The organism is Corynebacterium pseudopelargi (assembly GCF_003814005.1).
GTDB classification, from domain to species: domain Bacteria; phylum Actinomycetota; class Actinomycetes; order Mycobacteriales; family Mycobacteriaceae; genus Corynebacterium; species Corynebacterium pseudopelargi.
Genome location: NZ_CP033898.1, coordinates 2,225,859 through 2,283,104, shown reverse-complemented (window position 1 = coordinate 2,283,104; position 57,246 = coordinate 2,225,859). Strand labels below are relative to the sequence as shown.

Sequence of the window (57,246 nt, the reverse complement as noted above, 5' to 3'; positions counted from 1 at the left end):
CAGTGCAACCAGGGCCAAACAGCCAGGCCTGCACCTTCTTGCTACTGGCCTCAATGCTTTGTGTACACACCATCTCGGGATAGCGCTGGAGCACGAGGTGTTTGACTAGATCATCCGGTGCCACCACATGCTTCATGCTTGGCGTGGTGTGGATAGCACCTGCTACCGCGAGTACCCCGGCACCCGGATATTCCTGGGAACCAGCGACGATGCCGGCCACGCCGCTGTATTTATGTTCTGTAGGTGTTGGCTCCCATTGTGGCCAGGCAAGATCAGCCTGAATTGCTCTTAGCCCTTGAGGTGCCTGGTAGCGATCGCGTTCGATGGCGCGCAGTAGCCAAAGGGCGCATGAAGCATCGTCACGGGCGGCCTGTTGCAGCGCTTGGCCAATCGGCTCTACCTTGGCCACCCACACCTGCCCACTTTGGTGGCTAAGCCCATGCACCATCCGTGCGGCGCCAAAGGTAACGCACACATCTGCCTGCACAAACACCTCACCCTCGGGCAGGCCAGTATCGGGGTGAATACCCGAGGGCACATCCACGCTGAGGGTGGGAGTGCCTGCAAAATGGCGCACCAGCTCGGCTGCGTTTGGGCGTAGCTGCCCGCGCGCTCCGATGCCAAGCATGGCGTCGATAAGCAAATCGGCGTGCCCTGGTTCCTGGATCACCTCGCCACCTGCCTGCACAAAGGCCTGCAGTGCCGGCTCGTGTGCGCTTGAGCCCGTCAAGATGGCCTGCACCTGGTAGCCCTGCATGGCCAGCTCGGCTCCCGCGTAGAGGCCATCGCCGCCATTGCCGCCGGAACCCGCCAACACCACTACCCTGCCCGATGCCAGCATGCTGCGCGCGGCAAGGGCCACATGGTGTGCTGCCTGTTGCATAAGAGCATCCGGGGCCGCGGCCTGAATCAGGGGTGCTTCAATTGCTGTGATCACTGCGGAAGGAAGTGCAGGCATGCTCATGGCAATCAAGCCTAGTGTTGGCGTTGGCATTCAGGGCACCAAAAAAGATTGCGTCCTTCCATGCTTTGCTCGGCAATGGGGTGGCCGCACACATAGCAGGGCTGGCCGCTGCGGCGATACACATAGACCTCGCCGCCGTGATCATCTTTGCGCGGCGGGCGCCCCATCGCTTCGGGCGTGTGGATCTCGCGCACGGTATCGATGCGGCCGCGCTGGACTCCTTGGGCCATTAAAAAGCGAAGATCCTCCCACACTTCGGCCCAGCAATCTAGGCGCTCACCTGGGGTGAAGGGATCAATGCCGAGGCGAAAGAGCGTTTCTGCGCGATAAATATTGCCCACACCGGCAAAGAGTTTTTGATCCATGAGCAGGGAGGCAACCGAGCGTTTGGAGCGGCGCACTTTTTCCAAGATCGGCGCGAAGTCGGCATCTTCGCGCAGCGGATCGGCGCCGAGTTTTCCTGTTGCGCGGCACTGTTCTTCCTCGCTAATCAACCTGCACCACTGCGGGCCGCGCAGATTCGCCGCGATGGCGTCATTGGCTATGCGCAACCGTATTTGGCCCCACACTTCTTCGGCCGGCTCGATGCGAAAACTACCAATGAGCCCAAGATGAATATGCACAATGTGTTCGAGGCGTTCCGGTGCGAAGTGGACAAAAAGGTGTTTGCCCCAGGCCTCTGCATGATCATAGGCAAGAGAATCTAAGGCTTTGGCCTCGGCAGCAAAGCGCCCCTGAGGGGAGCTCACTTCGGGGATGGTGCCGCCAAAGTGCTGGTCGAGTTCTTTGGCAAGGCGGTGGATCACGTGTCCTTCGGGCATATCCTCGATGCTAAATGCCACGGCTACTTCAAGGAAATATACACTGTTGTGTGTCCCTCATCCTCTATACACTGTGAGGTCTTTAACAAATGGATACTTGGGAGCCAACGCTCTCGGCGGGGCCACTGCTGGCCATCGCCGCCGGCGCCATCGCCGTGATCCTCTTTTGTGTGATCGTGCTCAAACTGCACGCCTTTCTCACACTCACCCTCGTCTCAGCCATCACCGCGCTCGCCGCAGGCATCCCTGTCACCGGCGTGGTCCCCACCATGACCGATGGTTTTGGCAAAACACTCGCCAGCGTAGCCCTGCTCGTTGGCCTCGGCGCAATGTTAGGCAGGCTGGTAGAAACCTCCGGTGGTGCCCAGGCGCTTGCCGACGCCATGGTGCGCAAATTCGGCGAAGATAAAGCGCCCTTAGCGCTCGGCATTGCCAGCTTGATCGTGGGCTTTCCCATCTTCTTCGATGCCGGCCTGATGGTGATGCTACCGGTGATCTTCGCCGTGGCCCGCAGGCTCAATGGCCCAGTGCTTGCCTACGGCATCCCCGCGGCGGGCGCGTTCTCTGTGATGCACGTCTTCCTTCCCCCACACCCAGGCCCTATTGCAGCCAGCGAATTTTTCAATGCAGACATCGGCCTCGTGCTGCTGCTCGGCCTGATCGTGGCGCTGCCCACCTGGTACGTTTCCGGCTACCTCTGGGGCAAGTTCCTAGGCAAGAAGTTCCCACTACCAGTGCCTGACCTCCTCACCGGCGGCAAACAGGTAGCAATGCCTGACAATCCCGCCAAGCCAGGCACCGTGGTTGCGCTGCTCGTGCTGCCCATCGTATTAATCTTCGGCAACACCGGCATGAATATGGCAGTGGCCGCGGGCTGGATCGAAGAAGACACCGCCTTTGGCACCGTCATGGGCTTTTTAGGCTCCACCCCAATCGCCTTGCTCATCACCGCCCTCGTGGCCATCGTGGTGCTCGGATTGCGCCAGGGGCGCAGCCGCAAAGAAGTTGAAAGCATCCTCGAAGGCTCCCTAGGCCCCATCTGCTCCGTGGTGTTGATCACCGGCGCCGGCGGCATGTTCGGTGGCGTGCTTCGCACCTCCGGCATTGGCGATGCCCTGGCCAATTCCATGGAAAACCTGGGCGTGCCAGTCATCCTTGGCTGCTGGCTGGTGGCCGTGCTGCTACGCCTGGCTCAGGGTTCTGCCACCGTGGCACTGACCACCACCGCAGCGCTGATGGCACCGGCTGTTGCCGCGGGCGACTTCTCTTCCTTCCAGATCGCACTCATGGTGCTCGCCGCAGCCGCAGGCTCCGTCTTTGGCTCCCACGTCAACGACTCCGGCTTCTGGCTGGTGGGCAGGCTCATGGGCATGGACGTTGCCACCACCTTGAAAACCTGGACTATGAACCAGGTACTCATCGGCACCGTGGGCTTCTTAATGACGCTCCTGCTCTACGGCATTAGCCTCGCGCTCTAGGCCTCGCGCTTTAGGCCTTAGCCTCAAGCCATTCGACGATCGCCTCGACGATCTCCTCCGGCGTCGGTTCAATAGAAAAGACCGCGCCGGGTTCGTCGTCTTCGAGTGGTTCCAATGTGGCGAGCTGAGAATCAAGCAAAGACACAGGCATGAAGTGGCCCTGCCGTGCCGCCATACGGCTAGCAAGCAACTCCCTTGAGCCGTGCACATGCACAAAGACCGCCGTGGGCGCGTACTCACGGATATAGTCGCGATAGGAGCGCTTCAAGGCGCTGCAGGCCATAATGCCATTGTGCTCGGCCAGCCAATCCCCCACGCGCTGGAGCCAAGGCCAGCGGTCTTCGTCGTTAAGCGGAATGCCTGCGGCCATCTTCTCAACATTGGCTTGGGGGTGTAAATCATCTCCATCGCGGTACGTCATGTTCAAACGCTGCGCCAACAGGGTTCCGACGGTGGTTTTGCCGCTGCCAGAAACGCCCATGAGGATGATGTGCACGCCAAGCTCCCTTGAAGTAGAAAATGCTCTCTTTTGAGCGTAGTAGCATTTAAGGGGTGCACCAAAGCAAAATCCTGTTGTATTACAAGTTCACTCCCATCGCCGACCCAAAGGCGATGATGCTCTGGCAGCGCGAACTCTGCCGCCTGCTTGGGCTCAAAGGTCGCATCCTCATCTCCGAACACGGCATCAATGGCACCGTCGGCGGGCCAATGGATGCCTGCAAACGCTATGTTCGGGCGTTTCGTGAATACCCCGGCTTTAAAGGCACCGAATTCAAGTGGTCTGAGGGCGGGGCGGAGGACTTTCCTAAACTCAGCGTGAAAGTTCGCGACGAGATCGTGGCCTTTGGCGCCCCTGGGGAACTCAAGGTGGACGAAAAGGGCGTGATCGGTGGCGGTGTGCACCTCAAACCCGAAGAGGTAAACAAGCTTGTAGAAGAACGCGGCGATGAAGTGGTGTTCTTTGATGGGCGCAATGCCATGGAAGCCGAGATTGGCAAGTTTAGAAACGCCGTGGTCCCGGACGTCAATACCACCCACGACTTCATTCGCGAGCTCGAATCAGGCAAATACGATTGGATGAAGGACAAGCCCGTCATCTCCTATTGCACGGGCGGAATCCGATGCGAGATTCTTTCCTCGCTGATGAAAAACCGTGGCTTTGAAGAGGTCTACCAAATCGACGGTGGCATCGTGCGCTACGGCGAAAAATACGGCAACGATGGCCTCTGGGAAGGCTCACTCTACGTCTTTGACAAGCGCATGCACATGGAATTCGGTGCCGGCACCGAGGACCCAGGCTTTGTTCAACTTGGGCACTGCGTGCAATGCGGTGCGGCAACCAATAAGTTCGAGCACTGCATCAACGAAGACGAATGCCGCGCGCTCGTGCTGATGTGCCCCGATTGCCATGCCAACATCGAAACCCGCAACTGCGGGCAGGAGCGCTGCAAGGAAGTAGCCAAGCAGGCCGCCGCGGGCTAGCGGCAGGCTAGTGGCCGACGATGAGCATCTGGAATGTCACCAACATCCAGAACATGGCCCATAAAGCAGTGGCCCAAAACGCGCCCATCCACGGGCGCCAGCGGATATAGCCAAGGTATTTGCGCCATAGGATCACCCCGCAGGCAACGATGCCGCCAACTGGCACGATCGACGATGCGATGGGCCACCAGATTTCTGCCTCGCGGCTACAAATCCAGGTGGCGTGCCCGCTTTCGCATAAAGGCCCACCCATGGCGCGCGCCACGATGGCCAGCAGCAAGGCAACTAGCATGGTCAGCCCTGGGATAAACAGCACAAAGGCGATGGCTTGCTTGGTAGAGCGGCGGTTTCGCTGCGCCTCGATGAAGGGGTCGGGGGCGTCGGCAAGCTCATCGAAGTTACGCGGCGCCGGGCGATGCCGATTGGCGTAGTCGGCATCGGAGCTTAGGTCATTTTCCGGGTGCTCTTTTGGTGCAGCCACAGCGCTCGGCCTCCTAGCGTGGGCGGATAGATACGTCGTTGACCTGCGCATCGCGCGGGGTTTGCAGCACCGAAAGCACCGTTTGGGCGATGGTTTCCGGCGCAATGAACTGCGAACCATCGTACTCTTTGCCCTCGTAGGCAACGATCGCTCGCTGCATATCCGTATTCACCCTGCCAGGATAAATGGAGGTCACGCGGATATCCGGTTCCTCGGCGCGCAAGGTATCGCACCAGGCGCGGGCGGCAAATTTACTGGCAGAATACCCACCCCACTCGGGCTTCGTGTGCAAACCCGCACCAGAATTGATGTAAATGACGTGCCCATCGCGCTTGCGCAATTCCGGCAGCAGCATCCTGGTGAGCTCGATAGGGCCATAGAGGTTGACTTCCATGTGATCGCGCCAATCCTGCGGATCAAGCTGCGCGCAAGTGCCCAAAATGGCAACGCCGGCGCAGTGGACGATGGCCTCAACGTTCGCTGCCGGTGGCTCTAGGCTCGCGCCGGGGTCAAAACTTGCCTGCCACCAGCTCAAATTCTCATGCGAAAAGCTGGGTTCGGTATCGCGGTACTGGGCAATCACCTCATATCCGGCATCTAGCAGTGCTTTGGTGGTGGCCAAGCCAATGCCTTTGCTGGCTCCGGTGACTACAACAGTCATATTCTCAGGCTCCTCGGGTAGTTCGGGCCGGGCTTAACGCTGCGCAGATTTTGGAATCATCAACACCGGCACGGATACATAGGGCAGCATCTCTGTTGCTTGAGAGCCAATGAATACCCGCTCAAACGCGCCCATGGGTGAAGACCCTAAGCATAATAGATCGCCCTTTTTCCATTTCAGCGCATCAAGGGCACCAGCCCAACCATTGCCGGAGCCGATCTGGGTAGTGATCTCGATATTGGGAATCTCTTTTGCCACCCGGTCGCGGCAGCGATCCAATACCGCCAGGGTGCGCTCGCGCCACTCCAAGGTGATATCGGAGGGAAGTTCCAGGCTCTCGGAAATCGGCGGATCGCCGAATCCGGAGGGCGAAAGCGCAAGGATCCTCAGCGGAGTGGTCCAAATCTCTGCCAGTCTGGCTGCGCGCATCAGGGCTGCATCATCGATCTCGTCGCCAATGATGCCGAAGTTCAGCCGCGTAACTCCGCGCTTAGAAAGCTTCGGATCGCGCGGAATCAGCCCCACCGGTACCGGGGAGGTGTGTAGGAGGGCATCGGCAGTAGAGCCTGCTAGCAATCGGCCTTTCGACGCCGCCGCGCTGGAACCAAGCAGCACGATATCGGCACCGAAGTCCTCGGCTGCCTGGGCGATGAGATTGGCCTCATTGGTGCCATCGGCAAAAATAGACACCTCTTTGGCCCAGTGGGCTTGATCCACGCCCGCAGCTTCGAGCTGCTTTTTTACTGCCTTCTCGCAGGCAGCGGCCTCTTTTTTAAACCACTTTTTGTACTTGGAGCCCAGTTTGCTTACCGAAGGCGAAGGCCACGGCCGTAGAAAGGTGGTGACGCATTGAACCTCTACATTGGCCGTGCGGGCAAGCCAAGCGGCGGAGGCGATTGCCTCCGCGCCGGTTGCCGAGGGGCTCCAGGCCACAAGAACTCGTGCCGGCTGGTGGTCGAAGGCGAAGCGCTCAGAGCTGCAAGGCTCGCCGTCTTCGCTGTGTTTGCTCCGCTGGACCATCGGGGCCTTAGTGCTCGCGGTTGTGCTGCGTTTCTAGGGTGTGCTGATAGGTATTAGCCAATTCGCGGATCACCTCTGCTGCTACCTCGGCATCGGCAAACTTCTCCGGTGGCAGGGTGTCGAGCATGTCGGCGATATAGGAGTCACGCTCGCGACCCACGCGCTTGAGTTCGCGACGGCCTTTCTCGGTGAGCGTCACGCGCACGCCGCGGCGGTCCTTCTTATCGGGAACACGGCGCACCATGCCGCGCTGTTCAAGCTGGTGCAGCGCGTTGGAGGCGGTGGGCATGCGGATGCCCTCGGCGTTGGCGATGTGGCTAATGCGCGAGTCGCCGTCTTCGGCAAGGCGCGTGAGGATCGTTAGCTGTGGCCCCGTGAGGTCAGATTGCTCAGCGATACGGAAATACAGCACGTACAACTTCGTCAGCGCGGGACGAACAGACTGTGCTAGCTCAAGGGGGGTCTTTTGCGTCATGCCGATTATCTTAGCCACAGGAACAGAAAACATTGACATTTTTTCTAAATTTGTTACATGCAAAATGGGCGTTACCCCCATTGGGGGCAAAGCGCCTACACTGGCCTCGATGCTGCAGTACAGCGATGAAATTAACTATCTTTGTCTAAGAAATAAGACATTAGCCCAGTTCCGGGCCGGGCTGCTTCGCAGAGAGGACGTCTGCGACGCCGAATTCTTATTGCAGGCCTCCGCACATCATCACGGCAGGCCTGCCACATACGCCTGCCCCATTTGCGGCAGCGAAGATCTCCGGATTGTCACATGGGTGTACGGGGAGGCGCTCGGACGCGCCTCCGGTTCAGCCAGAACACCCGAAGAAGTAGCGGGGCTGCTGCAAGTAGGGCAGCAATGCAGTATTCACGAGGTGGAAGTGTGCCCGAATTGCCGGTGGAACCAACTGCTGAAAGCCCGAACCATAACCAAGCTGTGAACTCGCCACTACTACCTGCCTAGCAACAGGCGGTACGCTATGGAAAAACAGTTGTGCCACGTCCCAGCAACCTGGGCTCGGGCTTTCACAAGGCCGTGGCGCAGCACACTAGAACACCAGAAAGCTTTGTAAGTTGGCAGCGAACGAACATAGCAAGAAAAGCCAGGGGCGCCCCAAGGGTGCCTCACAGGAAAAGCAGGGCAAGTCTTGGGTAAAGCCCACCTTGCTCACCGCCATCGCCGTGGCGATCATCGGCCCCATTGTGGCCTTCATGCTCGCCTACGTTGTAGTAGATGTGCCTGAACCAGAACAACTGGTAACCAAGCAGGTATCGCAGATCTACGCCTCCGATGGTGAAACGGAACTGGCGCGCATCGTTCCTCCCGAAGGCAACCGCGTGGAAGTCAGCCTGAGCGATGTGCCAGACGAGACTCAAAAAGCAGTGCTGGCAGCAGAAGACCGCGAGTTTTATAACAACTCCGGCTTTTCCATCACCGGCTTTGGGCGCGCACTCATTGGCCAACTCCGTGGCGATTCTTCCGCCGGCGGTGGTTCTACCATCACCCAGCAGTATGTGAAGAACTCCCTGGTGGGCAATGACCACTCCTTGGTGCGTAAGGCCAAAGAGCTGGTCTATTCGGTCAAGATGGCCAATGAGTGGAGTAAAGATGAGGTGCTGCAGGCCTACCTCAACACCATTTACTTCGGCCGAAACGCCTATGGCATTGATGCTGCCGCCAAGGCGTATTTTGGTATTCCCGCCAGCGAGCTGAACACCGAGCAATCTGCCGTGCTCGCAGCCTCTATCCAGCGCCCCAGCCAGCTTGATCCCTGGACCAACCGCGAAGAGGCAGAAGCGCGCTGGAACTATGTGCTTGACGGCATGGTGGAGCAGGGCTGGTTAGATCCCGCCGCGCGCAGCACCATGGTGTACCCAGAGACGGTGGATCCGGCAAGCAATCAGCCCTATAACGAGGCCGATGGCCCCAACGGTCTGATTCGCAACCAGGTGCTTGCAGAGCTCGGCAGCCTCGGCATTACCGAAGATGAGGTGCAAACCCTTGGCCTGCGCATCACCACCACCATCGACACCACTGCCCAGGAGGCAACGGTGAATGCGGTGGAGAATAACCTTGCGGGCGAGCAGGAAAACACCCGCGTGGCGTCGGTAAGCGTGGAGCCTGCAACCGGTGCCGTGCGTGCCTACTATGGCGGCGCCGATGCCATCGGTTATGACTACGCCAATGCCCCGCTGCAGGCCGGTTCGACCTTCAAGATCTTCGGCTTGGCCGCCGCAGTTCAGCAGGGCATTCCTACCAATGCCTACTATTCTTCGGCGCCGGTAACCCTGCCTGGCGGGCACACCATTACCAACGTTGGTGGCGAATCCTGCGGCACCTGCTCGCTCAAGCAGGCGCTGAAGAATTCCTATAACACCAGCTTCATCCGCATGCAGCAGGACCTGGAAAACACCACCCAAGACACCGCCGATATGGCCCATGCGCTCGGCGTGCCTCGTTCGCTGCCGGGCATTGAAAAGACGCTGACCGAAAATGGCGAGAAGCCTTTCGACGGCATCATCCTCGGCCAGTACCTGGTTCGTCCCCTGGATATGGCCCACGCCCTTGCCACCTTGTCCAATTACGGCGTCTACCACGATGCCTACTTCGTGCAAAAGGTAGAGACCGCCTCCGGCGAAACCCTCTACGAGCACGATGGCGGCGAAGGCCAGCGCGCCGTATCCGAGGCCGTGGCCACCCAGGTGCTTGATGCCATGGGTCCGATCGCAGCCTTTTCCAATGGCCACGCACTGTCTGGTCGCCCCTCGGCAGCCAAGACCGGCACCACCCAATTGGGCGATACCGGCAATAACAAAGATGCATGGATGATCGGCTCTACCCCACAACTTGCCACCGCAGTATGGGCAGGCACCGACGATAATGAACCCCTGCTCAACGCCTGGGGTGGCCCAATGTACGGTGCCAACCTGCCCGCCGATATTTGGCAATCGGCCATGAATGGCGCATTGGTCAATGATGACGTGGAGTACTTCAAGGATCCCGAGCCCATCGGCTGGGCAGCCGGCGGCTACACCACCGGCCCGGACTACAGCAGCAGCGCGCCTGCTACGCAGAACCAGGAAGTCACTCCTGAAACCACCACCAGCACCACCACCCCCACCACCTCGAACCAGGCACCTTCGCTTTCGGATCTGGTTCCAGGTCTTGGCGATCCAGAACCGGCCAACCCTGAACCAGGGGCTCCGGCTGAGCCTGCGCCCGAGCAACCGGCAGAAGGCGCACCGCCGCTGCTGCCCATCTTCTAGCATTTGAGTCACTTGTCACACGCCCTTTGCACTGCAGGGGGCGTTTTGGCATTAAGATGCCTTAGGTGACAAAGCAACGAGTTTGGACATGGAAGATGGTGCTGGTAGCCATCATCTTCGGTGGGGTCGCCGGTGTGCTCTCCGGGCTTACCTATGGCCTGATGCAATGGCTCCAACACCTGATCTGGCCCGAGCAACCAAGCTGGATCTACACCTTCTCGGTGGTGCTCATCGCTGGTGTGCTCATCGCCTGCATCAACATCAAAGCCGGCGAATTCGAGTTACAGCAGGAAATCGAGGCCTCAGATGATCTGCAGAGCTTTCACCGCGGCAAAGCCATGTTCATTGCCGCCGGCGCCATCGTTGCTGTGGCAGCGGGCGGAGCCATCGGACCAGAAGCCGGCCTCGTAGGCGTGGTGGGCCAGCTTTCAGCCTTGGTGAATATGCGCATCACCCAAACGCGCGAGCAGGCAGTGGCGCTGGCAAAAATCGGCAATGCCGCAGCCCTAGGTTCGCTCTACGGTTCCCCGCCTGCCGGTGCCACCTATGAAGACGACACCTTTGATAACCACAAAGTCGTGCCGGTCCTGGCCGCCATTGCCGGCATGGGTGGCTTCTTACTCGTTATCAATGCCACCCCAAGCCACCACGCCAAACTGGACTTCATGGCCACCGGGGATTTCTCCACCCACCTCATGGTGCCAACGCTTTTCGCGGCAATCATCGGCGCAGCGTTTGGCCTGGGCTTTAGCGCCTTGCACCACGGCTACCAGGTGCTCAATAAGCGCATCGGGCACCCCGTTGCTAGAACCATCGGCTGGAGCATCCTGCTGGCCTTGCTGCTTGCTAGCCTTCCGCAACTTCGCTTCAGTGGCCAAGATGCCCTCGCCGATCTTGTGGCTCACCCTGGCCAAACCACAGGCCTTGCGCTTTTGGGCCTTGCTGTGGGCAAGCTCATCGCCACGATTATCACCTTGGCCGCCGGCTGGAAGGGCGGCGAATTTTTCCCACTCATGCTCATCGGCGCCTGCGCCGGTATGTGGGTTGCCGGTAGCGAATCGGGAGTGCTTGCCACCGACCTACTGGCTGCTACGGCCATCGCGGGTATTGGTGCAGCCTTGACGGTGACGCTGCGCAAGCCTTTGACCATCCTGCTGATCCTTTTGCTTTTGGCCCACCACGTGATGGTGGCGCCCTTGCTGATCGGTGTGGGCGTGGGCTATCTAGTGCAGCTTTTCCTGCCCAACAATAAAGACGCTGACGTGTCGGCGCTCACGGGGCGTTGATGCGCCGGTGCCTGAGCAGATGTGTAAGACTGCTGTGTAGATAACTCCGTGATTTTGTAGAAGGAGCTGGGCTTCGCGCATGTCTGATCCAGTGATGTGGTTTACCATCGGCAGCGTCTTTTTTGGTTTCGCTCTGTTTTGTGCTGCGTTTCTTTGCTACAGCACGGGCAAATCTCAGAAGCTGACGTGGACGCTGTTTAGCGTTGCGGTGGTCTTTATTACCGTGATTCCGGTGGGGTTGGCGGTGGGTGTTTCCGCCGGATAAATCGACTTGGGCTTCTCAATGCGGTATCTTGGTGGGGTTGCTGACGCAACGACCCTCCTGCCATGCCCAATGGGGGTATGGCCGATGAAACTACGAAGAAGACCATAGGAGGTGATGAGGTTCATGCGTCACTACGAAGTCATGATTATTCTGGATCCTTCCCAGGATGAACGCACTGTTGCCCCGTCCCTGGATAAGTTCCTGGAAATCGTCCGTAAGGACAAGGGCACCGTGGAAAAGGTGGATATCTGGGGCAAGCGTAAGCTGGCATACCCCATCGCTAAGAAGGAAGAGGGCATCTACGTGGTGCTCAACCTCAACTGCGAGTCCGCTACCGTGCTTGAGCTCGACCGTCGTCTGAACCTGAACGATGGCGTGCTGCGCACCAAGGTGCTGCGCGACGACAAGTAAGCCGTATAGGGCACTGAAACGTTAAGGAAAAAACAATGGCTATTGGCGACGTCAATATCACCGTGGTTGGCAACATGGTTGCCGATCCTGAACTGCGCTACGGCCCGAGCGGGGCTGCGGTGGCGAATTTCCGCATCGCGTCCACGCCTCGCCGCTACGACTCGCAGAGTAATCAGTGGGTCGATGGCGATGCATTGTTCCTTCAGTGCTCCGTGTGGCGCCAGGCAGCAGAGAACGTGGCACAAACCCTGACTAAGGGCATGCGCGTGATCGTCACTGGCCGACTGAAGCAGCGCTCCTATCAAACGCGTGAAGGTGAAAACCGCACCGTGATGGAGCTGGAAGTTGAAGAGGTCGGCCCCTCCTTGAAGTACGCCACCGCCCAGGTGGATCGTAACTCCCGCGATGGTGGAAACTTCCGCGGCGGCCAGGGTGGAAACCAGGGCAATCAAGGTGGTTTTGGTGGCGGCAACGCTGGCGGCTTTGGTGGCAACCAGGGTGGCTTCGGCGGCAATCAGGCTCCGAGCAATGATCCTTGGAATAGCGCACCTCAGCAGGGTGGCTTTGGCGGAGATGACTCCGAGCCGCCGTTCTAAGCTGCGACTGGCATTGGTTTAAATCACAAAAACTTTTCCACCGGGGCTGCGAGTAGCAGCAGCGGTGATCATTCACGAAAGGCAGGGATCATGAAGCTGATCCTCACCGCCGATGTTGACAAGCTCGGTGTCGCTGGCGACATCGTCGAGGTCAAGAACGGCTATGGACGTAACTTCCTGCTTCCCCGCGGCCTGGCTATTGTGGCTACCCGCGGCGCTGAGAAGCAGGTTGAGGGCATCAAGCGCGCCCAGGAAGCTCGCGCCGTGCGCGACCTGGACCACGCTAAGGAGCTCAAGGAAGAGCTGGCAAAGCTCGAAGGCGTAGAGGTTGCCGTGCGCACCTCCGAGAAGGGCAAGATCTTCGGCTCCGTAAAGTCTGAAGACGTTGCTCAGGCAGTGAAGAAGGCCGGCGGTCCTACCCTGGACAAGCGCGCCATCATCGTGCCCAAGAACCTGGTAAAGTCCACCGGCGATTACTCCGTGGACGTCAAGCTGCACAGCGATGTAGAAGCCAAGGTGAACTTCAAGGTCGTTTCCGCTTAAGTTTCAAGCTTGACCACGGCCCGCGCCCGAACAAGGCGTGCGGCCACATAGACAACAGCAAGAGCAAAGCCTCCCCTTTAGGGGGAGGCTTTCTTCATATCCACCCCCTGTGGATAACTTTGGGGTACGTTTTCCCAGCTCGCTAGAAAAGTGGGGAAAACTGCTTTGTCAAACCCGCTGCTAGACAGGGTTATACACAGACCTTCAAGTGCTTGTTGAGGGTTGTAAAGAGTTTATAAACAGCCCCCTACCAGCGGAAATGCCCAAAAGCCCTGGGCGGGTTCGAGTTTCTTACACAAACTATCCACATGGGCTGTGGAAAACTACCGGGGAAAACGCCAAAGTATCCACAGATGCTTGTGGATAACGTGGCGTCGACAAGCTAGCAGGGCATTCGAGCGATCGGGGGTCGTGCACCATAATGGAGCACATGAATGCCCATCCAGCCCACCAAGCCGAGCGACACCTCGCCACCCCACTGGAAGACTATGCCCTGCTCTCCGACCTCCAAACAGGCCCATTAGTATCCCGAGAAGGCAGCGTGGACTGGCTATGCCTCCCGCGATTTGATTCCCCCGCAGTGTTCACCTCAATCCTGGGCACCCCAGACGATGGCCGCTGGAAACTCAGCATGCGCGGAGGCCAAGTAACCGAGCGACGCTACCTCGACAACACCTTCATCCTCGAAACCATCTGGGAAACACCCACCGGCAAAGCCCGCGTGCTGGACTACCTGCCGCCCTCCTCAGTGCAAGCAGACCTGATCCGCAGCGTGGAATGCCTCGAAGGCGAAGTCACCGTCACCCACGATCTGCGCGTGCGCTTCTCCTACGCGCGCGCCCTGCCGTGGTTTAGAAGCGCAGAGGTAGAAGAAACCGGCGAAGAAGTCCTGCTGTGCACCGCAGGGCCAGACGGCATCGTGATCTCCGGGCCAAAGCTCTTCGATACCACCGCGCCAGAAGAAGACCACACCGGCGGTGCCGTAGTGCCGCGCCTGGTGGGCGATTTCCCCCTGCGTGCAGGCGAAACACTGGACTGGTCGCTTACCTGGTTCCCCTCCTGGCAACAAGTGCCCACCCCAGCACAGCCACGCCAAGCCTTCGAGCTCACCTACGATTTCTGGACCAATTGGCTATCCAACCTCGAGGTAGATTCGCCCTGGAAAGAGCAAGTCACCCGCTCCCTGCTGGTGCTTCGCGCGCTTACCCACTCCGATACCGGCGGCATCGTCGCTGCCCCCACCGCCTCCTTGCCGGAAGATTTCGGCGGCGTGCGCAACTGGGATTATCGCTACACCTGGCTGCGCGATGCAGCCTTGACGGTGGAGGTGATGGTGAGCCACGGCTTTGTCCAAGGTGCCACCGATTGGCGCAACTGGCTGCTGCGCGCCGTGGCCGGCGATGTAGAAAACCTGCAGATCATGTACGGTCTTGGCGGCGAGCGCGAGTTGGCAGAACAAGAACTGCCGCACTTGAAGGGCTATGAAAATTCCACGCCCGTGCGCATTGGCAACGGCGCCGCCGATCAGTACCAAGCAGATGTGGTGGGCGAGGTCATGCTCGCGCTTGCTCGCCTGCGTGATGCCGGATACCCCGAAGACGAATTCTCTTGGGGCCTGCAAAAACGCCTGATCGAGTACACCATTAACAATATTCACCGCAAAGACCACGGCATCTGGGAAATGCGAGGCGAGCTGCACTACTTCACCCACGGGCGAGTGATGATGTGGGCTGCCTTTAATGAGGCCATTCGCGCCGTCGAAGAACACGGCCTCGACGGGGATGCGGAGCTGTGGCGCTACCACCGCGACGCCCTCTACGACGAGATTATGGCCAGGGGCTTCAACAAGGAAGAGGGCAGCTTCACCCAAACCTATGACAACACCGAAGTAGATGCCTCCCTGCTGCAATTGCCGCACACCGGATTCATCCGCGCCGAAGATCCAAAGATGCTGGGCACGGTAGCAAAGATCGAAAAGGAGCTTGTCGACGCCCACGGCTTCGTCTACCGCTACCGCACCGAAGGGGGCATGGACGGCATCGAGGGCGATGAGTACCCATTTTTGATCTGCACCTTCTGGTACATCGAACAGCTCGCGGCCTCCGGTCAACTCGAACAAGCCCGCGAACGCATGTGGCAGCTCGTAGGTATTGCCAACGATCTTGGCCTGCTGGCAGAAGAATACGATCCCGCATCGCAGCGCCTAGCCGGCAACTTCCCCCAAGCCTTCTCACACCTGGCACTGATCCGCGCCGCAGACGCCATCGCCCGCGCCGAAGGAGCACACCTTGACTAACCCCAGCTTTGACGACGACTTCTTCCCACCCGAGCCACCAGAAGAACCAGGACCTGCACCGCGGGCCAATACCCGCGAAGCACGCCGCGAGCCCCAAGACATTGAGGCAGAACAATCCGTGCTCGGCGCGATCATGCTCAGCCCACACCTGGTGGCCGACATTATCGAGCTGCTCAGCCCCGAAGATTTCTACCGCCCAGCGCACCAGATGATCTACGAGGCGATCATCGATCTCTACTCGGATAATAAAGAGATCGACGCGGTGATCGTCACCGGCCAGCTCGACCGACGCAACCAACTCGAACGCGTAGGCGGGGCACCCTATGTGCACACGCTCATCTCCTCGGTGCCCACCTCCTCTAACGCCCGCTACTACGCCGAATTGGTGGCGGAAAAAGCGCTGCTGCGCCAATTGGTGCACGCCGGTACTCGCGTTGCCCAAATGGGCTATGAGGGCACCGAGGGCCAAGAGGTTGAGCAAGTGATCGACTTGGCTCAGCAAGAAGTCTTCCGCATTTCCAAGAAGAATAAGACCACCGACTACAAGGCCTTGGCGGATATCTCCGAATCCACCATGAAGATGATCGAGGAGATCGACTCTCAAGGCGGCCTGGCCATGGGCGTGCCCACCGGCTTTAGCGACCTAGACAAACTCACCAACGGCCTCCACGGCGGCCAAATGATCATCGTGGCCGCCCGCCCCGGTGTGGGTAAATCCACCCTCGCACTGGACTTCGTGCGCTCCTGCACCATCAAACAAAACAAAGCAGCCGTGGTGTTCTCCCTGGAAATGAGCTCCGAGGAAATCGCCATGCGCTTATTCTCGGCAGAAGCGGAAGTCAAACTAGCCGATATGCGCGGCGGCCACCTCAACCAAGAGCAGTGGAATCGCCTTGTGGATCGCGTAGGGCGCATCGACCAAGCCCCACTGTTTATCGACGACTCCGCCAACCTCACCATGATGGAGATCCGCGCGAAAGCCAGAAAGCTCAAACAAGACCACGATATTCAACTGATCATCGTGGACTACTTGCAGCTCATGAGCTCAGGCAAGCGCGTGGAATCACGCCAGCAAGAAGTCTCCGAATTCTCCCGCCAACTCAAACTGCTGGCCAAAGAACTCGATGTGCCGCTGGTTGCAATCTCGCAGCTCAACCGTGGCCCAGAATCACGTACCGATAAACGCCCCCAGGTGGCCGACCTGCGTGAATCGGGCTCGCTGGAGCAGGACGCCGACATGGTCATGCTCCTCTACCGCCCCGACTCCCAAAACACCGAAGACGAGCGCGCCGGCGAGGCCGACATCATCTTGGCTAAACACCGTGGCGGCCCCATCGGCACCGTGTCTGTGGCGCACCAACTGCACTTCTCGCGCTTTGTGAATATGCCGCGCGGTTAGCTGGGGGAGGGCTGGCTGGTTGGTTGGGCTCGGCCGGGCTGGGCCGGGCTGGCTGGTTGGTCTGGCTAGGGGCGTTCGAAGCGCTCCCGGCGGCCAAGCTGGTGCAGGCGCAGCCACTCGCCAAACCCCTTCGGATCGCGGCGCTGCACAAGGAAGAACCAGGCAAAGCGCGCATACTCCTGCGGCAACAGCCGCCGCATGCCCGGCTGATTCATCAGATAGCCGCGATTGCGGTAGGTAAAAAAGCGCTTGCCGGGCTGATCCGGGTACTGGGTGTGCATGCGCCCACCCAGGATCGGCTTGAACTCATCGGAGCCATCGGGGTGCAAATAGGCAGTGCTTAAGCAGGTGCCAAATTTCAGGCCGGAGCGCTGCAGGCGGCGGTGGTATTCCACCTCATCGCCGCGAATAAAGAGCCGATAATCCGGCACGCCCACACGCTCTAGGGCATGGGCGGAAAACACAGCGCCATTAAATAGTGAGGCGATGCCTTCAAGCAGATCATCTTCGGGGTGGGCTGGATCAATCAGTTCAGAGCGCAGCCGGCGCCACTGCACACCGCGGCGCAAGGGGAAGGCAAGGCGATCTGGCTGCTCAAGGTTGCACACCACAGGGGAGACAGCCTCAAGCTCATGGCGTGCGGCGCACTCAAGCAGGGTGGCTAACACCTCGCGGCCTTCGGGGCGGCCATCATCATCGGCGCACCACACCGCATCGGCACCAAGGGCGAGGGCGTGCAAGAAGCCATAGGCAAAACCGCCGCCGCCGCCGAGGTTGTGCTTGGAGGCCAAATACACCCCGCGATCGCCCGCGTGCTGCTTGAGCAAGTCCTGCACTTTGGGGTCGTCGTCGTTGTCTACCACGATCACCCAATCCACCGGGTGGGATTGCTGTGCCACCACCTCTAAGGAATGAGCCAGAAGCTCCGGACGGTTGTGGGTGACGATCACGGCGGCGATGGCATCACTTGGCTTCAGTGGCATGGTTTAGGCTCCCCGCTCTGCTTGTTCCTGGGCGATGCGCTGCTGCAAACGGCGCACATGCTCACCGGCTTTGGGGCCTTCATAGGCCTCGACGATCTGATCCACGGCACCGGCTTGGCGGATTTCCCCGTGGTCTACCCAGAGGGCAGTATCGCAAAGCTGCACCAGGAAATCATTGGAGTGAGAGGCAAAAACCAAGATGCCTGAGCGTTTCACCAGCTCCTGCAAACGAGTACGTGCCTTGGCCATGAAGGCAGCATCGACGGCGCCGATGCCTTCGTCGAGAAGCAAGATCTCAGGCTCGATGGAGGTAACCACGCCCAAAGCCAGGCGGATGCGCATACCGGTGGAGTAGGTGCGAAGCGGCATGGAGAGGTATTCGCCGAGCTCGGTAAATTCGGCGATCTCGTCCATCTTCTGCTTCATCTGCTTGCGGGTCTGGCCAAGGAACAGGCCACGGATGACGATATTTTCGTAACCGGAGATCTCCGGGTCCATGCCCACACCCAGGTCAAAGACGGGGGCCACGCGGCCACGAATATGCGCGGAGCCGCGGGTGGGCTCATAAATGCCAGAAAGCAGACGCAAGAGGGTGGACTTGCCCGCGCCATTGTGGCCAACGAGGCCGATGCGGTCGCCTTCGCGGAGGTGAAGATTGACGTTCTTTAAGGCCTCAACCACCACGGTGTTGTCTTGGTTGCGCCCGATGGCACCGCCAGCGGCACCGAGGAAGGCCTTTTTCATGGAACGAGATTTGGCGTCGAAAATTGGGAAATCGACGCAGGCGTCATAAGTATCAATTGAAACCATGGTGTGCTCCTAACCTTGCCTGATCGTTTAAACCCAATAACTCACGCGGAAACGCCAACGCTTCATGGCTAGCAGCGCCAAGAACAGGCCCACCACGGTGCAAACGCCCACCACGATCCAGTTCTCCGCCTCAATCGGCTTACCAATGAGCGGATCGCGCACAATCTCCATGTAGTGATACAGCGGATTCAGCTTGGCAATGGCCGCACGTTCAGACACCGCGCCGCCCTGGGCATAGAGCGTCTCGGTGGTCCACACGATGGGGGTGACGTAGAACAGAAGCTGGGTGAGGGCCTCAAGCAGCGGGGAGAAATCGCGGTAGCGCGTAGCCACGATGCCAAAGAACATCGACACCCACACGCCATTGATAATCAACAGCGCCAAACCAGGCACCGCCAGCGCCAGATCCCAACCCAAAGGGCGGGGGAAAATGAGCATCAAGATGGCCCAAATGACCATGTTGTGCGCGAGGAAGAGTGTTTGCTTCCACACCAGGCGATACACGTGCACCGAAAGTGCTGAGGGGAGCTGTTTGATTAAGCCCTCGTTGGCGATGAAGACCTCCGAGCCCTCTTTGATGCAGCCGGCGATAAAGCCCCACATGATTAAGCCCACAGTGACGTGGGGGAGGAACTCGGCCACGGGAATCTTGAACAATACCGAGTACAAAAGACCCAGCGCCAAGGCCATCACGCCGGTGGCGATGGTGATCCAAAGCGGGCCGAGCACACTGCGTCGATAGCGTTGCTTGATGTCCTGCCAGCCTAATTGCAGCCAAAGCTCGTGCTGCGAGAAGCCGAAAGTAAGATCCTTCCAGGCACTGGCGAGCGTTTGAGACTGCGAGGGCTCCGGGTCGCCGTCACCAGCACTGGTGATCCGGGCGATGGTGGCCTCTATATTGCGATGCTCTGCGTTGTCCTGCACAACGTCCTACGATAGCCCGGATAGTGCAAGGATTGGATACGACAGGCATACTGTAACGGCAAAAGGTCGAAGGTTTGAAGCAGAAGTGAGGGAGCAACAGGCATGGCAGTTGATGTAGCTCGGATTCGAGGTCTCTACACCTCGCTGGGCGACGGCTGGACCTACCTGGACGCACACATTCAGCCTCAGATCCCCGAGCGCGTGGCCGCCGCAGCAGCGCGGGCGTTTCGTTCCGCGCCGACCTTGCCGCGCATGGATGCCCCAGCCGAGCAGGTGGGTTCGCACGCCAAGCTGGCCGTTGCCCCCGCAGCCTCTGGCCGCGACATGTTCTTAGCGGCGCGCCGGGCTGTTGCCGATCTCACGGATACTTCTTCCGATGCGGTGATTTTGGGCCCTAGCCTGCCGGTGTTGCTTTCGCGCTTTTCTCGCGCCGCGCGCCCGCTGTTGCGCCGCGATGCCTCGGTGGTGCTCTCCCGCGCCGATTCCCGCATGATGAACATCGATGCGCCCGTGCGCTGGGCCGAACCCGATGTGGGCACCGGCGAGGTGCCGAGCTGGCAATTTGGTGGGCTTGTCGACGGCTCCACGCGCCTCATCGTGATGCAGACCGCATCGCCGCAGGTGGGAAGCGTGCATTCCACCTACCACGTTGCCCAGTACGTTCGCGCCGCCTCGCGTGCTTGGATGCTTATCGACGCCACGCCCACCATCACCTACCGCAGCGCCCGCCACAGCGACCTCGGCGCCGATATCGTCGCCATCGACGGCCGCGCCCTCGGAGTTCCGGGCATCGCAGCACTGGCGTTTCGCGACTACACGATGTTCCCCCGCATCGACCGCAGCGCCTTCATCGACGACGCCTCCCCAGCCTTAGCCATGACCCTGGCCTCGGCCATCGACCACTTAGCTGACCTCGACGAATCCGCCCGCGGCACCCGCAGGAACCGCCTTGCCAGGTCCATCGAGGGCTTAGCCGAGCATGGCGAACAACTCAGCGCCGCCCTCATCGAAGCACTGCAATCCATGCACAAAGTGCACGTCTTTGGCGTGACCGGCGAAGTAGCCGCCGGCGCAGATGTGGATCGGCTGCCCACCGCCACCTTCGCCATCGAGGGAGTACCGGCAGCCACCATCCAGCAGCGGCTGCTTACCAACGGCCTGGTTGCCGCCATCAGCGAAGCAGACCCACTGCTCGAAGCAATGGGTCTAGGAGACACAGAAGGTGCGATCACCTGCGGGCTCGCCCCATTTAATACCGTGGCCGATATTGACCAGCTCGCCCGCGTTGTCGCCAGCCTCGGCTAAACGCTGAGCACCAGCTTGCCGGTGACTTCTCCATCCTGAAGCATCTGGTGCGCGCGCTGAGCTTGCTCAAGCGGCAGCGTTTGATGGATGTGGTGGCGAATCACACCCTTGGCCAACAAAGGCCAAATGTGCTCAGTCGTGCTGCGCACAATATTGGCCTTATCATCCAAATCACGAGCACGCAGCGCAGTGGCCGAGATGGTGCCGCGCTTAGAAAGCAGGCGGCCAATATTCAACTCGCCCTTCACGCCACCTTGCATGCCAATGATGACCATGTGGCCATCCTTAGCCAAGGCCTTCACATTCTGATCCAAGTACTTCGCACCGATGATGTCGAGGATGCGATCGCACTTGTTCTTCAACACCTCAGCAAAATCCTCCTCCTTGTAATTGATGAGGATATCCGCGCCCAGATCCTTGCACGCCTCCAACTTCTCCTTGGAACCAGCAGTCACAGCCACTGTGAGGCCAAGGTGCTTAGCCAACTGAATAGCGAAGGTGCCAATGCCGCCAGCGCCACCATGAATCAGCAGCGTTTGACCAGGCTCTAAGCCCGCGAGCATCCCAAGATTTGACCACACAGTGCAGGCGACCTCCACCACAGAGGCGGCCTCTTCAAAGGAATAGCCCTCGGGGATTGGCATGAGCTGACCTTCAGGAACAGCCACATACTCGGCATAAGCCCCACCAGCGAGCAAGCAAGCAACCTTCTCACCCTGCTCGCGATCAGTATCGCCAGCATCCTCAATGACGCCCGCGCACTCCAGGCCCAGCACCTCAGAAGTGCCAGGCGGCGGCGGATAATGGCCGGCTGCTTGAAGAAGATCAGCGCGGTTCACACCCACAGCCTTCACCTTCACCAGCACCTCGCCCGGCTTGAGCTCCGGGCGCTCGACATCAGCGAGCACCAATTGTTGATCGTCTTGTACCTGAATTGCCTTCATACCCTCCCACGTTAAAAGAAAACTCAGTTTTGGGGTAGACTTTGAGCCTGTTCCAGCCCAGCAAACGCCTTTGGCGCCCCTGAGCAGGACGAGCTGGAGGTATGGCAGAGCGGCCGAATGCACTGGTCTTGAAAACCAGCGTTGGGAAACCAACCCAGGGTTCAAATCCCTGTGCCTCCGCAATTTGAGCGCCCCCGCTGACCTGGTGTTTTGCCTGGTTGGTGGGGGTTTTTCGTGGGTGTAGCACTCGTTTTAGGCCGTGTTTTACTCGGGAGGGGCGACATGAGCAACGCCAGGCCTCGCTGATTGAGCAGCCTTTTGAAGTTTTTTAACGCTAACGGTTGCCAACAAAATGTGGCTAAGTGTAATGTTCAACCAGTCGGTTTCGAAGATGTAACACTTTGAAAGCGATGAACGATCGTAGATTCCCTCAATGGAAGGCATTACATGTCCACCTTCACCCTCATCATCTCCGCCATCACCGCCATCGCTGGCCTCATCGTTCCGATCGCGCAGTCGAGCTCTGCCGACAAGGAGCCCACCCCAATTTCCTCCGAGAAGCAGCCCGCCACCGAAGAAGCCACCCCTGAGGTAACTGAGGAAGCAACCGAAGAGGTTGCCGAGGCACCTGCTGAAGAAGCCTCCGATGAGGTTGCCGCGGAAGCTTCCGAAGAGGCTTCCCCAGAGGTTAGCGAAGATGCTGCCGAAGCTCCGGGCGAAGAAGCCGCCGCTGAACCCACTGAATAAGAACAGCATCTCAACGCTCAGCCCCGCCTTAGGACTGCCCTCCACGGCGGGGCTTTCGCGCGTCTTGAGTCTCGAACTTCTAGGCACCCCAACCTGTTCAAGTTGAGGAGCCTGGCGAGTGCTCACTACTCTTCGCGCCCTGAATGACCCCGCGTGTGCATTTTCCAGTGTCATTCCACGCCGAAAACCTGAATTTGATCCCATTTGTCATGGGAAAGTGCACGGGTAGGGGACTGGGTGCCTGGCTTAGGCCAGTCGGGTGTGCATTTTCCCGTGTCATTCCGCGTCGAAAACCTGAATTTCACCTCGTTTGTCATGGGAAAGTGCACGCTTGGATCTTTGCCGCCTGCCTAGGGCCATCTCGATGTGCATTTTCCAGTGTCAATCAGCCTCGAAAACCCGAATTCCACTCCGTTTGCCATGGGAAAATGCACGGTTGGGTGCAGAAGAGGCTGTAGATCCCGCGACGTGTGCACTTTCCAGTGTCAGTTGGGTTCTGATTCCAGGTTTGGGCTGCGTTTGTCATGGGAAAGTGCACGGTTGGGTCGAATAACCCGGCTTAGGTCGTTAGGGTGTGCAGTTTCCAGTGTCAATCAGCCTCGAAAACCCGAATTCCACTCCGTTTGCCATGGGAAAATGCACGGTTGGGTGCAGAAGAGGCTGTAGATCCCGCGACGTGTGCACTTTCCAGTGTCAGTTGGGTTCTGATTCCAGGTTTGGGCTGCGTTTGTCATGGGAAAGTGCACGGTTGGGTCGAATAACCCGGCTTAGGTCGTTAGGGTGTGCAGTTTCCAGTGTCAATCAGCCTCGAAACCCCGAATTCAACTCCGTTTGTCATGGGAAAGTGCACGCTTCGGGCTTAGTCACCTGCCTAGGAGCACCTCGATGTGCATTTTCCAGTGTCAATCGGCCTCGAAAACCTGAATTCAACGCCGTTTGTCATGGGAAAGTGCACGGTTGAGGTTCGATTACCTGGCCTAGGTCAGTCGGGTGTGCAGTTTCCAGTGTCAATCAGCCTCGAAAACCCGAATTCAACGCCGTTTGTCATGGGATAGTGCACGCTTGGGGTCCGATTACCTGGCTTAGGCCGTTGGTGTGTGCACTTTCCCGTGTCATTCGGCCACGAAAATCTGAATTCCACCCCGTTTGTCATGGGAAAGTGAACGCTTCGGGCTGAGCCACCTGCCTAGGAGCACCTCGATGTGCACTTTCCAGTGTCAATCAGTCTCGAAAACCCGAATTCCACCTCGTTTGTAATGGGAAAGTGCACGCTTCACAGCCACAGCCGCAGCCACAGCCACAGCCCTAACCCCAACAACCCCAGCCCGTTTTAGCCCTCCCAGGCGTCGATGCCGCCGCGCAGGCTGCGCAGTCCCGTGACTCCGCGCTCGCTGAGCAGGAAGTATGCCTGCTCGGAGCGTATGCCGGCCTGGCAGTAGAGCACTGCGTTGTTGGGGACGAGGGCGCCGGCCTTAATGGCGGATAGGGGTACGTTTTGGGCGCCGGGGATGTGGGTGAGGGCGTATTCGTGGGGTTCGCGCACGTCGATGAGTGGCGTGGCGGGGCCAGTGAAGGAGGTGTCAGTAAAGGAGGCGACGGTGATGGTGGGGGCGTGTGCTTGGGTGGCTGGTGGCTCGCTCAGCACGCGGTTGAGGGTGGTGTTTGAGCTGCGCAAAGGTATGTGGTCCCAGGTTTGTTCTAGGGATGAGTAGTAGGCGAGGGTGCCTAATAGTGGGGTGCCGAGTCCGGTGATGAGTTTGATGGCTTCCATGGCCATGGCGGATCCCATGACGCCGACGAGGGGGCCGAGGACGCCGGCTTGGGCGCAGCTTGGCACTTGGCCTGGTTGGGGAGGTTGGGGGAAGAGGTCTTCGTAAAGTGGGCCGTGACCTGCCCAGAACACGGACATTTGGGCGTCGAAGCCCAAGATTGCGGCCCAGATGTGGGGGATGCCTTTGCGGGCGCAGGCGGTAGAGACGATGTGACGGGTGTCGAAGTTATCGGAGCCGTCGAGCACTACCTGGCCTTGGATTAAGTCCATGGCTTCTGGCCAGCGCAGTCGCTGGTGCACGGCTTCGATGTGCACGTTGGGGTTTAAGGCTAAGAGTGCGTCGCGGGCTGATTCCACTTTGGGTCTGCCCACGTCGGCGGTGTTGTGGAGAACTTGGCGGTGCAGGTTGGATTCGTCGACGTGGTCGTCGTCGATGATGGTGATGCGCCCGATACCGGCGGCCGCGAGGTATTGCAGGGCGGGGGATCCTAATCCGCCGGCGCCGATGCAGGTGACGTGGGCGTCGAAAAGCTTTTCTTGCAGCTTAGGGCCGATGAGTGTTTCTTGGCGTGCGTATCTCACTCGATGCCTACCCATTGTGTGCGGCCGTCGCGCAGGTGTTGTTCCTTCCAGATGGGCACTTCGGCTTTTACGGCGTCGGCGAGGGCGCTGGCGGCGTGGAAGGCGTCGTGGCGGTGTGCGGCGGCGGCCACGACGAGAAAGGCGGTGTCTCCGATGGCGAGCGGCCCGGTTCTGTGGGCGGCGTAGATGCGGGCGTTGGGGTGTTCGGCGGCGATGCGTTCGCACACTTCGCGCATGACGTTTTCGGCGTCGGGGTGCGCGGTGTAGGTGAGGTCGGCTACTGCTTCGCCGCCGTCGTGGTCGCGCACCACTCCGTCGAATGTGACCACGGCGCCCATGGCTGGGGTGGCGGTTTCGCGCCGCGCGTGTTCTGCGTCGATGGGGGAGTCGTTGATGCTGGCTGCGATCACTTTCCCGGTTTGGGCTTGGACGTATTCGGGGTCGTTGTGGCCTTGGTGGGTGTTGCCGCGCGCGGTGTCGATGATCGCGCCGAGCAGTGGTTCGAGCACTGTCGTGGCGTCGCGCACGGCGTTGGGGTTGCCGGGCAGGGTGCAGATGAAGCTGCGTCCGGCCATGCCTGCTACTCCGCGCGAAAGCACTGCGTATGGGGTGTTTTTGAGCCCTTCTTGCCAGATTGCGTGCATGATCGCGGGCATGGGTTTATCAATGTGCGCCTGCGCCGCCTCCACCGTTTGATCTTCGGGGCCTATGCCCGTGCCGCCGGTGGTGATGAGGATGTCTGCTCCAAGGAGCTTTTCGACGCCCCACGCCACATCCTTATCTGCCACCACGGTGGCCTCAGGGGTGTCGAAGCCGAGGCTGCGGAGCCACCGGACGAGTTCGGGGCCGGTGGTGTCTTCGTATGTTCCGGCGGCGGCTCTTGTAGAGGCCACCAGCACCCGCGCGCTGCGCTTCATTGCTTACTCCTGACCATTAAGCACGGCTATTTTCTATCTAATTTAGCGTTATGCTGTGCTGCATGGAGATCCACTATTTTGCTGCTGCGCGAGCCGCCCGGGGCACAGAGGTCGAGCACCTCGAATTTGAGGGCACCTTGGGCCAATTACTTGAGCATCTTGCCCAATTAGGCACGCAGCACACCGATAGTGGCCTTAGCCTTGGACAGGTGCTTGAGCGCTGCACCTTCCTTGTCGACGGCGCCCGCGCCGAAGCAGACGCCCCACTCAGCGGCGTGCAGCGGGTAGATATTCTGCCTCCTTTTGCCGGGGGCTAAATCTGCACCTGCTCCCAGGCCTCAAGCAGGCGCTGGGTTTCTTCATCGCTGGTCACGGTGATGCGCACGCCTTCTGGGAAGGCTCGCACAATCACGCCGTGGGCAAGAAGCTGCTCGGCAATGGCTTCGCCTTGATCAGTGTCGATCCACACGAAGTTCGCTTGGGAGCGCGGCAGGCCAAGGCGCTCGGAAACAATATCGCGATTGCGCGCTACCTCTTCGGTGCGTTCCAGCAGCTCCTCATTGGCCTCCAGGGAGGCAATGGCGCCGGACTGGGCGGCGACATTCACGCCAAAGGGCAAGGCGACGCGGTTGAGTGCGTCGATGATTTCTTCATCGCCAAAGGCATAGCCCACGCGCACGCCTGCAAGGCCATAGGCCTTAGAAAAGGTGCGAAGTCCGATGAGGTTGGGGTGATCGTGGAGAAGCTCGGGTGCATGAGGGGTGTCTTCTACGCGCAGGTACTCGGTGTAGGCCTCGTCGAGGGCAATGATGACGTCCTTGGGCACGCGTTCTAAGAAGCGATCAAAATCGGCCTTGCTTACCGTGGTGCCGGTGGGGTTATTGGGGTTGCACACAAAAATCAGCTTGGTGCGATCGGTGATGGCATCGGCCATGGCCTCTAAATCATTGTGCCCGCTTGCAGTAAGCGGCACCGGAACCGCGGTAGCGCCGGTGACCTGCACAAAGATGGGATAGGCCTCGAAGGAACGCCAGGGGTAGATCACTTCATCACCCGGTCCTGCGCTAATTTGCACCAATTGCTGGCACAGGGCAGAAGACCCAACACCCACGGCCACCTGCTCCCAGTCGAGCCCGAGGTGCTCGGCTAATTTCTTACGCAGTTCCACGTTCACAATGTCCGGGTAGCGATTGGCCTGAGCGGTGGCTTTGGCCATGGCCTCAGCAACGCCCGGGAGTGGGGCGTGCGCTACTTCATTGGAAGATAATTTGATGGCATCCGGTGAGCTTTTGCCCGGCAGGTATTTGGGAATACCGCCGAGATCTCCGCGGATACGGAAGCGGGCAGTGGAATCTGCAAAATTGGCCATGTTCGTCATTCTAAACTTCCCTCGTTTTGCGGCGGGTGTGGATCGGCCTTTGGCTGCGAAAATGGGTGCGCATCTGCAGGTGATAGGGGCGTATTTGTCCATCGTGGGAGTCACTTGTACAATCAGCTGAGGTTCAAAGCCTTGTGCTATGAACTGCTGGAGACGTGCCAGAGCGGCCGAATGGGGCTCCCTGCTAAGGAGTTGTCTCGCAAGGGACCGCAGGTTCAAATCCTGTCGTCTCCGCCAACCTCCCTTTTGGGGGAGGGTTTCACCGGGTCTGGTGAAGCACGCGCCCGTAGCTCAACGGATAGAGCATCTGACTACGGATCAGAAGGTTGGGGGTTCGAATCCCTCCGGGCGCACAAGAAAAACCTTGGTTTCAACGCCAAGGTTTTTTGCATTTTCGGTGCGCACAGCCTTAATGCGACGCTATTGTGGGGGCTAAGTCCTGCGTCTAAGAGAGGCTTGGAAGGTATGTCGCAAAGTTTTGCTGAGCAGTTAGTACAACACCTCGAGGCGCTTGGAGTGCGCCGCGTGTATGGGTTGGTTGGAGATTCGCTTAATCCCATTACCGATGCCATCTCCCACTCCAGCATTGAGTGGGTGCACGTTCACCACGAAGAGGCCGCCGCCTTCGCAGCAGGCGCAGAAAGCCTGCTCACCGGCGAGCTCGCAGTGTGCGCCGGCTCCTGTGGCCCTGGCAATACGCACCTTTTGCAAGGCCTCTACGATTCGCACCGCAACCGCGCCAAGGTGCTGGCGCTTGCAAGCCACATTCCTACCCCAAATATCGGTAGTGAGTATCACCAGGAAACCCACCCCACCAAGGTGTTTGAAGATGCCTCCGCCTACTGCGAGATGGTGCACAATCCCGCCCAGGGCGCCCAGGCCCTGCACCACGCCATTCAGTCCACCCTCTTGGGCAATGGCGTTTCGGTGCTGGTGCTACCTGGCGATGTATCAAAGCTCGATGCCGTCAAGCACTCCTCTTTAGATGGGCACTATTCAGATATTGCACCCACCGTTGTGCCGCCCAAGCCGCAGGTTGATGCCTTGGTCAAGGCCATCAACGAGGCCGATTCTGTGGCCTTCTTTGCAGGCTATGGCGCAGTACCTGCGCGCGAGGAACTGCTTGAGCTTGCCCAAAAGATTAAGGCCCCCATCGGCCATGCACTGCGCGGGAAGATGGGCCTGCAGCCAGATAACCCCTTTGATGTGGGCATGACGGGCTTGCTTGGCTACGGCGCTTGCCATGAGGCCATCCACGAGGCGGACTTAGCAATTTTGGTGGGAACGGACTTCCCCTACCGCGATTTCTTGCCCGAGCAGGTGGCGCAGATCGACGTCGATGGCACCCGCCTTGGGCGTCGCACCTCCACCAAGTACCCGGTGCACGGCGACGCGAAGGTGACGCTGCGACAGCTCATCGACGCAGTAGATACCAAGGAAGACGACTCCTTCTTGCGCAAGATGCTCAAGGTACACGAGAAGAAGAAGGAGCACGTGGTCGATGCCTATGCCCGCAGCGATCACAACCAGGTGCCCTTGCACCCCGAGTTCGTGGCGGCCACCTTGGATAAGGAGGCAGATCCGAATGCCATCGTCACGGTGGATACGGGCATGTGCACGGTGTGGGGCGCTCGGTATATGAATAACCCCGGCGATCGTCAGCTTTTGGCCTCCTTCCGCCACGGCACCATGGCCAATGCTTTGCCGCAGGCCATCGGCGCGCAGTTGGCGCATCCCGAACGCCAGGTGGTGGCCATGTGCGGTGATGGTGGTTTGGCCATGCTGCTTGGCGAGCTCATCACCGTTCGCCTCCACGAGCTGCCCTTGAAGATGGTGGTGTTTAATAATTCCGCGCTGGGCATGGTCAAGCTCGAAATGATGGTGGAGGGCCTGCCCACCTTCGGCACCGATAATGGCTCGGTAAATTATGCCGCCATCGCCGAGGGCGTGGGCATCAAGTCGATCCGCGTGACTGAGCCCGAGCAGCTTCGCCCGGCCTTGCAGGAGGCCATGCAGCATGATGGCCCAGTGCTTGTCGACGCAGTAACGAACCCAGACTCCCTCTCAGTCCCACCAGACATCACGGCTGAAATGATCGCGGGCTTTGCCAAGTCTTCTGCCCGCACCGCGATCCAGGGCGGATTCCGTGAGCTTATCGACCTAGCCAAGAGCAATATCGGCAACATGCCCCGCTAGTTTTTAGCCTGCAATAGGAGCCTGAACTGCAGATTTGACCATTGCAATCAGGTACGACTACATTAGTCTCTTGTTGCAAGCGCCCGTAGCTCAACGGATAGAGCATCTGACTACGGATCAGAAGGTTGGGGGTTCGAATCCCTCCGGGCGCACCAACGAAGACAAAACCCCGGCCTAGGCCGGGGTTTTTCTCAATTCTCCGGCAAGGATACGAAGCGCGCGCCTGAGATCCTCATCGCTATGCGCCCCGAAGCCAATCACCACCCCGTTGTCGCTCACGCCCGAACCACCCCAGTGTTCGCTGAGTGCCGTCACCCCAAGACCTTGGGCAGCGCAGGCACGCACCACCTCATGAGCATCACGCTCGCACAACACCACAGCATGCAAGCCGCCATGAATAGGCCGCAGCGTGGCGTGCGCCAAACCACTGAGCTCCTCAGTGACGATATCGCGACGCTTGGCATATAACCTGCGCAAACGCTGAGTCCTGCGTCGAAGCGCCCCGCTTGCCATATAGCGAGCCAAGGCAATCTGGGTAATGGTGCCCGCCGGTTGGCTTAGAAGCTCGCGCACCCGTAACCCCGCCTCCACCAAATCCGGGGGCATCACAATATAGCCGCAGGCAATAGAGGGGCTGATCAGCGTAGAAAAAGTGCCCAAAAGGGCAGTGTTATTGGGCGCGAGGGCAGCTAAGGCGGGCAGCGGTTGGCCTGCGTAGCGCAGCTCGGAATCGTAGTCGTCTTCGATGAGCAACGTGTTGCGTCGACAAGCCCACTCGGCCAGAGCCGTCCTCCTTTGCGCAGGCAGGGAACCGCCGGTGGGGTATTGGTGGCTGGGGGTGACGATCAGCGCGTCCATGTGGCCGAGCTGATCAGTGCGGATGCCGTGCTCATCGGTGCTCACCTCCTGCAAACGATGGCCCAGCAGGCCAGGAATCTTGCGCAAACTGGGATAACCAGGCGATTCCACCCCAACCTCCAGTTGGGGGCCAAGCGCATGCAACAACACCATCAGCCCCTCGCGGGCGCCAGAGGCAATAATGATCCGCTCAGGCTCGGCCACCAGCCCGCGCATGTGGCGCAAATGATGGCTGATCTCCTCGCGCAGCTCATAGGCGCCCGCAGTGGGCAAGGCGCGGGTCTGAGCAGCGGCTTCGCGCCAGGCGGCACGCCACGTCGGATCCACCAGGGCGCTGGTATCGGGCGCGCCGGGGGAAAGGGGCATGAGGCTTTTATGGGCCTTGGGCTTTTTGCTCGGGGGTGGTGTGGGTTGAACGGGGCGCAGATGGGGGTTAATGCGCGTGCCCGATCCGCGCTCGGAGATGAGGTAGCCCTCGCCCTGGAGTTGCTCATAGGCGGCCACGATGGTGCCGCGAGCTACCCCCAATTGTGTGGAAAGCGCGCGGGTGGAGGGGATTGGGTCGCCGGGGGCGAGTTTGCCCTTTGCTACCAGCTCGCGGATTTCGGCTGTGAGCTGCACGGGAATGGGCTGTGCTGCATCTTTTTGTATGCAAAGGTTTAATTCCGCGGCGATTTCAGAACGCACGCATCCTCCAAGTGGTCTAGTGCAACACGCTGAATATGGATCTTCCATTGAACCACTTTTGCGTGCTGCAATGAACCCCATGGCTTTTGAACACCAAGAAAACGAAACTCGCCGCGGCACCACCCGAGTCAAGCGCGGTCTGGCAGACATGCTCAAAGGCGGCGTCATCATGGACGTCGTCACCCCCGAGCAAGCACGCATCGCCGAAGACGCCGGCGCCTCCGCCGTGATGGCCTTAGAACGCGTACCCGCCGATATCCGCGCCCAAGGCGGCGTGGCCCGCATGAGCGACCCAGACCTGATCGAAGGCATCGTCGACGCCGTCTCCATCCCAGTGATGGCCAAAGCCCGCATCGGCCACTTCGTAGAAGCACAGGTGCTCGAAGCCCTCAACGTGGACTTCATCGACGAATCCGAGGTGCTCAGCCCCGCCGACTACACCCACCACATCAACAAATGGGACTTCGACGTCCCCTTCGTCTGCGGCGCCACCAACCTTGGCGAGGCCCTACGCCGAATCACCGAAGGCGCCGCCATGATCCGCTCCAAAGGTGAAGCCGGCACCGGCGACGTATCCGAAGCAGTGCGCCACCTGCGCACCATCAAAGGCGAAATCGCCCGCCTCCAGCGCCTCGACCGCGACGAGCTCTATGTGGCCGCCAAAGAACTCCAAGCCCCATACGACCTGGTAGCCGAGGTCGCCGAAACCGGCAAGCTGCCCGTGGTGCTCTTCGTCGCCGGCGGTGTGGCTACCCCAGCCGATGCCGCACTCGTGCGCCAGATGGGCGCCGAAGGCGTATTCGTGGGCTCCGGCATTTTCAAGTCCGATAACCCCGCCAAGCGCGCCGAAGCAATCGTCAAAGCCGCCACCGCCTACGACGATGCCAAGCTCATCGCCGACGTTTCCCGCAACCTAGGCGAGGCCATGGTCGGCATCAACGTCGCCGACGTCCCCGCACCACACCGCCTTGCGGAGCGCGGATGGTAATCGGCATCCTCGCACTCCAAGGCGGCATCGAAGAACACCGCGCCGTCTTGGAGCAGCTTGGCCACGATGTGCGCCTCGTGCGCTTCCCCGCAGACCTCGAAGGCCTCGACGGCATCATCATCCCCGGCGGCGAATCCACCGTCATAGACAAACTCGCCCGCGCCTTCGGCCTCGCAAAACCCCTGCGCCAAGCCCTGCTATCCGGGCTGCCCGCCTTCGCCACCTGCGCCGGCCTGATCTACCTCGCCGCGCAATTAGACAACCCCGCACCCGGCCAAGAAACGCTCGGCGTGTTGCCCATACGCGTGCGTCGAAATGCTTTCGGCACACAAAAAGACTCCTTCGAGCAGCTTATCGACGCCCACCCGGCCACCTTCATCCGCGCCCCCGAAGTCACCGACGCCGGCGAAACCGAAGTGATCGCACAACTCACAGACGGAAGAATCGTCGGCATCCGCCACGGACACCACGTGGCCTACTCCTTCCACCCCGAAGAAAACGGGCGCACCGACCTGCACAAACAATGGCTAGGGAACCTCAGCGCCTAAAATACGTCTAACAATAGTGTGAAGCTTCTACACATCAACACACTCAGACACCAAGGCATCAGCCGCCGAACCCTGAGCACCCTACTCAAAAACGGCGAACTCGTGCGCGTATTCCGCGGCCACTACAGCCGCGGGCGCCCGAGCATCGAAACGCTGATCCAATGGCTCCAACAACACAAACCCTTCGCCGTACTCACAGGCACCACCGCCCAAGAACACCACGAACAACGCCCCCTCAGCCTCCCACTCCACATCGAAGTCCCACGCGGAAAAGCGCTGATCAACAACGAATACTTCCGCATGAGGCACAGCCGCAACCTCCCAAACAAGAGCACCAACAACGCCCCCTTCGCCAGCGCCCTTGAAACCGCCCGCGTACTCAAAACAGCCTTCACCACCACCGAACGCCGCGACTTCCTCGCCCGCGCCTACCCCGGGCCAGAAGGCCTCCAAAACTGCCTTCACGACTCCACCCACACCCCACGCCTAGGCCCACAACTCAAACAAGACCTCAAACGCGCCCCCATCGGCTGCGACTCCAACACCGAACGCCGCTTCTTCGCCACCCTGGCCAACATGGGCCTCACCATGCGCCACAACAAACCCATAGGCCCATACCGCTTCGACGCCGTCTGCGAAAAAGCCAAGCTCATCATCGAAATCGACGGCTACAGCTACCACAACAGCGAAGAACAATTCATCATCGACCGCTGGAAATCCAACGCCGCCCAACTCCACGGCTACACAATCCTGCGCTACTCCGCAGCCTGCATCGACACCCAATTCGACACCTGCATCGACCAAGTCATGCGCGCCACCCAACCCAACCTGCCCGCCCACGAACACGCCACCCCCGAAACCACCGGAGCCTGGCGATGGCACAGCAAACTCCAACAACTCCGATGGCAAACCCCGCGCCCTAGAACCTAGCCCCGCCCCCGCCCCCGCCCCGTTGGGGGTGTGATGTGCACTTTCCCATGTCATTCAGGGCAGGATCCCCAGTTTTGGCGGCGTTTGTCATGGGAAGTGGCACGGGGGAGTGCCGGAACTGGGTTGATTCCCGCCTGGGTGTGCGTTTTCCCGTGTCAATCGGGCCAGGATCCTCGGATTTGTTGGCGTTTGCCATGGGAAACGGCACGGGGGAGTGCCAGAACTGGACTGATTCTTGGCTGGGTGTGCGTTTTCCCGTGTCAATCGGGCCAGGATTCCTGGATTTGTTGGGGTTTGTCATGGGAAACGGCACAGGGGAGCGCAAAAACGGGCTTAAACCCGCTTGGGTGTGCACTTTCCCATGTCAATCAGGGCAGAATCCCCGAGACTCCGAGCGTTTGTCATGGGAAATGACACGGGGGAGTGCCGGAACTGGTCTGATTTTTGGCTGGGTGTGCACTTTCCCGTGTCAATCAGGCCAGAATCCCTGAAACTCCCAGCGTTTGCCATGGGAAACGGCACAAAACAGGCCCCGAGCCCCCGGGCCCCAGACCCCACGGCACCAACCCCCACCCGGCCCTAGGCGATGTTGAGCACCTCGACGCGGGCGCCGATGTTTTCGGCCTGTTTGAGCTGGTTGAGCCAGCCGGGTGCGCCGGGGTGGAGTCGGAAAACGGGGCGGGATGAGATTTGCAGGGGGCTCACCGAGTCGGCGGAGGGTTGGCCGGAGCGGGCTTCGTAGCGGATGCGGGAGCGGTAGCCGGCGTCGATGAGTTCTTCGAGGTTGGGGTTGGTTTCGGCGAGGTGGGCGCGGGCGTCGGCAAGCAAAACCATGGCCTCGTCGAGGGCGGTGAGCAGGGCTTCGGAGTTGGTTTCGCACATGGCGCGCACCAGGGAGGGGGCGGAGCCGGCGACGCGGGTGCCGTCGCGGAAGCTGCCCGCGGCGAGGGAGAGTGAGAGGGCGCCTCCGTTGTCGCCGACGATGGCGAGGGTTTCGGCGAGGATGTGTGGCAGGTGGGAGATGCGGGCCACGGCGCGGTCGTGCACTTTGGCTCGCGCCGGGATCACTTCGGCGCCCACGAGTTGGGCCATGAGGGCCACGTCGGTCCAGAGTTTGATCCAGGATTTGGGGGCCTGTTGTTCCTCGGCATAATCGAAGGTCACTACCCATGGGGCGCCGCGGAAGAGGGTGGCGTCGGAGGCTTCCCAGCCGCTGTTGGCGGTGCCGGCCATGGGGTGTCCGCCTACGTAGCGTTCTTCCATGTTGCGCTCTTTGACTTGGTCAAGCACGCGCCCTTTTACGCTTACTACGTCGGTGAATCCGCAGTTGGGGGCGTGTTCTGCTATTGCGTCGAGTAGCGGTGCGACGGCGGTCATGGGGGTGGCGAGCACGATGAGGGCGCCTTCTTTTTCGGCGCGGGTGAGGGTGGTTTGGAGGTCTGAGCTTACGTCGAAGCCATCTTTCGCTGCGGCTCGGGCGCCAGAGGGCGAGCGGTTGAAGCCGAAGGTGGGGACGTTGGCGTCGACAAGCGCTCGGAGCAGGGACCCTCCGATGAGGCCGAGTCCTAAAACGCAGATGGGGCGGGAAATGCGAAAGGAAGTCACCTGACAAGTGTGGCACATTCCGACTACCCTTTGGCGTATGAAGCAGGATTTTGCGGTGACGGTAACGCGCGCGGATGGCGCGTGGCAGATCAAGGAATTTGAAGACGATTTCACCACCCTTCGCACCTCCATCCGGGCCGTGCGCAACCTGCGCTCCGAATCCGCAGCCTTTGCCATGCTGTGCGTGGAGGATGATTATTTTGTGCTCGTGCGCCCCACGCCGAAGGGGGTGCGTCTGCTCATTTCGGATGCCTCCGCCGCCAGCGAGGATGATTTTGCGCTCGAGGTCCTGGAGACGCTCGGGGCGGACACGGACGATATTGATGAGGATCCCTGGGCCGAGGGCGACTTCGACATTCTGGCCGATTTGGGCATAAGTGAGCAGGTCATGGCCATTATTTGCGATGAGACCGACTGGTGGGCCTCCGAGCAGTTGCAGCGCCTGGCCGAGGAAATGGGTATGGAAGACGAGTTCGCCGACGCCCTCGATGCCTAGCTTTTCGACGCCCCTACGCGCCCAATCCCACGACCTCATGGGCATGGCCCTCGACCACGCCAACACCACCCCCTCCTCTGATGTGCCCGTGGCGGCGCTGATTTTTGATCCTGAGGGGCGAGTCATCGGCCGCGGGGTGAATCGCCGCGAAGCCGACCAAAACCCCCTGGCCCACGCAGAAATGCTCGCAATCCAAGAGGCCCTCGGACACACCGGCGACGGTTGGCGACTCAGCGACTGCACCATGGCCGTGACCTTGGAGCCCTGCACCATGTGCGCCGGGGCTTTGGTGGGGGCGCGTTTAGGCCGTCTCATTTTCGGTGCATTTGAACCTAAGACGGGTGCGTGTGGTTCCGTTTTCGACGTAATCCGCGACCCCATGGTGATGCACCGCATGGAGGTGCTTGGCGGCGTGCGCGAAGCTGAGTGCGCGGAGCTTCTCGAGTCCTTCTTCCAGCGCCTGCGCAGCTAATTTGAGGTTTGGCACCGGCGTTTTATAAGCTGATCGACGGTAGCGTGTCCGAGCGGCCGAAGGTGCTCGCCTCGAAAGCGAGTGTTGGGTAACCCCCAACCGCGGGTTCAAATCCCGCCGCTACCGCCAAATAAAAACCTCCCACCTCGCGTGGGAGGTTTTTGCGTTGTCGGGTGGGTGTGGGGTGTGGGGTGGGGTGTGTGCGTTTTCCCGTGGCATTTGGCCAAGTTTTCTGGGTTTTGGCGCGGTTTGACATGGGAAAGTGCAAGTTTGGTTCCAGAACCGGGCGTTATTCCTGTCGCGTGTGCGTTTTCCCATGGCGTTTGGCCGAGATTTCCAGGTTTTGGCGCGGTTTGTCATGGGAAAGTGCACGTTTGGTTCCAGAACCGGGCGTTATTCCTGTCGCGTGTGCGTTTTCCCGTGTCATTCGGCCAGGATTTCCAGGTTTTGGCGCGGTTTGTCATGGGAAAGTGCACATTTGGCCTCAGCGCCGGGCGTTATAGCTACGGGGTGTGCGTTTTCCCGTGGCGTTTGGCCAAAATTTCCGGGATTAGGCCCGGTTTGTCATGGGAAACTGCACATTTGGCCTCAGCTCCAGGCACTATTCCCGTCGCGTGTGCGTTTTCCCGTGTCATTCGGCGAGAATTTCCAGGATCGAGTTCGGTTTGACATGGGAAAGTGCACGGGTGGTTCCAGAACCAGTCATAAAACCTCCTAAGAGCATCGACATGCCAACTACCAACCCCACCTCCCCCAACCCCCCCCAACCCCAACCCCACCACCTCGATTCTTGTCCGCGGCGCGCGGGAGAATAATTTGCGCGGGCGGGTGAGCCGCGTCCGCCGGGGACGCCGGCGGGCAGTTGGTGGCGCAGGGAACTCCGGCGCGGGTCGTCGAAAAGCGAGAGGGCCTAACGGCGCAGTATTTAGCAGCAGGGGTCGCCTCTTAGGGCCTCGATGCCTTCGCGCACGGCGAATGCGGCGATGATGAGCGCGGCCACGGAATCGGCCCAGTGCCAGCCAAAAAGCGAGTTCAGTACTAATCCGGCGAGGGTGGCGACGGAGAGCATGGCGCAGATGAGGCGCTGTTTGGAGTCGGCAATCACCGATGCTGAGCCGAGTGCTTGGCCGGTGCGGCGCTGCCACAGTGCGAGGGCGGGCATCACGATGGCGCTCAAGGCAGTGATGGTGATGCCGATGGTGGAGTGCTGGGCGGGTTGTGAAGTGAGGGCCTCGAAGGTGACGTAGAAGGCCAGGAGGAAGAAACAGCCGGCGATGAGTTTGAGGGCTACTGCTTCGCGCTGTTCTGGGTCGGGGGCGGAAAACTGCCAGGCCACCACCGCGGCGGAGAGCACCTCTACGGTGGAGTCCAGGCCAAAGCCGATCAGTGCTGCAGAGGAGGCCTCGTGGCCGGCCCAAATGGAGATGGCGGCCTCCACCACGTTCCAGGCGATGGCGATTCCTACGATTAGGCGCACGCGCGCCTGCAAAGTTTTGGTGCTCATGGTGCCAAATTCTAGAGCTGGGATAAGCTAAAGCCCGATTTCCCCACTCTTCTAGGAGCACCCATTGGCAAAGCTGCTGTATCGGATCGGCACGTGGTCATTTCGAGCTAAATGGTTCGTGATCGCTGCGTGGTTCGTGATTCTTGGGGCCATGGGTGGTGCTGCCGCCACTTGGGGTGGCACCTATGTGGATAACTTCGCCATTAAAAACACCCCTTCCCAAGAAGCCACCGACATTTATTTGGAGCAATTCCCGGAGGCCAGGAATCCTCTGCGTGGCACGGGTGTGAACTTGGTGTTTAAAGCTCCCGAGGGCCAAACCTTAACCGAGCCGCACAATGTTGAGGCTATGGATCAGGTGGTGGGCTATATCCGCGATAATCTCCACGAGATCACAGAGACGCAGCGTTTTGGCAACCCCGCCATTTTAGGCCCTGAGCTGCAGCGCGGCGTGTACGATCAGCTCACTAATCAGGGGCTTCCAGAGCTCACCGCTAAGGCCGATGCGGATAATTTGGCCTTGTTAAGCCCCGATCAAACCATTGGCTACACCACCTTTTCTATTGATGTGCCAATGCCGGGTGAGGTGACCCAGGAGCAGCGCGATGTGGTGAATCAGGCCTTAGCGCTGGGGCGTGAGCAAGGGCTGCAAGTAGAAGCGGGCGGCCCGGGTTTTGGTGATCCGATTGCGATTTCCTCTACCTCGGAGATCATCGGCATCTCGGTGGCCGCGGTGATTTTGGTGTTTACCTTCGGCTCGCTTCTAGCCGCCGGTATGCCCCTGATTACTGCCGTGGTTGGCGTGGGCATCGGCTCTTTGGCTATCACCTTGGCCACGGGTTTTGTAGACCTCAACAACACCACCCCAGCACTTGCGGTGATGATTGGCCTGGCCGTGGGTATTGACTACGCGCTGTTTATCATGTTCCGCTACCGGCGCGAGCGGCTGCGCATGAGCAACCAAGAAGCCGCAGGTATGGCCGTTGGTACTGCGGGTTCGGCGGTGACTTTCGCGGGCCTTACCGTGATCATTGCCCTGGTGGCCTTGGCGGTGGCTCGCATTACCTTCTTAAGTTATATGGGCTATGCCGCGGCCTTTACGGTGTTGGTGGCGGTGTTGGTGTCGCTGACTTTGGTGCCGGCTCTGCTTGGTGTGTTGGGTGATCGCGGTTTCCGCTCGCGCCGGGGTGGGCGCAGGCGCCGTACCCGCACGGCTCCGAAGAAGTCGCTGGGCCGCCGCTGGGTGCAGTTTGTGCACAAGGTGCCAGCGTTGGTGATCGTGGTGTGCATCATTGGCCTTGGTGCCTTGACCTATCCGGCCACCAGGCTGCACCTTTCTTTGCCCTCGGATACGCAGTCCAATAAAGACACCACCCAGCGCAAATCTGCGGAGCTGCTCAGTGAGGGCTTTGGCCCTGGTATTAATTCGCAGATGCTGGTGGCCGTAGATGCCCATGAGGTTCGCGATGATGCTCCTGTGCTGCAGCCGCTGATTCGCGCGCAGGAAGGCGATCGGCACCGCGCGGCTGCCAATGCTGCCTTCCAGTACCTGGTGCAGAATTACTCCAATACCCCGGATGTGAAGCATGTGCAGATCATTGGTGTGTCTGAGGATGGCTTGGGTGCGCAGATGCTCATTACTCCTGAAAGCACCCCGGAGGATGAGTCCACGAATCAGATGATTTCTACGCTTCGCACCAAGGAGCAGGCGGTAGAAGATGCCACGGGTGTGCGCGCCGGCATTACTGGTTTGGTGCCGATCCAGCAGGACATCACCAATAGACTCGCCGGTGTGATGCCGCTGTATTTGGGCATTGTGGTGGGCTTGGCCATCTTGTTGCTCATGGTGATCTTCCGCAGTTTCTGGGTGCCGGTGGTCGCTGGTGTGGGCTTCTTGCTTTCTATCGGTGCGGCCTTTGGTGTGACGGTGCTGTTCTGGCAGGAAGGCCTGTGGGATTTGGTAAATACCCCAGGCCCGATCATCGCGTTTATGCCGATCTTCTTAATTGGCGTGTGCTTCGGCTTGGCTATGGATTATCAGGTGTTCTTGGTTTCTGCCATGCGCGAGCACTATGTGGCTCATCCAAATGGCAGTGAGACTGAGCTTGGCGATTCCCGCTATAACCCCGTCGAGGAATCCATCGTGGAAGGCTTTAGCTCCACGGCCAGGGTGGTCACTGCCGCGGCACTGATTATGATCGCGGTGTTCGTGGCCTTCATTGGCCAGCCTTTGCCCTTTATTAAGATCTTCGGCTTTGCGCTCGGCGCCGGTGTGCTCTTTGATGCCTTCTTTATCCGCATGGCCTTTGTGCCGGCCGCGATGTTCTTGATGGGCCGTAGGACTTGGCACATGCCACGTTGGCTCAATGCCATTTTGCCGCGTATCGACGTCGAGGGTACGGCCCTAGAAAAGGAATATGAGGCAAAGCAGCAACATCGAAAAGCTACCGAAAAGGTGCAGGCCTAGCGTGAGGCGCTAAGGTTGCCTGCATGAACAATGCTGAAGGTGAAGCGAAAGCACAGCACGAAGATATTGCATTTGAGCTTGGCACCGAGCTGCCCGATGCGCAGCAGCAGCCAGGCAAGCATGGGCGCACGGGTGTGATTCATACGCCTCACGGCGATATTCACACCCCTGCCTTCATCCCCGTGGCAACCAAGGCCACGGTGAAGACCCTCACCCCGGAGCAGATCAAGCAAACCGGTGCGCAGGCCATTCTTTCGAATGCCTATCACCTGTATTTGCAGCCCGGCCAAGATGTGGTGGATGAGGCCGGCGGCTTGGCGGAATTTGAGCATTGGCACGGCCCTACCTACACCGATTCCGGCGGATTCCAGGTGATGAGCCTCGGCGTTGGCTTTAAAAAGGTACTGGCGATGGATACCAAAGGCTGGGAAGAAAAAGACATTCGCGCCCGGCATAAGGATCGTTATGCGCATGTGGATGAAGAGGGCGTGAATTTCCGCAGCGTGATCGATGGCTCCAAGCACCGCTTCACCCCGGAGGTGAGCATGCAAATCCAGCATGGTTTGGGCGCAGACATCATGTTCGCCTTTGATGAGCTGACCACCTTGGTAGATACCCGCGCCTATCAAGAATCCTCCGTGGCGCGTACCCACCGCTGGGCGCGGCGCTGCCTGATCGAGCATGATCGCCTCACCCAGGAGCGTTCGCACCGCCCCAAGCAATCGCTGTGGGGCGTGGTGCAGGGCGCCCAGTATGAGGATTTGCGCAGGCAAGCCACCCGCGGGCTGCTCGATTTACACCAGGAGGCCCTAGATGCAGGCCGCCGTGGTTTTGGTGGCTTTGGTATTGGTGGCGCGCTGGAAAAGGAAAACTTGGGCACCATCGTGGGCTGGGTCTGTGATGAGCTGCCGCGAGAGATGCCAAGGCACCTGCTGGGTATTTCTGAACCAGATGATCTCTTTACCGCCATCGAGGCCGGTGCCGATACCTTCGACTGTGTAGCACCTACGCGCCTGGCACGCCGAGGCGGGGTGTACACCTTGGATGGGCGCCTGAATTTAAAGAATGCGCGTTTTAAGCGAGACTTCTCCGGCATCGACGAGGAGTTCGGCGGCTATGTATCTGAAAACTACTCGCGTGCCTACCTGCACCACCTGCTCAAGGCCAAGGAGTTCTTGGCGGGCACCCTGTGCACCATGCACAACGTGGAATTCATGGTGCGCCTAGTAGACAATATCCGGGCCAGCATTGATAACGGCACCTATGAGGAATTCAAAGCTGAGTTCCTTGGCCGCTACTACGGCCACTAAGCAGGCGTACATCTTCGGCGCTGGCCCACAAGGCCTGATTGAGTGCAGCTACATCTAGCGGGGTGCTTGCTGCAGGCCTGGTGCCCCAGTGCTGGACTTCGCGCACCCCATGAAAGGCGTTGAGTAACACCGTGGGCTTGTGCATGATCCATTCGGGGCGAAAGCCCTTGGGGCTTTGGTGCAGTTCAAAGCCCATGGCTTGAAGGATGGGGCAGATCACCGTGGCGGTGGTAGAGCTTAATGCCCGTGGGTGCGTGCTCATCCACACGCGGTGTTGATCAAACACCAGGGGGCAGGAGAAGGTGGACTCAATCACCTGGCCTGCGCTATCAAGCAGCAGCGCCTCGGATCTGTCAGAGCCCAGGGTGGATTGCAGCCAGGGGATATCTGCGCCCTTGATGGTGGGCGCGCGGCGCTGGTCTGGGATCAGGCCGTGAATATCCACGGTGCTAGCCCTTGGGCGCGCCGGGCGCATGGTGATCTGCCATTGGGTGCCATCCCAGGCGATCTTGGGGTTCCATGTGCCAGGTGTGCGAAGCGGGCTGGTGTCGAGCTGCGCGATGGGGCCAAAGGCAGCAAGGCGGGCTCGGTGCGCTGGGAGGGCGGGCGCGTGGGCGTCGACAAGCAAAAAAGAGCTGAACATCTAGAGCATTCGGTAGAGGGCGGAGAGTTTGGCTAGTACCTCGTCGTATTCCTCGTCTGGGTCGGAAAGTTGCGTGATGGCACCGCCGGCGCCGTAGGTGAGGGTGGAGCCGCGAAGGACCGCGGTGCGGATGAGCATGGAAAAGGTGGCGTTTTCGCCTTGAACAATGCCCATTGCGCCCGAATACCAACCGCGCGGGCGGCCTTCGAGCTCGCGCAAGATATCCATGGAACGCTGCTTGGGCGCGCCCGTCATGGAACCGCCAGGAAAAGCAAGGCGCAAAGCCTCAAGCGGATCTACGTTCAGCGAGCCGGAGATCTCAGAGATCATCTGATGCCACTGCGGATAACTCATTACCTCGCACAGGCGCGTGACCTCTACCGAGAGCGGGTCGCAGGAGCGGGTGAGATCATTGCGCAGCACGTCTGTGACCATCATGTTTTCGGCACGATCCTTGGTGCTGGTGCGAAGCTCTTCGCGCAACGCCGCATCTTCTTCGGCATTGCTTGCCCTGGGGCGCGTGCCCTTCATGGGCAAGGTGGTGATGGTGCCGTTGCGGCAGCGCAGGAAAAGCTCGGGGCTTGCAGAAATCAAGGTGACTTCCGGGGTAATGAGCAAACCATTCATCGCCCCGCCGCGAGCGCGCAGATACATCTCCAGCGGGTCTGGATCTTCTACCTCAACGCTTGCCTCGGTGGTTAAGCAGAGCTCATAAGAATCCCCGGTGCGGATGAATTCTTGGCAGCGGCGCACCAGGCTGCGGTATTGCTCGCGGCTATGTCGGATGCGCACCTTGCCGTGGGAGGTGGCTTTGCCGGGGATCTCGGGCAAGGTGCCGGAAAACTGCACCATCTTTTCTGGCCTAAACCCAACGATCTGATCCTTGTGCCACGCACCGGCGTCTTTGCCACCGGTTGCCTCATAGGTGCAGGCTCCGATGAGGGTATCGCCCACCCCAATGCCCGAAGCGCACGCGATGGTGGTGTTGCCTTCAAATTCCAGCCACGCAAAATAGGGCTGCTTTGCCCAGGAGCGCAGTTCTAGGGCGTGTAAGAGGAGGTTGCGAAGCAGTAGTACGCCGTTGGGGGTGCCGATGGATTCGGGATGAAACTGCACGCCCCACTGCGGTTTGGTTGCGTGCCTGAGCGCCATATTGGAGCCATCTTCGGCGGTGGCGAGGGGGAGTAGGCAGGAGGGGAGGTCGGTGACGTCGAGGGAGTGATAGCGCATGACCTCTAAAGGCGAGGGCACTGCGCTAAAGACGTCTTCTTGGCAATGCGAGACGGTGCTGACTAAACCGTGGCTCGGGTTTTTGGCGGGCGCGACGGTGGCGCCGTATTCGTAGGCAAGTAGTTGATGCCCAAGGCAGATGCCAATGACTGGTGTGGTGCTGTGCACTATACGACGAGCCAAAGACCCCACTTGGCTGGGGTGCCCAGGGCCTGGGCCGATAACAAAAACATCGGCCTCGGGGATCGGAATATCCAGGTCCGCATCGACTACCTGCGGTGCAACGCCAATGGCTCGCTGGCAGGAGGCCGCCAGGATTTGGGTGTAGGAATCGCCATTATCCACCACCACAATGCGTAGACCTTGGGGTTTGGACTTTGGCGAGGTTGTAGGCACCGACATGAGCCCTGATCCTAGCGTTTAGGGGTAAGGCGTTAAGTGCCAAGGGTTGCGGGAAACGCCTAGAGGGGCTGGGGAGCTGGCCCCAGGCCGGCACCTACACCCGGATGGGGGATAATTCAACAAAACTGGAATGGGGAGTTTTCGGAAGGCTCGCAAGGTTATGACGTGGATGTATAAACAAACAATAGTGCAAAAATTGCCGTAAAAAATAACCGCGCGGGAATCAGTGCAAATGATCCCAGAATCCGAGTAACGCCCCGGAGGCCTCTGTGGGATATGAATGTTGATAGTTAGCAAATTTGGAGTTGGGCTATCCCACGCCCGCGCTCGAAGTAGAAGGCAGTTCGTTGCACGAAAACACTGAACCCGCACGCAAGGTGCTGGGCGCCGCAAAAATGGTGCTCGCACTACTTGCTGCGCTCGCCATCGCCATTTCAACTATCTCCTGGATCGATCCGGCTCCTGCGCATGCGCAGGAAACTGAGGCGACTAGTGAGGAAAGCGCGGCGGATGCTCCAAGCGACGCCACTCGCGATGCTGCTGAACAGGCTGTGGCCGATGAGGTTGAGGATCAACCCTCGGCGCAGCCTGAAGCTCCTGCCGAGGCAGACGAGCCAGTAGAGAGTGAAACCCCCGAGGTTGTCACCAGCGAATCTGAGGAACCTACCGAAGATCCCGAGCCTAAAAAGGAAGAGGAATCTGAGGAAGAGGAGTCTGAGGAAGACGCCTTTAGCGTTGAGATCGATGGTCCCTACAGCAACGAGATCATGGTTCAGTTGGCGGGACAGAATAGGCGCCGTTCGGCACGAGCGGTGAACCCCTCGATTGATCCCCGTTACACCTGCGGTGCAAGCATCGCTTTGATCATGGATAATTCGAGCTCCACCGAGCCCTATAAGGAAAATGCTAAGGCCGCAGCTTACCGCGCCATAGATAACCTTGTGGGTACCGGTTCGCAATTGGGAATCATTAGTTTCAATGCGACTGCAAGGCAGAATCTGGCTAAAACGGAGCTGACACCATCTAATGTTGCGCAGGCCAAGAATGCCGTAAGCAACATGCAGTGGGTTAAAAGTACCGAGCCTAACAACGACGGCTCAAATATCGCTGGTGCGCTCGAACTCGCTTCTAGGGGTGGCTACGACGCCGTCATCATCGTGACCGATGGTTTGGCGAATAGTAGTACATCTGATCCCCAGGTAGGTCGATACGGTTTCACGACGGACCGAGATCTTCTTAACGTCACTGAACAGGCAGCTAAACTCAAAAATGCTGGCACCGCCATCTTTGGTATTGGCGTCGTAGGCCGTGAAGAGGTTGCGGTTTTGAATCTGGTGAATCGACCAACCTTTGCCCCCTGGATTAACTGGTGGTATGCCGATAGCGATCCCATCCCTTCCTACCTGCGGAAGTCAACGCAAAACGAAAAGCTTCAGACCGATTTCGAAAGCAGAGATGGCTACTACCCTTCATGGATGTGGCACAACCAGGCAGAAAGAAAGCTTGAGACCATCGGCCTCTCGACAAGGATTGGGCCTGATGAAAAAACAGGTAAGGGACGTGCCGTCTACCGCGCCGTGACGGGGATTTACATGGGACCGCTCTACACGATGCGAGCCCTTAACGGTCCTAAGTTCGTTCAGAGTTGGGCCGATAGTTATGACACCACTACTTCGGACCTGTCCAATCTGGAGTCCAAGATCGATGCGCTAACCTCTGGCTGTTGGGGAACCGTGAACCTGCAAAAGGAGATCGTCGACAGCACTGGCAAGGTCCAGTCCGGAAAAAGCGTGAATGGTTTTGAATTCGTTGCAGACAAGGCTCTCAATGGCCCAAATGTGCAAAACAATTACACCATCGCCACCGATGACCAGGGTAAGGCCACCTTCCACTACCCGACCGATAGTGGCGTTGGTTCCATGACTCTTAAAGAGACCCAGCGGGATGGCTACAAGCTCTATGAGCAGTCGGTAAACGGTCAGAAGACACTTGCGAAGTGTACTGCTAAGAGTAAAAACGGTAGCGATGTCCCGGTTTCCTATGGCTCCGGTTCTGGCATCGTCGTAACTAGCAAGAAGGAAGAAAACTCCTTCTCCTTGTCTGGTGTCGGAACACAGCACCGCGTCACCTGCACCGTGCAGAACTACGAGGGCAAACCAGACTTCACCCTGACCAAGAAGCCTTTCGGTGATGCTGTACCTCGCGTGATCACTGGCGAAGCAAACCAGACCTTCAAGGTTGAGTACCTCGTGTCTGCCGAAAATAAGGGCACTGGTGCTGGCAAGGTTCCAGCCATTATTGAGAAGCCGGCCGCACCTAACGGCATGAGCGTGACCAACGTTGAGGCTCTCCCCGATGGGCAGAACCCTCTCGTACAGAGTGGCACCCAACTCGCTAAGACTGGCGATAGCTGGAAGCTTGACCCTGCAAAGACCAATGACGTCAACGTCAATGAGACTCGGACGGCAAAGATCGTTGTTACCTACCGGGTAAACCAGCCCGGCAGCGTCAACAAGGATCAACTGACCTGCGAGAGTGGCAATAACTCCAAGGGTCTGTTCAACCACGTTGAGTTTGAGGGCGCAAAAGAGGCTAAGCAGCAGTCTGATGCCTGCGTCAGCGCTACTGTCCCCGGTGTTGAGCTGAAGAAGCTCATCAACAACGCCGATGCCAACACCAAGGAAGAGGCCACCTCGATCATGGGTGGCACCAACCAGGTCACCATCGAGTACCAGGTCAAGAACACCGGCACCACTCCGCTGACCGAGATCCGCTTGGACGATTACAACCTCGACAAGGATTCCGGCGCGAAGCAAGGCCCGATCAACATGACCGGTTTGACCTGTGAAGGTGCTTCGGTTCGTGACGATAACCAGACCAAGGTCATCACCCCGAACAAGCCACTGGCTAAGGATCAGACCCTGAAGTGCCGTTGGAATGCTCAGGCTCCCATCGTCCCGGATGAAGGTGAATACCACGGTGACCGCGGCATCATCCTCGCCTCCTACGCTCTGCCGGAAGGCCAGGGCGGAACGGTTAAGCCTGTAAGTGCCGAAAACGACGCTTGGGTGTTCAAGCTCCCAGTCGCAGTAGGCGTGTTGCCCGATGCTGGCGCTAAAGGTCCCACCCAGTACCTCATCCTCGGCGGACTGATCGCCATGGCAGGTGCCTTCTGGGCCTACCGACGCCGCGCATAACGCAAGATCAACAACTCAATAGTCCGAAGCAAACCCAAACGAAGGAGCAGCAATGATCCAGGATCGACCCCGGTGCAATAGCGAGTAAGTAAAACGCACCGACGTGCTCGCGGGCGCGAACTTACTCACAATCGCATCACCCGTGGCAACCTCTCAAAGGCATTTGCCTTGAGAACCCTGGCAAATGACTTTGCCACTGAAGTTCAACCACAACCTCAAAACTCAGAAGAGGATTTATATGACTACTCTCAAGCACCGCTGGGCAGCAGCCCTGGCTGCAGGCGCAATCGCTGTTACCGGCGCTGGCGCTTCCGTGACCCTCGCACCTGCTCCTGCATACGCACAGCAGACCGCTAACCCCACCGGAATCACCAACGAATCCGGTAACCTGCATATTCACAAGTTTGCCAACAACCAAGGGGTAGCCCAGGGGGACGGATCGAAGATTGATGATACGGGTAACCTTGGCGAACCACTTCCTGGTGCTGTATTCAAGGTGACCAAGGTCGATGGCGTCGATTTGAAGACCAATGATGGTTGGGAGAAGGCAGCGCGAATTCAGCGCGGAGAAGAAGACGCAAATCTCACGCAACCAGGTGTAACGAAGACCACTAATAGCAGTGGCGTCGCCGATTTCGACGGTCTATCGATCGGTCTGTACAAGGTGGAAGAAACCTCTGCACCTTCCGGTTACGAATCAGCAGCAGATGCTAACGCTTTCTATGTGACCCTTCCGATCACTGATCCCAAGGCAAAGAATGCTTGGCTCTACGACGTTCATGTCTACCCCAAGAACAAGAAGCAGGAAAATGTCATTTCGAAGACCGTGAATGACAACGACGCGACTACCAACGGTAGCAAGATTCAGTACACCGTAGATGGTAAGCTTCCGTCTGCGACCGAGCTGGAAAAGGTTGAGCTTACCGACCTCTATCCTTCCGATCGCCTGTCGGATCCGAGGGCTACTCGGGTAACGATCGGTGATGATATTGAGGTAGTCGACGGCGTAGACTATAACCTGAACATCGAGACACCGGGCCAGGCAAAGGTCGTATTCACCCCCCAGGGTTTGGCTAAGCTCGACAAGCTTAGTGGCGAAGCCCGCAAGGTACAGGCTCAGTTCGAATTCACGGTTGCTGATCCTGACAGCCAGACCGAGCTTGGCCCGATCAAGAACCGCGCAATGATCAACGCAAAGGGTAAGGACTCTGAAGCTCCGGATCCCGACCCAGAGGATCCCACCGATCCTAACGTAACTCCGGACGAAGAGTCTCCAGAGACTTACTACGGCAACGTTGAGGTAACCAAGGTTGGTGACGACGAGGCCAAACTAAGCGGTGTGAAATTCGATCTTTATCGTTGCGATGATAAGGATTCGCTCGTCGGCGAGCCCGTGAAGCGGGACATCACCACCGGCGGCGAGGGCAAAGTCACCATCAAGTCCCTGCACGTCAACGACTGGGTAAATGGTGAGAAGAACCCCACCAATCCCTCCGGCTACTGCCTCGTGGAGACCCAGGCTGCTGAAGGCTACGCTCTGCTGGCTGAGCCCTACTACTTCGAGGTTTTGCGTGACAGTGCCGACAACGTTGCTTTGACCTCCAAGACGGTTAAGAACGTCAAGAACAACGGTGGCTTCCAGCTTCCGCTTACCGGTGGTACCGGTGTGACCATGCTGCTGATCATCGGTGGCCTGATCATGGCTGGTGGCGCACTGTACATGGTGCGTAACAACCGCCGCGAGAACAAGGCCTAATGAAGTTCTCAGCACTCCTTTGAGTGTGGCCTGAATTGGTGGCGTGGGGCGTCGACAAGCTTGGCGCCCCGCCACCGCACTTAAGCTTTTTCATATAACTCAAAATCCAAAGAGGATCACTGTGACAACTGCGTCGCTTGAACGCCACGAAGGTGGCAAGCACACCAATGAGCGCTCCATGCTTCAGCGCATCATGCCGCTGATCATTGTGCTCATCGGCTTTGCCATCGTGATGTACCCCGTGATGGGCACGTGGGTTCGGAACGTGACGCAGACGAAGCAGGCCGAGGCCTACACCTCGCGCATTAACGATGAAACCACCGAGGAAGAGCGAGCAGCTTCGCTGGCCTCCGCAGAAGAGTGGAACCGCAACCACGCCCAAGGGCCGGTGCTGGACCCCTGGCTTGCGCGTGTGGATGAATCGAACCTCGAATACCAGGAGTACCTCAAGGAACTCGATCTTGACGATGTAATGGGGCGCATTATCATCCCCAAGATTGACTCCGACTTGCCCATTTACCACGGCACCGACGAAAAGACGCTGGGTAAAGGCATCGGACACCTCTACGGCTCCTCCCTGCCCGTTGGTGGCGAAGGCAGCCACTCGGTACTCACCGGCCACACCGGCCTGCCCAACGCAACACTGTGGGACCGCCTAGTCGACCTAGACAAGGGCGATAGCTTCACCGTGTATGTGGCTGGCCGCGTAATGAAGTACGAGATTGGCGAGCGCCGCGTGGTGCTGCCCACCGAAACCAATAACTTGCGCCCGGTTGAAGGCGAAGACCTGGTCACGCTCATTACCTGTACCCCCTATGGCGTGAACTCGCACCGCCTTGTGCTCACCGCACACCGCGTGCCCATCGACGATGAAGAAGCACGCGAAATCCTCAACCAGAAACATAACCCCTGGCAGTGGTGGATGATCCTCGCGCTCATCTTGTCCCTCGCAGTGCTGATCGCCGGCATTGCATGGACGGTGCGCGGCATCAAACGCTCCAAAGCCCAAGAAGAGGTGGAGTAAACCTTGCGCACCCTCACCAAGCTCTTCGCGATGATCGCCGCCGGTCTCCTCGCCCTCATGGGCATGAGCGTTGCTTCCGCGCAGCCTTCTTCGCTTATCGACGCCTCCCGCACCGGCACCCTCATCATTCACAAATCCGCCGGCGACCCCCTCACCCAATACGGCGATCCCACCAACCCCAACGCAGATCTCAGCCGTGACCCAATCGCAGGCATCGACTTCCAAATCCAGCGGATTAACGATATCGACCTGAGCAACAACGAAGATTGGCAAAAACTGGCCAGCACCGACATCAGCGACTACTACGCCGATGGCTCGCGCACCAACGTCCTCGGTGAGCCCATCGTGGCCACCACAGGCGAAGACGGCGCCGCCACCTTTAGCGATCTGCCGCTTGGCGCCTACCTGGTCAGCGAATCGCCCACCTCCGCCGGGCGCAAAAACTTAAGCGTGGCCGCACCCTTCGTGGTGACCGTGCCCATGACCAACCCGGAGAACCAAAAAGAATGGCTCTACACCGTTGAGGTGAACGCCAAAGACCAAACGCTCACGGCAAACAAAGCCACCAGCAAAACCTGCGCCGCCCACGGCGACGAAGTGAAGTTCGCTATCTCCGCGCTGCTGCCCGCACCCGACCGCCAAGGCCGCATCAACCGCGCCGAGATCGCCGACCCACTCGCTGCCGAATTCACCTACCTTGACGGCACCTCAGAAGCCGTAGTCGGCACAACCACCCTCACTTCCGATGATTACCGCATCGTAGTGAACAACAACGTGGTCAATTTCCAACTGAGCAAATCAGGCCTAGAAAAAGCCGCCGAGCAGCGCCTTGGCAACCCAGAGGCCGTGCTCACCTGGAGCTTCAAGGTGAAAGTGACCGGCACCAATATCGCCCCCGGCACCCGCATTGAAAACCGCGGCTACTTCCTCGCAGAGGGCTACCCAGCATTCGATGCAGCCCAACACCCCGGCGTTCCCACCAACCGCGTGCGCGTGCGCATCGGCAACTGCGAACCCACCAGCAGCGAAATCCCCACCCCCGTGCCAGACCCAGGCACCACACCAACCACCCCCGTAGTCCCCGGTGATGGCTCCGATGGCACCATCGGCGGCTCCGGCTCCAGCGGCTCCGGCAGCTCCGGTAGCAGCTCCCGTGGCGGCGGCCTCGCCTCCACCGGTGCCAACGTGATCTGGGCAGCGGTGATTGGTTCTGGGCTGATGATCCTTGGCTTCTACTTGATCGCCCGCCGCAAGCGCTCCTAGATATATATCTAGAAGATGAACCCCACCTAGGCCACAATGGCCCTGGTGGGGTTTTGGCGTTTTAGTTGCTGCTCGCCGGCACGTAGTTCTCGTGCTTTTTCACCCAGGCAATCACGGCATAAGTAATGGGCATAACGAGCACTTCTACGAGCGTTTTCCAGATAAAGCCCACCACGACATAGTTGATGGTGTCTGCTGTGGTGGTGATGCCGATGACGGGTGCTGCGATGAGGCAGAACACGAGCGTATCGCCAAATTCGCCCACAATGGTTGAGCCGATCAGGCGCTGCCAGAGCGATCGCTCGCCGGTGCGCTTTTTCATGGCGGTGAGTGCCCATGCGTTGAGTAGCTGCCCGATGGCGTAGCCACAGAGCGAGGCCAGCACGATGCGTGGCACGAGCCCGAGCACGAGGGCGAATTGTTCTTGGTGCTCGTAGAAGTCTGCTGCTGGTAGCCAGATGGCGATGTAGAAGGCGATTACAGCCAAGATGGTGGTGAAAAAGCCCGTCCAGATGGCTCGGCGTGCGGCTTTAAAGCCATAGCATTCGCTCAGTACATCGCCGATGACGTAGGCGGCGGGGAAGAGGAAGAAGGCGCCGTCGGTGACGAGTGGGCCTAAGGTAATGCCCTTGGTGCTGGTGATGTTGGAAATTAAGTAGATGGCCACAAAGAGGGCCACGAGCACCGGGTAGTAGCTTTTTTGCACGGGGACGTAGGCGGGTTGAGTTGTCACGTCCTAGATACTCTCACATAGCCTAAAAGCATGAATATCCACGCGGGCCGCTATGCACCTTCGCCCAGCGGAGATCTCCACTTTGGTAATCTCCGCACCGCCTTGTTGGCCTGGCTGTATGCCAGAAGCTCGGGGCGCGACTTTCACATGCGCGTAGAAGATATTGATACGCAGCGCTCTTCAGCCGAATCCGCACAGCGCCAATTAGAAGATTTGGCGCTAATCGGCCTGGATTGGGATTCCTTGACGTTCCAGCACGAGCGCTTTGCTTTGTATGAGCAAGCCTTAGCAAAGCTCGATACGTATGAGTGCTACTGCTCGCGCAAAGATATCCAGCACGCGGCCTCTGCCCCGCACGCCATTCCCGGCCACTACCCAGGTACCTGCCGTGATTTGACCGAGGCGCAGCGTGAGCAGCGTCGCGCGGAGCTGGCTCAGCAGGGCAGGGTGCCTGCGATTCGTTTGCGGGCAACGCGTTCCACGCAGCCTGTTGATGATTACTTCCTAGGCCGCATCGAGGGCGAGGTAGACGATATGATTCTGCGCCGCGGCGGCCAGCAGCCGGATTGGGCTTATAACTTGGCCGTGGTGGTAGACGATGGCGCCCAGGGCATTGATCAGGTGGTGCGTGGAGATGACCTGGTATCTTCTGCAGGCCGCCAGGCCTATTTGGCTACGTTGCTCGGCATTGCTGTGCCCGAATATATCCATGTGCCTTTGGTGTTAAACCAGCAGGGCAAGCGTCTAGCTAAGCGCGATGGTGCGGTGACGCTGCGGCAGATGATGCAGCAGGGCGCTACAGCAGCAGATGTGGTGGAAGAACTCGGGGCATCGCTCAACCTTCAAGGGCGTAGCGCGGGTGAATTACTGGAACAATTCGAGCCCGATCAGGTGCCCAGGCAGCCCTATCGTTGGGAGAAGTAGCGCCAGGTGGCGGCGATGGTGAAAAAGCTTAAGGCCGTGAGCAGGGCGAATGTGCCGAATACTAGGGCGATGTTGCTGGAGTGATTCAGCAGCAGCATGGTGATGAGCGCGCCTGCAAATAGCGAGCTGAAGCAGAGGATGGCTTTGTTTTTAGCGATGAACTCGTGCATGCCTTTAACCTACACCAATTATTTACCCCTTTTTCGGGTAAAAATCGCTGCCGAATAATAGAAACGGATTAAGCCGTAAATAATAGTGGTGTCATTGTCCCTCCTTGGAAAGCACGTGAATGAACACCACCCCTGAGGTCGCCGACCGCAGCAAACCAGTGCTCAGCATGAGCAAAGCATGGGTGCAAGGTGTCGCCTTGGTCATGCTTCTTGGCTTCTTTGTCATGGGCTTCTTGGCGTACCGCACCTACGACGCCTCCATGCCGCTGCCTAAAAAAATCGTTGCCGAAAAAACCGGCGATACGCTAATCACCCAAGAACAAATCACCCACGGGCAGGAAATCTTCCAGGCCCGCGGCCTGCAACAATACGGATCAGTGCTCGGCCACGGCGCATACTTGGGCGCCGATTACACCGCCGAATACCTGCGCATGGCCACTGATCTTGCAGCAGAAGAATTTGCAAAAGCAGAACTGCCCCAAGGCACCGATGCCCACGATGCAGTGGTAGAAGAATTCCGAACCAACCGCTACAACGAAGACACCGGCGTACTTGAGTGGACCGATAACCAGATCAAAGCCTTCGAGCAAGCACAGCAGTATTACCTGGACTACTTCGGTACCAACTCCTTCGATCACGGCCTGCCCAAAGACTTCATCACCAACAAAGAAGACATCCGTGACCTCACGGCATTCTTTGGCTGGACCGCGTGGGCTGCCGCAGCAGAACGCCCCGGCCTGGATTACTCCTACACCAATAACTGGCCAGCAGAACCCCGCGTAGAAAACGGCCCCACTGCCGACATCGTGGTGTGGTCAGTGCTTTCCCTCATCGCACTGATCGGCGGCACCGGATTAATCTTCGCCATCTACGGGCGCTGGTCTAAGCAAATCGGCTGGCATTCAGAAGAACAGCTCAACCTCGACTTCAAACAACCAGGAGAAGTAGGCCTTACTAAATCTCAAAAAGTAGTGGCCTGGTTCTTCTTCGTTATCGTGCTGCTGTTTTTGATCCAATCCTTCCTCGGCGCCGCAGTGCAGCACTACCGCGCAGAAATCACCGGCTTCTTCGGATTACCACTGCAAGAAATCCTGCCCTATAACGTCGCCCGCACCTGGCACCTCCAGCTCTCCTTACTCTGGACCGCCGGCGGTCTGCTCGCAGCAGGGCTATTCCTCGCACCATTTATTGCCAAGAAAGAACCCAAGAAACAAGGCGTGCTCGCCTGGATCCTGCTGGGGGCTATCGCCTTCGTGGTGTTCGGCTCCATGGCATTTGAGTGGCTCTCCGCATTTGGCAAAGTGCCCGAAGGCTCGCTGTTCTCCCAGCAATGGGAATACTTAGATCTGCCGCGCTTCTTCCAGATCCTGCTCACCGCAGGCATGTTCATCTGGATCGCAATGATCTTCCGCTCCCTACACGGGCGCCTCAAAGGCGAGCACAAGTCCAATATGCCCTGGCTCTTCTTCTTCTCTGGCCTGACCATCCCCGGCTTCTACGCCGTAGGCATGCTCGCCGGCTCCGATACCCACATCTCCGTTGCCGAATTCTGGCGCTTCTGGGTCGTGCACCTCTGGGTTGAAGACTTCTTAGAGCTCTTCACCACCATCATGGTGGCCTATGTCTTCGTGCTGCTCGGCGTGATCCGCGAGCGCATCGCCCTGGGCATCATCTACCTCGACATCATCTTGTATTCCGTGGGCGGCGTTATCGGCACCATGCACCACCTCTACTTCTCGGGCACGCCCGTGGAGCACATGGCCTTAGGCGCCTTCTTCTCAGCCGCAGAAGTCGTGCCACTGACTCTGCTCACCGTAGAAGCATGGACCTTCCTGCAACTGGGTTCGCGCCAGCGCGCCTCCGGCGATCGCCCCTTCCCGCACCGCTGGGCTGTGCTGTTCCTCGTGGCCGTTGGCTTCTGGAACTTCCTCGGCGCCGGTGTGTTCGGCTTCTTGGTCAACCTCCCCGTCGTCTCCTACTACCAAATCGGCACCGCGCTGACGGCCAACCACGCACACGGCGCCATGATGGGCGTGTACGGATTCATGGCCATCGGCCTTGGAGTATTTGCCCTGCGCTACCTGCTGCCCAAGCGCTATTGGAACGACAAGCTCATGGGCTTAAGCTTCTGGCTGCTCAACATTGGTTTGTTGTGGATGGTGGTGATTTCGCTGCTGCCACTGGGCATTGTCCAGCTCTACCACTCCGTGGGCGAAGGCTATGTGGAGGCCCGCTCCCTGGGCTATCTCACCCAACCTGGCAACGCCATCCTCGAATGGCTGCGCCTGCCCGGCGATGTGCTCTTCCTCGCCGGCATCTTCCCCCTGCTGTGGATGGGCTTCAAAGGCCTGCTGCACAACAAAGAAATCCCCACCGTGGATACCCAACCCGATAACGCCCTCTACTCCGTCATTTCGCTTGACGACGCCCCCGACACCAACACCCCAGCACACTCACAGGTGGGTCTGGTCTCAGGCGGGCACGGCCGCGTTGATCGGCGCGCTGAAGATGAGCCACGCGGGGGCGTCGAAAAGTGAACACCCCAGACGTGTTCACCTGGCTAGCGGGCGCCTACGCCATCTTCCTCCTGGGGGTGGCGTGGGGCTTCGACCGCATGGCGCAACACACCTCCAACAGAACCAGCGACATGCGCACCGGAACCTTCCGCTACGTCGAACAACACGACGCCTGGCAATGCCCCGAAGACCACTGGCTCTGGCCATCCAGCTTCGACCCAGAAAACCGAGTAATGCGCTACCGCGCACACCCCACCGTGTGCAACAACTGCCCAGTCAAACAAAGCTGCACCGCAAGCGCACACGGACGCGAAGTAACCAGACAACTCGACCCCTGGCCACACTCAGACTCCGGGCGATTCCACCGCGGCATCGCACTAGGGGTAGCGCTCATGGGACTCATCCTGCCACTGGTCTCCCTGATCCAATACCACACAATCGCAGACCTGCTCCTCATCGGCGCAGTGCTCGTGATCATGATCGGCGGCACCATCCCACTGGCCAAACACCTATGGAACACGCCCTCCAACTTCCCCACCACAGTGCATGTGCCCCACCTGGATGACAGACAGGCAGAAATCGAAGCAGCGGTGGATCGCTACGCACGCCGCTACGGATCCGACGCACGCAAACTTGCCCAAGAAAGGAAGCGCCCATGAGCGCACTCGTATTCTGGCCAATCATGGCCGGCATCCTCATCGCCATCCTGGTGGTACTGCTTTCCTACTCCATCAAAGTGATCAAACAATACGAACGCGGCGTCGCATTTCGCTTCGGACACGTCAAACCACTCATGGAACCAGGACTGCACTTCCTCATCCCCGGCGTGGACAAGCTCGAAAGAGTAGACCAGCGCGTAGTCACCCTCACCATCCCGCCACAGGAGATCATCACCAAAGACAATGTCTCCGTGCGCGTGAACGCCGTAGTGATGTTCGAAGTGCTCGACTCACTCAAGGCGGTGCTAGAGGTAGAAAACTACGCAGTAGCCACCTCACAGATCGCACAAACGACGCTGCGCTCCCTCCTCGGCCGCGCCGACCTTGACGACCTCCTCGCACACCGCGAAGAACTCAACGAAGACCTGCGCAAAATCATCAACGGCCAAACCACCCGCTGGGGCGTAGAAACCCGCATCGTGGAAATCAAAGACGTAGAAATCCCCGAAGCAATGCAACGCGCCCTCGCCCGCGAAGCCGAAGCCGAACGCGAACGCCGCGCCAAAGTGATCTCCGCACACGGCGAACTCCAATCCTCCGTGGAACTACGCCAAGCCGCCGAAGAACTACAAAAAGCACCAGCCGCACTCCAACTGCGCTACCTACAAACAGTGCTCGAACTCGGCGCCGACCAGAACTCCACCATCGTGTTCCCGCTGCCCATCGACATCATGCAAGGCTTCATGGACAAAGCCACACAAATGGGCATCCCCCTGCCCAAAATCACCGGCAAACAACCCGAAAGTGAATAGGCAAGCACAGAAGCAATTTGGAGGAAAGTAAGAGCCAGCCTTTGGCTGGCTCTTTTCCTTTTGGTCGGCCCTTTTGGGCCGACCCCTGTCGTGATTGACCAGGACGCACCCCTGGACGCGAGCGCAATCCTTGAAGATGCACCCCTGGACGCGAGCAGCTCGTCAACGCCACGCCAGAAGCGATTCAGCGCTGCCCAAATGCTGCTAGGAGGGTGGTGGGTGGTGTGCACTTTCCGGTGTCATTTCGCCGGAAATTCGGGGATTGAGCGTTGATTGCCATGGGAAAGTGCACGCGGGTTGGGGATTTGGTGTGGTTTGTGGCTGGGGTGTGCCGTTTCCCATGTCATTCGTGGCGAGAATCGGGGATTGGCTCGTGATTGCCATGGGAAAGTGCACGGTGGCTCAGGAATGGGGTGGGTTTTGGAGTGCGGTGTGCGGTTTCCAGTGTCATTCGGGATAGGAATTCCGGTTTGCGAGCTGATCGCCATGTGAAAGTGCACACGAGGTGGGGGATTCGGT

General features: G+C 59.1%; 51 protein-coding genes and 5 tRNA genes (1 of these 56 cut by a window edge). 35 read left to right on the top strand and 21 right to left on the bottom strand.

What is annotated here, in order from left to right:
* Together CPPEL_RS10740 and CPPEL_RS10735 are read right to left on the bottom strand one after the other, a co-directional pair.
* Positions 1-964, bottom strand: the 5' portion of a protein-coding gene (locus CPPEL_RS10740) for an NAD(P)H-hydrate epimerase (protein ID WP_164470424.1). The gene continues 530 nt to the left of window position 1, outside the view; the window shows 964 of its 1,494 coding nt (coding positions 1-964); it begins with the start codon at positions 962-964; its stop codon lies off the left edge, out of view.
* Positions 965-975: 11 nt separating this feature from the next.
* On the bottom strand, positions 976-1,785 hold the full coding sequence (locus CPPEL_RS10735; protein WP_123961109.1) for an Fpg/Nei family DNA glycosylase: 810 nt from the start codon (positions 1,783-1,785) through the stop codon (positions 976-978).
* A gap of 89 nt (positions 1,786-1,874) precedes the next feature.
* Between CPPEL_RS10735 and CPPEL_RS10730 the strand changes: the two genes are divergently transcribed.
* Positions 1,875-3,263 carry a GntP family permease gene (locus CPPEL_RS10730; protein WP_123961108.1) on the top strand — a complete coding sequence of 463 codons (1,389 nt, stop codon included), beginning with the start codon at positions 1,875-1,877 and terminating at the stop codon, positions 3,261-3,263.
* Positions 3,264-3,273: 10 nt separating this feature from the next.
* Here the strand turns inward: CPPEL_RS10730 and CPPEL_RS10725 are convergent, their stop codons facing one another.
* Positions 3,274-3,759, bottom strand: coding sequence for a gluconokinase (locus tag CPPEL_RS10725; RefSeq protein WP_123961107.1), 486 nt, complete (start codon positions 3,757-3,759; stop codon positions 3,274-3,276).
* A 56-nt stretch (positions 3,760-3,815) separates the two neighbouring features.
* On the opposite strand from CPPEL_RS10725, the gene trhO reads away from it, so the two are divergent.
* Positions 3,816-4,745, top strand: coding sequence for an oxygen-dependent tRNA uridine(34) hydroxylase TrhO (trhO, locus tag CPPEL_RS10720; RefSeq protein ID WP_123961106.1), 930 nt, complete (start codon positions 3,816-3,818; stop codon positions 4,743-4,745).
* Between the two features lie 7 nt (positions 4,746-4,752).
* On the opposite strand, the gene CPPEL_RS10715 is transcribed toward trhO, so the two are convergent.
* The 4 genes from CPPEL_RS10715 to CPPEL_RS10700 are packed head-to-tail and all read right to left on the bottom strand — an operon-like array spanning position 4,753 to position 7,382.
* The gene (locus tag CPPEL_RS10715) at positions 4,753-5,226 is read right to left on the bottom strand and encodes a hypothetical protein (RefSeq protein WP_164470423.1); all 474 of its coding nucleotides are present in this window, start codon (positions 5,224-5,226) and stop codon (positions 4,753-4,755) included.
* Positions 5,227-5,239: 13 nt separating this feature from the next.
* A complete protein-coding gene (locus tag CPPEL_RS10710) occupies positions 5,240-5,887 on the bottom strand; it encodes an SDR family oxidoreductase (RefSeq protein ID WP_123961104.1) in 648 nt (215 codons plus the stop codon).
* Positions 5,888-5,920: 33 nt separating this feature from the next.
* The gene (locus tag CPPEL_RS10705) at positions 5,921-6,907 is read right to left on the bottom strand and encodes a universal stress protein (RefSeq protein ID WP_123961103.1); all 987 of its coding nucleotides are present in this window, start codon (positions 6,905-6,907) and stop codon (positions 5,921-5,923) included.
* Between the two features lie 7 nt (positions 6,908-6,914).
* A complete protein-coding gene (locus CPPEL_RS10700) occupies positions 6,915-7,382 on the bottom strand; it encodes a MarR family winged helix-turn-helix transcriptional regulator (protein ID WP_123961102.1) in 468 nt (155 codons plus the stop codon).
* A gap of 109 nt (positions 7,383-7,491) precedes the next feature.
* Between CPPEL_RS10700 and CPPEL_RS10695 the strand changes: the two genes are divergently transcribed.
* The 9 genes from CPPEL_RS10695 to dnaB all read left to right on the top strand — a co-directional run bounded on the left by CPPEL_RS10695 (position 7,492) and on the right by dnaB (position 16,976).
* Complete coding sequence (locus CPPEL_RS10695) at positions 7,492-7,854, top strand: DUF5318 family protein (RefSeq protein WP_123961101.1); 363 nt, start codon at positions 7,492-7,494, stop codon at positions 7,852-7,854.
* Between the two features lie 133 nt (positions 7,855-7,987).
* Positions 7,988-10,180 (top strand): transglycosylase domain-containing protein, encoded by a 2,193-nt coding sequence (locus CPPEL_RS10690; RefSeq protein WP_206608931.1) that lies wholly within the window; start codon positions 7,988-7,990, stop codon positions 10,178-10,180.
* Between the two features lie 65 nt (positions 10,181-10,245).
* Complete coding sequence (locus CPPEL_RS10685; RefSeq protein WP_123961100.1) at positions 10,246-11,466, top strand: chloride channel protein; 1,221 nt, start codon at positions 10,246-10,248, stop codon at positions 11,464-11,466.
* Positions 11,467-11,545: 79 nt separating this feature from the next.
* Positions 11,546-11,731, top strand: coding sequence for a hypothetical protein (locus tag CPPEL_RS10680; protein WP_123961099.1), 186 nt, complete (start codon positions 11,546-11,548; stop codon positions 11,729-11,731).
* A gap of 123 nt (positions 11,732-11,854) precedes the next feature.
* Complete coding sequence (rpsF, locus tag CPPEL_RS10675; RefSeq protein ID WP_123961098.1) at positions 11,855-12,142, top strand: 30S ribosomal protein S6; 288 nt, start codon at positions 11,855-11,857, stop codon at positions 12,140-12,142.
* A 35-nt stretch (positions 12,143-12,177) separates the two neighbouring features.
* Positions 12,178-12,738 carry a single-stranded DNA-binding protein gene (locus CPPEL_RS10670; protein WP_123961097.1) on the top strand — a complete coding sequence of 187 codons (561 nt, stop codon included), beginning with the start codon at positions 12,178-12,180 and terminating at the stop codon, positions 12,736-12,738.
* 90 nt (positions 12,739-12,828) lie between these two features.
* The gene (rplI, locus tag CPPEL_RS10665; RefSeq protein ID WP_123961096.1) at positions 12,829-13,281 is read left to right on the top strand and encodes a 50S ribosomal protein L9; all 453 of its coding nucleotides are present in this window, start codon (positions 12,829-12,831) and stop codon (positions 13,279-13,281) included.
* A 430-nt stretch (positions 13,282-13,711) separates the two neighbouring features.
* Positions 13,712-15,577, top strand: a complete 1,866-nt coding sequence (locus tag CPPEL_RS10660) for a glycoside hydrolase family 15 protein (protein WP_245990452.1) — start codon at positions 13,712-13,714, stop codon at positions 15,575-15,577.
* Complete coding sequence (gene dnaB, locus CPPEL_RS10655) at positions 15,570-16,976, top strand: replicative DNA helicase (RefSeq protein ID WP_123961094.1); 1,407 nt, start codon at positions 15,570-15,572, stop codon at positions 16,974-16,976. The genes CPPEL_RS10660 and dnaB overlap by 8 nt, the downstream gene beginning before the upstream one ends.
* Positions 16,977-17,041: 65 nt before the next feature.
* On the opposite strand, the gene glfT1 is transcribed toward dnaB, so the two are convergent.
* From glfT1 to wzm, 3 genes are read right to left on the bottom strand one after another with little or no spacing between them, the layout of a single operon-like run.
* On the bottom strand, positions 17,042-17,959 hold the full coding sequence (glfT1, locus tag CPPEL_RS10650; RefSeq protein ID WP_123961093.1) for a galactofuranosyltransferase GlfT1: 918 nt from the start codon (positions 17,957-17,959) through the stop codon (positions 17,042-17,044).
* Positions 17,960-17,962: 3 nt separating this feature from the next.
* Positions 17,963-18,769 carry a galactan export ABC transporter ATP-binding subunit Wzt/RfbE gene (gene wzt / locus CPPEL_RS10645; RefSeq protein WP_123961092.1) on the bottom strand — a complete coding sequence of 269 codons (807 nt, stop codon included), beginning with the start codon at positions 18,767-18,769 and terminating at the stop codon, positions 17,963-17,965.
* A 27-nt stretch (positions 18,770-18,796) separates the two neighbouring features.
* Positions 18,797-19,693 (bottom strand): galactan export ABC transporter permease subunit Wzm/RfbD, encoded by an 897-nt coding sequence (gene wzm, locus CPPEL_RS10640; RefSeq protein ID WP_123961091.1) that lies wholly within the window; start codon positions 19,691-19,693, stop codon positions 18,797-18,799.
* A 102-nt stretch (positions 19,694-19,795) separates the two neighbouring features.
* On the opposite strand from wzm, the gene CPPEL_RS10635 reads away from it, so the two are divergent.
* Positions 19,796-20,998 (top strand): PLP-dependent aminotransferase family protein, encoded by a 1,203-nt coding sequence (locus tag CPPEL_RS10635; RefSeq protein ID WP_123961090.1) that lies wholly within the window; start codon positions 19,796-19,798, stop codon positions 20,996-20,998.
* On the opposite strand, the gene CPPEL_RS10630 is transcribed toward CPPEL_RS10635, so the two are convergent.
* Positions 20,995-21,942, bottom strand: a complete 948-nt coding sequence (locus CPPEL_RS10630) for an NAD(P)H-quinone oxidoreductase (RefSeq protein ID WP_123961089.1) — start codon at positions 21,940-21,942, stop codon at positions 20,995-20,997. The two genes, CPPEL_RS10635 and CPPEL_RS10630, sit on opposite strands and share 4 nt — an antisense overlap.
* Before the next feature lie 95 nt (positions 21,943-22,037).
* Here CPPEL_RS10630 and CPPEL_RS10625 point away from each other — a divergent pair.
* Together CPPEL_RS10625 and CPPEL_RS10620 are read left to right on the top strand one after the other, a co-directional pair.
* Positions 22,038-22,122 (top strand) — tRNA-Ser (locus CPPEL_RS10625).
* A 267-nt stretch (positions 22,123-22,389) separates the two neighbouring features.
* Complete coding sequence (locus CPPEL_RS10620; RefSeq protein ID WP_123961088.1) at positions 22,390-22,689, top strand: hypothetical protein; 300 nt, start codon at positions 22,390-22,392, stop codon at positions 22,687-22,689.
* 1,330 nt (positions 22,690-24,019) lie between these two features.
* Here the strand turns inward: CPPEL_RS10620 and CPPEL_RS10615 are convergent.
* Both CPPEL_RS10615 and CPPEL_RS11375 read right to left on the bottom strand, forming a co-directional pair.
* Complete coding sequence (locus CPPEL_RS10615; protein ID WP_123961087.1) at positions 24,020-25,057, bottom strand: ThiF family adenylyltransferase; 1,038 nt, start codon at positions 25,055-25,057, stop codon at positions 24,020-24,022.
* Positions 25,039-25,959, bottom strand: coding sequence for a molybdenum cofactor biosynthesis protein MoaE (locus CPPEL_RS11375; RefSeq protein WP_123961086.1), 921 nt, complete (start codon positions 25,957-25,959; stop codon positions 25,039-25,041). Before CPPEL_RS11375 ends, CPPEL_RS10615 begins: the two co-directional genes overlap by 19 nt.
* 62 nt (positions 25,960-26,021) lie before the next feature.
* On the opposite strand from CPPEL_RS11375, the gene CPPEL_RS10605 reads away from it, so the two are divergent.
* Complete coding sequence (locus CPPEL_RS10605) at positions 26,022-26,276, top strand: MoaD/ThiS family protein (protein ID WP_123961085.1); 255 nt, start codon at positions 26,022-26,024, stop codon at positions 26,274-26,276.
* On the opposite strand, the gene hisC is transcribed toward CPPEL_RS10605, so the two are convergent.
* Positions 26,273-27,328: a histidinol-phosphate transaminase gene (hisC, locus tag CPPEL_RS10600; RefSeq protein WP_245990451.1), complete on the bottom strand. Its 1,056-nt coding sequence runs from the start codon at positions 27,326-27,328 to the stop codon at positions 26,273-26,275. The genes CPPEL_RS10605 and hisC overlap by 4 nt on opposite strands.
* A 158-nt stretch (positions 27,329-27,486) precedes the next feature.
* Here hisC and CPPEL_RS10595 point away from each other — a divergent pair.
* From CPPEL_RS10595 to CPPEL_RS10580, 4 genes are all read left to right on the top strand, one after another.
* A tRNA-Ser gene (locus tag CPPEL_RS10595) sits at positions 27,487-27,574 on the top strand.
* Positions 27,575-27,617: 43 nt separating this feature from the next.
* Positions 27,618-27,690: transfer RNA gene (locus tag CPPEL_RS10590), tRNA-Arg, on the top strand.
* Positions 27,691-27,802: 112 nt separating this feature from the next.
* Complete coding sequence (locus CPPEL_RS10585) at positions 27,803-29,533, top strand: thiamine pyrophosphate-dependent enzyme (protein ID WP_123961083.1); 1,731 nt, start codon at positions 27,803-27,805, stop codon at positions 29,531-29,533.
* Between the two features lie 79 nt (positions 29,534-29,612).
* Positions 29,613-29,688, top strand: a tRNA-Arg gene (locus CPPEL_RS10580).
* Positions 29,689-29,707: 19 nt separating this feature from the next.
* Here CPPEL_RS10580 and pdxR read toward each other — a convergent pair.
* Positions 29,708-31,078, bottom strand: a complete 1,371-nt coding sequence (gene pdxR / locus CPPEL_RS10575) for a MocR-like pyridoxine biosynthesis transcription factor PdxR (protein ID WP_245990449.1) — start codon at positions 31,076-31,078, stop codon at positions 29,708-29,710.
* A gap of 79 nt (positions 31,079-31,157) precedes the next feature.
* Between pdxR and pdxS the strand changes: the two genes are divergently transcribed.
* From pdxS to CPPEL_RS10560, 3 genes are read left to right on the top strand one after another with little or no spacing between them, the layout of a single operon-like run.
* Complete coding sequence (gene pdxS, locus CPPEL_RS10570; protein ID WP_123961081.1) at positions 31,158-32,066, top strand: pyridoxal 5'-phosphate synthase lyase subunit PdxS; 909 nt, start codon at positions 31,158-31,160, stop codon at positions 32,064-32,066.
* Positions 32,060-32,614, top strand: coding sequence for a pyridoxal 5'-phosphate synthase glutaminase subunit PdxT (gene pdxT / locus CPPEL_RS10565; RefSeq protein ID WP_123961080.1), 555 nt, complete (start codon positions 32,060-32,062; stop codon positions 32,612-32,614). The genes pdxS and pdxT overlap by 7 nt, the downstream gene beginning before the upstream one ends.
* Before the next feature lie 18 nt (positions 32,615-32,632).
* Positions 32,633-33,544 carry a type IV toxin-antitoxin system AbiEi family antitoxin domain-containing protein gene (locus tag CPPEL_RS10560; protein WP_123961079.1) on the top strand — a complete coding sequence of 304 codons (912 nt, stop codon included), beginning with the start codon at positions 32,633-32,635 and terminating at the stop codon, positions 33,542-33,544.
* Positions 33,545-34,123: 579 nt separating this feature from the next.
* Here the strand turns inward: CPPEL_RS10560 and CPPEL_RS10555 are convergent.
* Positions 34,124-35,167 carry a prephenate dehydrogenase gene (locus CPPEL_RS10555; protein ID WP_425453797.1) on the bottom strand — a complete coding sequence of 348 codons (1,044 nt, stop codon included), beginning with the start codon at positions 35,165-35,167 and terminating at the stop codon, positions 34,124-34,126.
* A 19-nt stretch (positions 35,168-35,186) separates the two neighbouring features.
* On the opposite strand from CPPEL_RS10555, the gene CPPEL_RS10550 reads away from it, so the two are divergent.
* The 3 genes from CPPEL_RS10550 (at position 35,187) to CPPEL_RS10540 (ending at position 36,246) form a co-directional block, all read left to right on the top strand.
* Positions 35,187-35,645, top strand: coding sequence for a tRNA adenosine deaminase-associated protein (locus CPPEL_RS10550; RefSeq protein ID WP_123961077.1), 459 nt, complete (start codon positions 35,187-35,189; stop codon positions 35,643-35,645).
* Positions 35,638-36,117, top strand: a complete 480-nt coding sequence (locus CPPEL_RS10545) for a nucleoside deaminase (RefSeq protein ID WP_123961076.1) — start codon at positions 35,638-35,640, stop codon at positions 36,115-36,117. The genes CPPEL_RS10550 and CPPEL_RS10545 overlap by 8 nt, the downstream gene beginning before the upstream one ends.
* A gap of 38 nt (positions 36,118-36,155) precedes the next feature.
* Positions 36,156-36,246, top strand: a tRNA-Ser gene (locus tag CPPEL_RS10540).
* Positions 36,247-37,042: 796 nt separating this feature from the next.
* Here CPPEL_RS10540 and CPPEL_RS10535 read toward each other — a convergent pair.
* Complete coding sequence (locus CPPEL_RS10535; RefSeq protein WP_123961075.1) at positions 37,043-37,621, bottom strand: cation diffusion facilitator family transporter; 579 nt, start codon at positions 37,619-37,621, stop codon at positions 37,043-37,045.
* Between the two features lie 64 nt (positions 37,622-37,685).
* Here CPPEL_RS10535 and CPPEL_RS10530 point away from each other — a divergent pair, with 64 nt between their 5' ends.
* Together CPPEL_RS10530 and tgt are read left to right on the top strand one after the other, a co-directional pair.
* Positions 37,686-40,088: an MMPL family transporter gene (locus tag CPPEL_RS10530; RefSeq protein WP_123961074.1), complete on the top strand. Its 2,403-nt coding sequence runs from the start codon at positions 37,686-37,688 to the stop codon at positions 40,086-40,088.
* Between the two features lie 23 nt (positions 40,089-40,111).
* Positions 40,112-41,398: a tRNA guanosine(34) transglycosylase Tgt gene (tgt, locus tag CPPEL_RS10525; RefSeq protein ID WP_123961073.1), complete on the top strand. Its 1,287-nt coding sequence runs from the start codon at positions 40,112-40,114 to the stop codon at positions 41,396-41,398.
* Here tgt and CPPEL_RS10520 read toward each other — a convergent pair.
* Entirely contained in the window at positions 41,361-42,041 is a 681-nt protein-coding gene (locus CPPEL_RS10520; RefSeq protein ID WP_123961072.1) for an aminotransferase class IV, read from the bottom strand. The genes tgt and CPPEL_RS10520 overlap by 38 nt on opposite strands.
* Entirely contained in the window at positions 42,042-43,673 is a 1,632-nt protein-coding gene (locus CPPEL_RS11190; RefSeq protein WP_164470422.1) for a chorismate-binding protein, read from the bottom strand. It abuts the gene before it with no gap.
* A gap of 347 nt (positions 43,674-44,020) precedes the next feature.
* On the opposite strand from CPPEL_RS11190, the gene CPPEL_RS10510 reads away from it, so the two are divergent.
* From CPPEL_RS10510 to CPPEL_RS10495, 4 genes are all read left to right on the top strand, one after another.
* Positions 44,021-46,870: a vWA domain-containing protein gene (locus CPPEL_RS10510; protein ID WP_123961071.1), complete on the top strand. Its 2,850-nt coding sequence runs from the start codon at positions 44,021-44,023 to the stop codon at positions 46,868-46,870.
* A gap of 238 nt (positions 46,871-47,108) precedes the next feature.
* A complete protein-coding gene (locus tag CPPEL_RS10505) occupies positions 47,109-48,626 on the top strand; it encodes a SpaH/EbpB family LPXTG-anchored major pilin (protein WP_164470421.1) in 1,518 nt (505 codons plus the stop codon).
* Positions 48,627-48,747: 121 nt separating this feature from the next.
* Positions 48,748-49,650 carry a class C sortase gene (locus CPPEL_RS10500; RefSeq protein WP_245990448.1) on the top strand — a complete coding sequence of 301 codons (903 nt, stop codon included), beginning with the start codon at positions 48,748-48,750 and terminating at the stop codon, positions 49,648-49,650.
* Between the two features lie 3 nt (positions 49,651-49,653).
* Entirely contained in the window at positions 49,654-50,913 is a 1,260-nt protein-coding gene (locus tag CPPEL_RS10495) for a SpaH/EbpB family LPXTG-anchored major pilin (protein WP_123961069.1), read from the top strand.
* Between the two features lie 61 nt (positions 50,914-50,974).
* Here the strand turns inward: CPPEL_RS10495 and CPPEL_RS10490 are convergent, their stop codons facing one another.
* Positions 50,975-51,646, bottom strand: coding sequence for a queuosine precursor transporter (locus CPPEL_RS10490; protein WP_123961068.1), 672 nt, complete (start codon positions 51,644-51,646; stop codon positions 50,975-50,977).
* A gap of 30 nt (positions 51,647-51,676) precedes the next feature.
* Here CPPEL_RS10490 and gluQRS point away from each other — a divergent pair, with 30 nt between their 5' ends.
* Positions 51,677-52,570: a tRNA glutamyl-Q(34) synthetase GluQRS gene (gene gluQRS / locus CPPEL_RS10485; RefSeq protein WP_123961067.1), complete on the top strand. Its 894-nt coding sequence runs from the start codon at positions 51,677-51,679 to the stop codon at positions 52,568-52,570.
* On the opposite strand, the gene CPPEL_RS10480 is transcribed toward gluQRS, so the two are convergent.
* Positions 52,552-52,740: a hypothetical protein gene (locus tag CPPEL_RS10480; RefSeq protein ID WP_123961066.1), complete on the bottom strand. Its 189-nt coding sequence runs from the start codon at positions 52,738-52,740 to the stop codon at positions 52,552-52,554. The two genes, gluQRS and CPPEL_RS10480, sit on opposite strands and share 19 nt — an antisense overlap.
* A gap of 119 nt (positions 52,741-52,859) precedes the next feature.
* Between CPPEL_RS10480 and CPPEL_RS10475 the strand changes: the two genes are divergently transcribed.
* The 3 genes from CPPEL_RS10475 to CPPEL_RS10465 are packed head-to-tail and all read left to right on the top strand — an operon-like array spanning position 52,860 to position 56,727.
* Positions 52,860-55,277: a nitric-oxide reductase large subunit gene (locus CPPEL_RS10475; protein ID WP_123961065.1), complete on the top strand. Its 2,418-nt coding sequence runs from the start codon at positions 52,860-52,862 to the stop codon at positions 55,275-55,277.
* Positions 55,274-55,915: a hypothetical protein gene (locus tag CPPEL_RS10470; RefSeq protein ID WP_123961064.1), complete on the top strand. Its 642-nt coding sequence runs from the start codon at positions 55,274-55,276 to the stop codon at positions 55,913-55,915. The genes CPPEL_RS10475 and CPPEL_RS10470 overlap by 4 nt, the downstream gene beginning before the upstream one ends.
* Complete coding sequence (locus CPPEL_RS10465) at positions 55,912-56,727, top strand: SPFH domain-containing protein (RefSeq protein WP_123961063.1); 816 nt, start codon at positions 55,912-55,914, stop codon at positions 56,725-56,727. Before CPPEL_RS10470 ends, CPPEL_RS10465 begins: the two co-directional genes overlap by 4 nt.
* The last annotated feature ends 519 nt before the right edge of the window (positions 56,728-57,246 follow it).

Coding starts and splice junctions, on each gene's coding strand:
- CPPEL_RS10735 (WP_123961109.1), bottom strand. CDS start 1,785: ATGCCCGAAGGACACGTGATCCACCGCCTTGCCAAAGAACTCGACCAG.
- CPPEL_RS10730 (WP_123961108.1), top strand. CDS start 1,875: ATGGATACTTGGGAGCCAACGCTCTCGGCGGGGCCACTGCTGGCCATC.
- CPPEL_RS10710 (WP_123961104.1), bottom strand. CDS start 5,887: ATGACTGTTGTAGTCACCGGAGCCAGCAAAGGCATTGGCTTGGCCACC.
- CPPEL_RS10705 (WP_123961103.1), bottom strand. CDS start 6,907: ATGGTCCAGCGGAGCAAACACAGCGAAGACGGCGAGCCTTGCAGCTCT.
- CPPEL_RS10700 (WP_123961102.1), bottom strand. CDS start 7,382: ATGACGCAAAAGACCCCCCTTGAGCTAGCACAGTCTGTTCGTCCCGCG.
- CPPEL_RS10695 (WP_123961101.1), top strand. CDS start 7,492: ATGCTGCAGTACAGCGATGAAATTAACTATCTTTGTCTAAGAAATAAG.
- CPPEL_RS10680 (WP_123961099.1), top strand. CDS start 11,546: ATGTCTGATCCAGTGATGTGGTTTACCATCGGCAGCGTCTTTTTTGGT.
- rpsF (WP_123961098.1), top strand. CDS start 11,855: ATGCGTCACTACGAAGTCATGATTATTCTGGATCCTTCCCAGGATGAA.
- CPPEL_RS10670 (WP_123961097.1), top strand. CDS start 12,178: ATGGCTATTGGCGACGTCAATATCACCGTGGTTGGCAACATGGTTGCC.
- rplI (WP_123961096.1), top strand. CDS start 12,829: ATGAAGCTGATCCTCACCGCCGATGTTGACAAGCTCGGTGTCGCTGGC.
- CPPEL_RS10660 (WP_245990452.1), top strand. CDS start 13,712: ATGAATGCCCATCCAGCCCACCAAGCCGAGCGACACCTCGCCACCCCA.
- glfT1 (WP_123961093.1), bottom strand. CDS start 17,959: ATGCCACTGAAGCCAAGTGATGCCATCGCCGCCGTGATCGTCACCCAC.
- wzt (WP_123961092.1), bottom strand. CDS start 18,769: ATGGTTTCAATTGATACTTATGACGCCTGCGTCGATTTCCCAATTTTC.
- CPPEL_RS10635 (WP_123961090.1), top strand. CDS start 19,796: ATGGCAGTTGATGTAGCTCGGATTCGAGGTCTCTACACCTCGCTGGGC.
- CPPEL_RS10630 (WP_123961089.1), bottom strand. CDS start 21,942: ATGAAGGCAATTCAGGTACAAGACGATCAACAATTGGTGCTCGCTGAT.
- CPPEL_RS10620 (WP_123961088.1), top strand. CDS start 22,390: ATGTCCACCTTCACCCTCATCATCTCCGCCATCACCGCCATCGCTGGC.
- CPPEL_RS10615 (WP_123961087.1), bottom strand. CDS start 25,057: ATGGGTAGGCATCGAGTGAGATACGCACGCCAAGAAACACTCATCGGC.
- CPPEL_RS11375 (WP_123961086.1), bottom strand. CDS start 25,959: ATGAAGCGCAGCGCGCGGGTGCTGGTGGCCTCTACAAGAGCCGCCGCC.
- CPPEL_RS10605 (WP_123961085.1), top strand. CDS start 26,022: ATGGAGATCCACTATTTTGCTGCTGCGCGAGCCGCCCGGGGCACAGAG.
- hisC (WP_245990451.1), bottom strand. CDS start 27,328: ATGGCCAATTTTGCAGATTCCACTGCCCGCTTCCGTATCCGCGGAGAT.
- CPPEL_RS10585 (WP_123961083.1), top strand. CDS start 27,803: ATGTCGCAAAGTTTTGCTGAGCAGTTAGTACAACACCTCGAGGCGCTT.
- pdxS (WP_123961081.1), top strand. CDS start 31,158: ATGGCTTTTGAACACCAAGAAAACGAAACTCGCCGCGGCACCACCCGA.
- pdxT (WP_123961080.1), top strand. CDS start 32,060: ATGGTAATCGGCATCCTCGCACTCCAAGGCGGCATCGAAGAACACCGC.
- CPPEL_RS10555 (WP_425453797.1), bottom strand. CDS start 35,167: ATGTGCCACACTTGTCAGGTGACTTCCTTTCGCATTTCCCGCCCCATC.
- CPPEL_RS10550 (WP_123961077.1), top strand. CDS start 35,187: ATGAAGCAGGATTTTGCGGTGACGGTAACGCGCGCGGATGGCGCGTGG.
- CPPEL_RS10545 (WP_123961076.1), top strand. CDS start 35,638: ATGCCTAGCTTTTCGACGCCCCTACGCGCCCAATCCCACGACCTCATG.
- CPPEL_RS10535 (WP_123961075.1), bottom strand. CDS start 37,621: ATGAGCACCAAAACTTTGCAGGCGCGCGTGCGCCTAATCGTAGGAATC.
- tgt (WP_123961073.1), top strand. CDS start 40,112: ATGAACAATGCTGAAGGTGAAGCGAAAGCACAGCACGAAGATATTGCA.
- CPPEL_RS10520 (WP_123961072.1), bottom strand. CDS start 42,041: ATGTTCAGCTCTTTTTTGCTTGTCGACGCCCACGCGCCCGCCCTCCCA.
- CPPEL_RS11190 (WP_164470422.1), bottom strand. CDS start 43,673: ATGTCGGTGCCTACAACCTCGCCAAAGTCCAAACCCCAAGGTCTACGC.
- CPPEL_RS10505 (WP_164470421.1), top strand. CDS start 47,109: ATGACTACTCTCAAGCACCGCTGGGCAGCAGCCCTGGCTGCAGGCGCA.
- gluQRS (WP_123961067.1), top strand. CDS start 51,677: ATGAATATCCACGCGGGCCGCTATGCACCTTCGCCCAGCGGAGATCTC.
- CPPEL_RS10480 (WP_123961066.1), bottom strand. CDS start 52,740: ATGCACGAGTTCATCGCTAAAAACAAAGCCATCCTCTGCTTCAGCTCG.
- CPPEL_RS10475 (WP_123961065.1), top strand. CDS start 52,860: ATGAACACCACCCCTGAGGTCGCCGACCGCAGCAAACCAGTGCTCAGC.
- CPPEL_RS10465 (WP_123961063.1), top strand. CDS start 55,912: ATGAGCGCACTCGTATTCTGGCCAATCATGGCCGGCATCCTCATCGCC.